This window comes from Streptomyces sp. WMMC1477 (assembly GCF_027460245.1).
GTDB lineage: Bacteria > Actinomycetota > Actinomycetes > Streptomycetales > Streptomycetaceae > Streptomyces.
In genome coordinates, this window is record NZ_JAPZBD010000003.1 from 171,380 (window position 1) to 225,485 (window position 54,106).

The 54,106-nt window shown below is 74.4% G+C and carries 55 protein-coding genes and 5 tRNA genes (2 of these 60 cut by a window edge); 17 read left to right on the plus strand and 43 right to left on the minus strand.

The window, feature by feature from the left end:
• Positions 1 to 102: the 3' end of an SsgA family sporulation/cell division regulator gene (locus tag O7609_RS01195; protein ID WP_219089995.1), read on the plus strand. Its footprint begins 312 nt before the window's first position; the window shows 102 of its 414 coding nt (coding positions 313-414); its start codon lies beyond the left edge, outside the window; its stop codon occupies positions 100 to 102.
• Between the two features lie 220 nt (positions 103 to 322).
• A complete protein-coding gene (locus tag O7609_RS01200; protein ID WP_269733046.1) occupies positions 323 to 883 on the plus strand; it encodes a CGNR zinc finger domain-containing protein in 561 nt (186 codons plus the stop codon).
• Between the two features lie 34 nt (positions 884 to 917).
• Here O7609_RS01200 and O7609_RS01205 read toward each other — a convergent pair whose 3' ends face one another.
• Positions 918 to 1,112, minus strand: coding sequence for a hypothetical protein (locus O7609_RS01205; protein WP_269733047.1), 195 nt, complete (start codon positions 1,110 to 1,112; stop codon positions 918 to 920).
• Between the two features lie 68 nt (positions 1,113 to 1,180).
• Positions 1,181 to 1,636 carry a hypothetical protein gene (locus O7609_RS01210; protein ID WP_269733048.1) on the minus strand — a complete coding sequence of 152 codons (456 nt, stop codon included), beginning with the start codon at positions 1,634 to 1,636 and terminating at the stop codon, positions 1,181 to 1,183.
• A 59-nt stretch (positions 1,637 to 1,695) separates the two neighbouring features.
• Between O7609_RS01210 and O7609_RS01215 the strand changes: the two genes are divergently transcribed.
• A complete protein-coding gene (locus O7609_RS01215) occupies positions 1,696 to 2,214 on the plus strand; it encodes a DsbA family protein (protein WP_269733049.1) in 519 nt (172 codons plus the stop codon).
• A gap of 81 nt (positions 2,215 to 2,295) precedes the next feature.
• Here the strand turns inward: O7609_RS01215 and O7609_RS01220 are convergent, their stop codons facing one another.
• Genes O7609_RS01220 through O7609_RS01230 form a run of 3 tightly spaced genes read right to left on the minus strand, consistent with a single transcriptional unit; the run spans position 2,296 to position 5,041 of the window.
• Entirely contained in the window at positions 2,296 to 3,123 is an 828-nt protein-coding gene (locus O7609_RS01220; RefSeq protein WP_269733050.1) for a GNAT family N-acetyltransferase, read from the minus strand.
• A gap of 38 nt (positions 3,124 to 3,161) precedes the next feature.
• Positions 3,162 to 3,980, minus strand: a complete 819-nt coding sequence (locus O7609_RS01225) for an aminotransferase class IV (protein ID WP_269736964.1) — start codon at positions 3,978 to 3,980, stop codon at positions 3,162 to 3,164.
• 2 nt (positions 3,981 to 3,982) lie between these two features.
• Positions 3,983 to 5,041, minus strand: coding sequence for a chorismate-binding protein (locus tag O7609_RS01230; RefSeq protein WP_269733051.1), 1,059 nt, complete (start codon positions 5,039 to 5,041; stop codon positions 3,983 to 3,985).
• 109 nt (positions 5,042 to 5,150) lie between these two features.
• On the opposite strand from O7609_RS01230, the gene O7609_RS01235 reads away from it, so the two are divergent.
• From O7609_RS01235 to O7609_RS01255, 5 genes are all read left to right on the plus strand, one after another.
• Positions 5,151 to 5,223, plus strand: a tRNA-Gly gene (locus O7609_RS01235).
• 37 nt (positions 5,224 to 5,260) lie between these two features.
• Positions 5,261 to 5,334: transfer RNA gene (locus tag O7609_RS01240), tRNA-Cys, on the plus strand.
• A 1-nt stretch (position 5,335) separates the two neighbouring features.
• Positions 5,336 to 5,407, plus strand: a tRNA-Val gene (locus tag O7609_RS01245).
• 23 nt (positions 5,408 to 5,430) lie between these two features.
• Positions 5,431 to 5,502 (plus strand) — tRNA-Val (locus tag O7609_RS01250).
• A gap of 23 nt (positions 5,503 to 5,525) precedes the next feature.
• A tRNA-Val gene (locus O7609_RS01255) sits at positions 5,526 to 5,597 on the plus strand.
• Between the two features lie 249 nt (positions 5,598 to 5,846).
• On the opposite strand, the gene O7609_RS01260 is transcribed toward O7609_RS01255, so the two are convergent.
• On the minus strand, positions 5,847 to 6,065 hold the full coding sequence (locus tag O7609_RS01260) for a hypothetical protein (RefSeq protein ID WP_269733052.1): 219 nt from the start codon (positions 6,063 to 6,065) through the stop codon (positions 5,847 to 5,849).
• A gap of 80 nt (positions 6,066 to 6,145) precedes the next feature.
• A complete protein-coding gene (locus O7609_RS01265) occupies positions 6,146 to 6,427 on the minus strand; it encodes a hypothetical protein (RefSeq protein WP_269742934.1) in 282 nt (93 codons plus the stop codon).
• 263 nt (positions 6,428 to 6,690) lie between these two features.
• Between O7609_RS01265 and O7609_RS01270 the strand changes: the two genes are divergently transcribed.
• Positions 6,691 to 8,154 carry a serine/threonine-protein kinase gene (locus O7609_RS01270; RefSeq protein ID WP_269742935.1) on the plus strand — a complete coding sequence of 488 codons (1,464 nt, stop codon included), beginning with the start codon at positions 6,691 to 6,693 and terminating at the stop codon, positions 8,152 to 8,154.
• Here O7609_RS01270 and O7609_RS01275 read toward each other — a convergent pair.
• The 8 genes from O7609_RS01275 to O7609_RS01310 all read right to left on the minus strand — a co-directional run bounded on the left by O7609_RS01275 (position 8,148) and on the right by O7609_RS01310 (position 18,678).
• Entirely contained in the window at positions 8,148 to 8,975 is an 828-nt protein-coding gene (locus O7609_RS01275) for a TrmH family RNA methyltransferase (RefSeq protein WP_269733055.1), read from the minus strand. The genes O7609_RS01270 and O7609_RS01275 overlap by 7 nt on opposite strands.
• Positions 8,968 to 10,206 (minus strand): uroporphyrinogen-III C-methyltransferase, encoded by a 1,239-nt coding sequence (gene cobA, locus O7609_RS01280; RefSeq protein ID WP_269733056.1) that lies wholly within the window; start codon positions 10,204 to 10,206, stop codon positions 8,968 to 8,970. Before cobA ends, O7609_RS01275 begins: the two co-directional genes overlap by 8 nt.
• Positions 10,207 to 10,384: 178 nt before the next feature.
• The gene (gene cobT / locus O7609_RS01285; protein WP_269742936.1) at positions 10,385 to 13,666 is read right to left on the minus strand and encodes a nicotinate-nucleotide--dimethylbenzimidazole phosphoribosyltransferase; all 3,282 of its coding nucleotides are present in this window, start codon (positions 13,664 to 13,666) and stop codon (positions 10,385 to 10,387) included.
• Between the two features lie 233 nt (positions 13,667 to 13,899).
• Positions 13,900 to 15,129, minus strand: a complete 1,230-nt coding sequence (gene cbiE, locus O7609_RS01290) for a precorrin-6y C5,15-methyltransferase (decarboxylating) subunit CbiE (protein ID WP_269733059.1) — start codon at positions 15,127 to 15,129, stop codon at positions 13,900 to 13,902.
• A 43-nt stretch (positions 15,130 to 15,172) separates the two neighbouring features.
• On the minus strand, positions 15,173 to 15,868 hold the full coding sequence (locus O7609_RS01295) for a GNAT family N-acetyltransferase (protein ID WP_269733060.1): 696 nt from the start codon (positions 15,866 to 15,868) through the stop codon (positions 15,173 to 15,175).
• A 115-nt stretch (positions 15,869 to 15,983) separates the two neighbouring features.
• Positions 15,984 to 16,835 (minus strand): MetQ/NlpA family ABC transporter substrate-binding protein, encoded by an 852-nt coding sequence (locus O7609_RS01300; protein ID WP_269736965.1) that lies wholly within the window; start codon positions 16,833 to 16,835, stop codon positions 15,984 to 15,986.
• An 89-nt stretch (positions 16,836 to 16,924) separates the two neighbouring features.
• Positions 16,925 to 17,596: a methionine ABC transporter permease gene (locus O7609_RS01305; RefSeq protein ID WP_269733061.1), complete on the minus strand. Its 672-nt coding sequence runs from the start codon at positions 17,594 to 17,596 to the stop codon at positions 16,925 to 16,927.
• On the minus strand, positions 17,593 to 18,678 hold the full coding sequence (locus tag O7609_RS01310; protein ID WP_269742937.1) for a methionine ABC transporter ATP-binding protein: 1,086 nt from the start codon (positions 18,676 to 18,678) through the stop codon (positions 17,593 to 17,595). The genes O7609_RS01305 and O7609_RS01310 overlap by 4 nt, the downstream gene beginning before the upstream one ends.
• 601 nt (positions 18,679 to 19,279) lie before the next feature.
• On the opposite strand from O7609_RS01310, the gene O7609_RS01315 reads away from it, so the two are divergent.
• On the plus strand, positions 19,280 to 19,648 hold the full coding sequence (locus O7609_RS01315; RefSeq protein WP_269733063.1) for a hypothetical protein: 369 nt from the start codon (positions 19,280 to 19,282) through the stop codon (positions 19,646 to 19,648).
• Positions 19,641 to 20,075: a hypothetical protein gene (locus O7609_RS01320; protein ID WP_269733064.1), complete on the plus strand. Its 435-nt coding sequence runs from the start codon at positions 19,641 to 19,643 to the stop codon at positions 20,073 to 20,075. Before O7609_RS01315 ends, O7609_RS01320 begins: the two co-directional genes overlap by 8 nt.
• 111 nt (positions 20,076 to 20,186) lie before the next feature.
• Here O7609_RS01320 and O7609_RS01325 read toward each other — a convergent pair whose 3' ends face one another.
• Positions 20,187 to 20,876 carry a GNAT family N-acetyltransferase gene (locus tag O7609_RS01325; protein WP_269742938.1) on the minus strand — a complete coding sequence of 230 codons (690 nt, stop codon included), beginning with the start codon at positions 20,874 to 20,876 and terminating at the stop codon, positions 20,187 to 20,189.
• A 172-nt stretch (positions 20,877 to 21,048) separates the two neighbouring features.
• Entirely contained in the window at positions 21,049 to 22,209 is a 1,161-nt protein-coding gene (locus O7609_RS01330; protein ID WP_269742939.1) for a glycerophosphodiester phosphodiesterase, read from the minus strand.
• A 286-nt stretch (positions 22,210 to 22,495) separates the two neighbouring features.
• Between O7609_RS01330 and O7609_RS01335 the strand changes: the two genes are divergently transcribed.
• Entirely contained in the window at positions 22,496 to 23,176 is a 681-nt protein-coding gene (locus O7609_RS01335; RefSeq protein WP_269733067.1) for a lysophospholipid acyltransferase family protein, read from the plus strand.
• A gap of 12 nt (positions 23,177 to 23,188) precedes the next feature.
• Here O7609_RS01335 and O7609_RS01340 read toward each other — a convergent pair whose 3' ends face one another.
• The 6 genes from O7609_RS01340 to O7609_RS01365 form a co-directional block, all read right to left on the minus strand.
• Complete coding sequence (locus O7609_RS01340) at positions 23,189 to 24,826, minus strand: MFS transporter (protein WP_269733068.1); 1,638 nt, start codon at positions 24,824 to 24,826, stop codon at positions 23,189 to 23,191.
• Positions 24,823 to 25,374, minus strand: coding sequence for a TetR/AcrR family transcriptional regulator (locus tag O7609_RS01345; RefSeq protein ID WP_269742940.1), 552 nt, complete (start codon positions 25,372 to 25,374; stop codon positions 24,823 to 24,825). Before O7609_RS01345 ends, O7609_RS01340 begins: the two co-directional genes overlap by 4 nt.
• An 89-nt stretch (positions 25,375 to 25,463) precedes the next feature.
• Positions 25,464 to 26,435: an aldo/keto reductase gene (locus O7609_RS01350; RefSeq protein WP_269733070.1), complete on the minus strand. Its 972-nt coding sequence runs from the start codon at positions 26,433 to 26,435 to the stop codon at positions 25,464 to 25,466.
• Between the two features lie 64 nt (positions 26,436 to 26,499).
• Complete coding sequence (gene argH / locus O7609_RS01355) at positions 26,500 to 27,945, minus strand: argininosuccinate lyase (RefSeq protein ID WP_269733071.1); 1,446 nt, start codon at positions 27,943 to 27,945, stop codon at positions 26,500 to 26,502.
• A gap of 105 nt (positions 27,946 to 28,050) precedes the next feature.
• Entirely contained in the window at positions 28,051 to 29,247 is a 1,197-nt protein-coding gene (locus O7609_RS01360) for an argininosuccinate synthase (RefSeq protein WP_269742941.1), read from the minus strand.
• Between the two features lie 85 nt (positions 29,248 to 29,332).
• Positions 29,333 to 29,698, minus strand: a complete 366-nt coding sequence (locus tag O7609_RS01365; protein ID WP_269742942.1) for a DUF488 domain-containing protein — start codon at positions 29,696 to 29,698, stop codon at positions 29,333 to 29,335.
• A 62-nt stretch (positions 29,699 to 29,760) separates the two neighbouring features.
• Between O7609_RS01365 and O7609_RS01370 the strand changes: the two genes are divergently transcribed.
• Complete coding sequence (locus O7609_RS01370) at positions 29,761 to 30,354, plus strand: pyridoxamine 5'-phosphate oxidase family protein (protein WP_269733074.1); 594 nt, start codon at positions 29,761 to 29,763, stop codon at positions 30,352 to 30,354.
• Between the two features lie 187 nt (positions 30,355 to 30,541).
• Here O7609_RS01370 and O7609_RS01375 read toward each other — a convergent pair whose 3' ends face one another.
• The 11 genes from O7609_RS01375 to O7609_RS01425 all read right to left on the minus strand — a co-directional run bounded on the left by O7609_RS01375 (position 30,542) and on the right by O7609_RS01425 (position 40,735).
• Positions 30,542 to 31,069: an arginine repressor gene (locus O7609_RS01375; RefSeq protein ID WP_269733075.1), complete on the minus strand. Its 528-nt coding sequence runs from the start codon at positions 31,067 to 31,069 to the stop codon at positions 30,542 to 30,544.
• A 17-nt stretch (positions 31,070 to 31,086) separates the two neighbouring features.
• Positions 31,087 to 32,307: an acetylornithine transaminase gene (locus O7609_RS01380; protein WP_269742943.1), complete on the minus strand. Its 1,221-nt coding sequence runs from the start codon at positions 32,305 to 32,307 to the stop codon at positions 31,087 to 31,089.
• Positions 32,304 to 33,203, minus strand: coding sequence for an acetylglutamate kinase (gene argB / locus O7609_RS01385; RefSeq protein WP_269742944.1), 900 nt, complete (start codon positions 33,201 to 33,203; stop codon positions 32,304 to 32,306). Before argB ends, O7609_RS01380 begins: the two co-directional genes overlap by 4 nt.
• 5 nt (positions 33,204 to 33,208) lie before the next feature.
• Entirely contained in the window at positions 33,209 to 34,360 is a 1,152-nt protein-coding gene (gene argJ / locus O7609_RS01390; protein WP_269733078.1) for a bifunctional glutamate N-acetyltransferase/amino-acid acetyltransferase ArgJ, read from the minus strand.
• Positions 34,357 to 35,385 (minus strand): N-acetyl-gamma-glutamyl-phosphate reductase, encoded by a 1,029-nt coding sequence (gene argC, locus O7609_RS01395; protein ID WP_269733079.1) that lies wholly within the window; start codon positions 35,383 to 35,385, stop codon positions 34,357 to 34,359. The genes argJ and argC overlap by 4 nt, the downstream gene beginning before the upstream one ends.
• 114 nt (positions 35,386 to 35,499) lie before the next feature.
• Complete coding sequence (locus O7609_RS01400; RefSeq protein WP_269742945.1) at positions 35,500 to 35,649, minus strand: hypothetical protein; 150 nt, start codon at positions 35,647 to 35,649, stop codon at positions 35,500 to 35,502.
• Positions 35,650 to 35,784: 135 nt separating this feature from the next.
• Positions 35,785 to 36,618: an alpha/beta fold hydrolase gene (locus O7609_RS01405; RefSeq protein WP_269733081.1), complete on the minus strand. Its 834-nt coding sequence runs from the start codon at positions 36,616 to 36,618 to the stop codon at positions 35,785 to 35,787.
• 150 nt (positions 36,619 to 36,768) lie between these two features.
• Entirely contained in the window at positions 36,769 to 39,159 is a 2,391-nt protein-coding gene (locus O7609_RS01410) for an excinuclease ABC subunit UvrA (RefSeq protein WP_269733082.1), read from the minus strand.
• A 280-nt stretch (positions 39,160 to 39,439) separates the two neighbouring features.
• On the minus strand, positions 39,440 to 39,856 hold the full coding sequence (locus tag O7609_RS01415; RefSeq protein WP_269733083.1) for a VOC family protein: 417 nt from the start codon (positions 39,854 to 39,856) through the stop codon (positions 39,440 to 39,442).
• Positions 39,857 to 39,866: 10 nt separating this feature from the next.
• On the minus strand, positions 39,867 to 40,286 hold the full coding sequence (locus tag O7609_RS01420; RefSeq protein ID WP_269733084.1) for a helix-turn-helix transcriptional regulator: 420 nt from the start codon (positions 40,284 to 40,286) through the stop codon (positions 39,867 to 39,869).
• 38 nt (positions 40,287 to 40,324) lie between these two features.
• Positions 40,325 to 40,735, minus strand: a complete 411-nt coding sequence (locus O7609_RS01425; RefSeq protein WP_269742946.1) for a DUF5997 family protein — start codon at positions 40,733 to 40,735, stop codon at positions 40,325 to 40,327.
• A 58-nt stretch (positions 40,736 to 40,793) separates the two neighbouring features.
• Here O7609_RS01425 and O7609_RS01430 point away from each other — a divergent pair, with 58 nt between their 5' ends.
• On the plus strand, positions 40,794 to 41,576 hold the full coding sequence (locus O7609_RS01430; RefSeq protein ID WP_269742947.1) for a LysR substrate-binding domain-containing protein: 783 nt from the start codon (positions 40,794 to 40,796) through the stop codon (positions 41,574 to 41,576).
• A 77-nt stretch (positions 41,577 to 41,653) separates the two neighbouring features.
• Here O7609_RS01430 and O7609_RS01435 read toward each other — a convergent pair whose 3' ends face one another.
• The 3 genes from O7609_RS01435 to O7609_RS01445 form a co-directional block, all read right to left on the minus strand.
• Positions 41,654 to 42,247, minus strand: coding sequence for a histidine phosphatase family protein (locus O7609_RS01435; RefSeq protein ID WP_269742948.1), 594 nt, complete (start codon positions 42,245 to 42,247; stop codon positions 41,654 to 41,656).
• Between the two features lie 61 nt (positions 42,248 to 42,308).
• The gene (locus O7609_RS01440) at positions 42,309 to 42,728 is read right to left on the minus strand and encodes a GNAT family N-acetyltransferase (protein WP_269742949.1); all 420 of its coding nucleotides are present in this window, start codon (positions 42,726 to 42,728) and stop codon (positions 42,309 to 42,311) included.
• A 42-nt stretch (positions 42,729 to 42,770) separates the two neighbouring features.
• A complete protein-coding gene (locus tag O7609_RS01445; protein ID WP_269733089.1) occupies positions 42,771 to 44,225 on the minus strand; it encodes an aminotransferase-like domain-containing protein in 1,455 nt (484 codons plus the stop codon).
• Here O7609_RS01445 and O7609_RS01450 point away from each other — a divergent pair.
• Both O7609_RS01450 and O7609_RS01455 read left to right on the plus strand, forming a co-directional pair.
• Positions 44,224 to 45,261 carry a DMT family transporter gene (locus O7609_RS01450; RefSeq protein WP_269742950.1) on the plus strand — a complete coding sequence of 346 codons (1,038 nt, stop codon included), beginning with the start codon at positions 44,224 to 44,226 and terminating at the stop codon, positions 45,259 to 45,261. The two genes, O7609_RS01445 and O7609_RS01450, sit on opposite strands and share 2 nt — an antisense overlap.
• A 44-nt stretch (positions 45,262 to 45,305) precedes the next feature.
• Entirely contained in the window at positions 45,306 to 45,503 is a 198-nt protein-coding gene (locus O7609_RS01455; protein WP_269733091.1) for a DUF1918 domain-containing protein, read from the plus strand.
• A 49-nt stretch (positions 45,504 to 45,552) separates the two neighbouring features.
• On the opposite strand, the gene O7609_RS01460 is transcribed toward O7609_RS01455, so the two are convergent.
• Complete coding sequence (locus tag O7609_RS01460) at positions 45,553 to 46,776, minus strand: glycoside hydrolase family 10 protein (protein ID WP_269742951.1); 1,224 nt, start codon at positions 46,774 to 46,776, stop codon at positions 45,553 to 45,555.
• A gap of 246 nt (positions 46,777 to 47,022) precedes the next feature.
• On the opposite strand from O7609_RS01460, the gene O7609_RS01465 reads away from it, so the two are divergent.
• Complete coding sequence (locus tag O7609_RS01465; protein ID WP_269733093.1) at positions 47,023 to 47,886, plus strand: 3-hydroxybutyryl-CoA dehydrogenase; 864 nt, start codon at positions 47,023 to 47,025, stop codon at positions 47,884 to 47,886.
• Positions 47,887 to 47,985: 99 nt separating this feature from the next.
• On the opposite strand, the gene pheT is transcribed toward O7609_RS01465, so the two are convergent.
• From pheT to rplT, 5 genes are all read right to left on the minus strand, one after another.
• Positions 47,986 to 50,523, minus strand: coding sequence for a phenylalanine--tRNA ligase subunit beta (gene pheT, locus O7609_RS01470; protein WP_269742952.1), 2,538 nt, complete (start codon positions 50,521 to 50,523; stop codon positions 47,986 to 47,988).
• Positions 50,523 to 51,656 (minus strand): phenylalanine--tRNA ligase subunit alpha, encoded by a 1,134-nt coding sequence (pheS, locus tag O7609_RS01475; RefSeq protein WP_269733095.1) that lies wholly within the window; start codon positions 51,654 to 51,656, stop codon positions 50,523 to 50,525. Before pheS ends, pheT begins: the two co-directional genes overlap by 1 nt.
• 184 nt (positions 51,657 to 51,840) lie before the next feature.
• Positions 51,841 to 52,911: a sensor histidine kinase gene (locus tag O7609_RS01480; protein WP_269742953.1), complete on the minus strand. Its 1,071-nt coding sequence runs from the start codon at positions 52,909 to 52,911 to the stop codon at positions 51,841 to 51,843.
• A 134-nt stretch (positions 52,912 to 53,045) separates the two neighbouring features.
• Complete coding sequence (locus tag O7609_RS01485; RefSeq protein WP_269733097.1) at positions 53,046 to 53,861, minus strand: TrmH family RNA methyltransferase; 816 nt, start codon at positions 53,859 to 53,861, stop codon at positions 53,046 to 53,048.
• A gap of 109 nt (positions 53,862 to 53,970) precedes the next feature.
• Positions 53,971 to 54,106 carry the 3' end of a 50S ribosomal protein L20 gene (rplT, locus tag O7609_RS01490; RefSeq protein WP_269733098.1) on the minus strand. It continues 248 nt past the right edge of the window, so only the last 136 of its 384 coding nucleotides appear in the window; the start codon falls outside the window, past its right edge; the stop codon is at positions 53,971 to 53,973.

Consider the following 54,106-nt stretch of genomic DNA (forward strand, 5'->3'; position numbering starts at 1 on the left):
GAGTCGTTCCTGAAGCGGACCGACTCCGCCGTGCCCCCCGGCACCGAACACCGTCACTTCGACCTCGACACCGAGCTCTCGCAGATCCTCGCGGAGAGCTGAGCCCCTCAACCTCCGTGCCGTCCGACTCGGGGCGACGGCCCGGACTCCTCACCCACGCGGTACGCCGATGCCGCCGCCACGGTCACGTGGTGGCGGCATCGGCGTGTCGGGAACCAGCTAGAGTCTCCGGGCGATGACGCAGCGGCATCGCCGTCGCGTCCGACGGGCGATGACGGACGATGGAAGCAGACCTGAACACCGGCCTGGGGAGCGACCGACCGTGCTGATCAACCACGACACCCGGCACGCTCTCGACGTGGTGGTCGACCTGCTCAACACCGCGCCCGACACCGGCCAGGCCGACACCCTGCGTGACGTCGACGAGCTGCGGGCCTACGTGCGGCGTAACCACTTCAGCGGGGTCGACGAGCTGGACGACAAGGACGTGGCGGCCGTCCGGCACGTGCGGGAGCAGCTGGGCCTGATCTTCGAGGCGCCCGACGTGCGCACCGCGTCCGAGCTGATCAACGCGCTGGTCGCGCAGGCGGGCACCACGCCGCAGCTCACCGATCACGACGGGCACGACTGGCACGTCCACTACTTCGCACCGGGCGCCTCCGTGGCCGACCACCTGGCGGCCGACGGCGGCATGGCGCTGGGCTTCCTGCTCGTCGCGGGCGAACGGGAGCGGCTGCGGCGCTGCGCCGCGCCCGACTGCCGCCGGGCGTTCATCGACCTCTCCCGCAACCGCTCCCGCCGCTACTGCGACAGCCGCACCTGCGGCAACCGGCTGCACGTCGCCGCCTACCGCGCGCGGCAGCGCGAGTCCGCGGGCGGCTAGCGGCCGGCACCGGCGCGTTCGGGGCATGGGCGGCTCAGAGCACGAACAGGTCGTGCACAGCGGTGATCAGCAGCAGCGCGCCGATGACCGCGAGGAACAGCATCAGCGGCGGCTGCGAGAGCGCGAAGAGACAGCCGCGCCGCTCGGGCACGGGTCTGCCGGACGCGGCGCGCTGCTCGGGGGACTCGGGTGGAGCGGTGTGGGCGGTGCCCGGCGGGAAGTACGGCATCTCGCGGCGATCATGGCGCAGCGGCAGGCCGTGCGCGGGTCAACACGCCCGGTGAGTGGGGCAGTTCGTCAGATCCCGTGCTTCTTGAGGATGGCCTCGATGTCCGAGAAGTCCTCACCGCCGTCCGGCTTGGACCGCGCGCCGTCCCGGCGGCCGGAGACCGCGGGCGGGGTACGCCCGGCGTCCTGCCCCGTGCCGGCGCCGCGCTCCGGGACCTCGACGGCGTGCCGGCGCGCGGTGCGCGCCCCGGCGAGCCGGGCCACGACGTACAGCACCACGGACAGCGCCAGCACGGCGAAGCCGACCCACACCTCCGGGTCCATGACGAGGTCCGCGGCCCAGGAGCCGATGGACCGGGCGATGTCGCCGAACATGCCCAGCAGGCCGGACAGCGCCAGACCGATCGGCAGCAGCGAGACGGCCGCGAGCCGGGTGGCGGCGACGAAGCGGCGGCGCCAGGCGGTCAGGAAGGACACGGCCAGGCCGGCGGCGGAGAGTGCGGCACACACGGTCAGCGTCAGCATGTATCCATCCTGCACCCCGAGGGAACGGCGAGGCCATGCCCGGCTGAGAGACTGGGCCCATGACTGACACCCCGGCGGCCCCCGCCGTCCTCGACGCCTGGTTCGATCTGCAGTGCCCCGACTGCCACACCGCGCTGGGGGACGTCGACCGGCTGCGGGAGCGGTACGGGGCGGAGCTCGAGATCCGGTTCCGGCACTTCCCCCTGGCGAAGAACAAGCACGCGTACGCGGCGGCGCAGGCCGCCGAGGAGGCCTTCGAGCAGGGGCACGGCGAGGAGTACCTCCGGGCGCTGCTGGCCCGCACCGCCGAGCTGCGCGAGCGGGGCGAGCCGGTGCTGCTGGAGGTGGCCGCGGCCGTGGGCGTCGACGGCGAGGAGATCGAGACGGCGCTCATCGACGGCCGCCACCTGCTCGCGGTCGACGCCGACCAGGCCGAGGGCAAGGCACTGGGTGTCACGGGGACGCCGACGTACGTGACCGGGGGCGAGCGGCTGGACGGCGGCCGGAGCCAGGAGGGCCTGCGCGAGCGCGTGGAGACCATCGCGGACCGGCTGCTGGGTGCGGCCCAGGGCGGCTGAGACGGCCGCGGAACCGGACGCGGGCCCGCCCGCCCGGGACGTTCGACCCGTGGCCTCTCGGGCGAAGCAGGGGCCGCGGGCCTATCGGAGCTCCTTGCCGAAGTGGAGCCGGGTGGGCCGGAAGCCGAAGGAGGCGTAGAGGCCGCGGGCGACCGCGTTGGCCGTGCGGACGTTGAGCGTGAGCAGCGGCGCCCCGGCGGCCAGGCACGCGTCCTCGGCGAGGTGGAGCAGGGTGCGGCCGTGGCCGCGGCCCCGGTGCTCGGGCGCCACCCTGACCGTGTACAGATAGCCGCCTCGCGTGCCGGGCCTGTTCAGCCCGAGCCACAGCCAGCCGACGTCCTCGCCCTCGTGGGCCAGGACGCGCAGCACGGCCCCCGCCGTGGCCGGCCCCTCGGGCAGCAGGGCGGCGTAGTCGCGCTCGGCCCGGGCCGCCGCCTCCGCCGCCGGGAGCCCCTCCTCCTGCCAGGTGCGGGCGTGGTCCGAGCGCTCGGCGGGCCGCCAGCGGGCGAAGTCGGCGTCCGACATGGGACGGGCGGCGCTGCCCGGAGGCAGCGGCGGGGGCTCGCCGGGCTCCTTGGCCAGACAGCGGTGGCCCTCGCGGTAGCCGAGCGCCACCGCGAGGCGGCGGGCGGCCTCGGCCGCGGCGGGCATCTCGCAGTGGACGCGGCGGCAGCCCCAGCCGCGCAGGATCTCCTCGGCGGCCAGAGCGGCCACGGTGGCCCGGCCGCGCCGCCGTTCGGCTGGCTCGACCGTGAGGTCCCGCAGGTGTCCGAGGGCCCGCGGCGCAGCCTCGGCGGCCAGCCGGAGACGGCCGACGGGCCGCCCGTTGACGCAGACGGCGTAGGTGCGCGAGCGGCCGCCGTCGGCCGCCCGCTCCTCGGCCCCGGTGGGGCGCAGCGTGGTCGTCATCGCCGTGTTCTACCCGCTCGCGGCGCCGGCCGCACCCCTCACGGGTCGAGATCGGCGCCGGAGCGCTCCTCGAAGGTGCGCATGGCCTCGGCCGTGACGGGCCCGGGGGCGCCGGGCAGCTCGCGGCCGTCGACGCGGCGGACGGCCTGCACGTCGCGCAGCGAGGAGGTCAGGAAGACCTCCTCGGCGCGGTCGAGGGCGTCGAACGGGAGGTCGGCCTCCTTGGCGCCGCTCCACTCCACGACGAGGGCGCGGGTGATCCCTGCCAGGCAGCCGGAGCTCACCGGCGGGGTGAACAACTCGCCGTCGAGGACGACGAAGACGTTGGAGCCGGTGCCCTCGCACAGGGCTCCGGCGCTGTTGGCGAACAGCGCCTCGGAGGCCGCGGCCCGGTGGGCGTGGGCCAGGGCGACGACGTTCTCGGCGTAGGAGGTGGTCTTGAGCCCGGTGAGGGCGCCGCGCTCGTTGCGGACCCAGGGCACCGTGACGGCGGCCGTGGTGTCCGGGCGGCGCCGGACCTCCCCGATGGCGACGACGAGGGTGGGGCCCGCCTGGCCGCGGTCGGAGCCGAGCGGGGAGAAGCCGCCGGTGTAGGTGATCCGGAGCCGGCCGAGCTCCACGGGGTTGGCCTCGAGCACGGCGGCGCAGGCGCGGCGCACCTCGTCGTGGTCGGGGTCGGGCAGGCCCAGCCCCCTCGCGGACCGGGTCAGCCTCTCCAGGTGCCGGGTGAGGGCGAAGGGGCGGCCCCGGAGGGCCTTGACCGTCTCGAAGACGCCGTCCCCGACGGTCAGCCCGTGGTCGAAGACCGACACCCGTGCGCTGTCCGCGTCCCGCAGCCTGCCGTCCAGCCAGATCAGCGTCACGGCCTACCTCCCACCTCGACGTGCTCGTGTGCCCCAGACGCTACCGCCAGCAGCCGGTGCGCCTTGAGTTCCGTCTCCGCCCACTCGCCCTCCGGGTCCGATCCCCAGGTGATCCCCGCCCCGGTCCCGAAGCGCAGGACGGGGCCGCCGGGTGCATCGCGGTCGATCCAGAAGGTGCGGATGCCCACGGCCAGCTCGCCGGTGCCCCGGTCCGCGTCAACCCAGCCGAGGCCGCCGCAGTAGGGGCCGCGGGGCGCCGGTTCCAGCGCGCGGATGACGCGCAGGGCGCTGGACTTGGGCGCGCCGGTGACGGATCCGGGCGGGAAGGTGCGGGCGAGCAGCTCGGCCCAGCCCGCTTCCCCGGCCAGTTCGCCGCGGACCGTGGAGACCAGGTGGACGAGCCCGGGGTGCTCCTCCACGGCGCAGAGCGCGGGGACGGTGACGCTGCCGGGGGCGCACACCCGTCCCAGGTCGTTGCGGACGAGGTCGACGATCATGACGTTCTCGGCGTAGTCCTTCTCCAGGAGGCCGTCCGGCGTGTGGGCGGTGCCCTTGATGGGGCCGGAGTGAACGATGCGGCCGGTGCGGCGCAGATAGAGCTCCGGGGAGGCGGTGGCCACCTCCACGCCGTGGGACGGCAGCCGGACGACGCCCGCGTGGGGCGCGGGGTTGCCGAGGGCGAGGCGGGCGCCGAGCGCGTCGATGTCGGCGGCGCCGGCTTCGGGAAGCGGGGCGCTCAGGACGCGGCACAGGTTGGCCTGGTAGACGTCGCCGGCGGCTATGTGCTCGCGGATGCGGCGCACGGCGGCGACGTAGGCGGCCCGGTCGAGGGAGGACGTCCAGCTCTGGCGGTGCGGGCCGCGCCAGGAGCCCGCCGGCGGCGCGCCGGGGTCGGGGCGCACGTCGCCGAAGCGGGCGCAGAGCAGCCGCCCTTCGAAGTCGGCTACGACGGCCCACCAGCCCCGGGAGTCCAGCGCTTCGGGGTCGTCGGTGACATCCCGCAGGTCGGAGGCGATGAGGCCGCCGAAGCGGGCGAGTGGAGCTGAATCGAGCACGTCTTCGAGTCTAGGACGGGCACGGTGAGTGAACGGAATTTGAGCTGGCCCGGGAATCCGCTAGAGTTCAACACGTCGCCGGGCCGCACCAACGGTTCCCGGAGGCGCTGCGGACGTAGCTCAGTTGGTAGAGCGCAACCTTGCCAAGGTTGAGGTCGCGAGTTCGAGCCTCGTCGTCCGCTCGACAGTGGGGGCTGCATTTCGGCCCTCACGGCTCCTGGTGGAGTGGCCGAGAGGCGAGGCAACGGCCTGCAAAGCCGTCTACACGGGTTCAAATCCCGTCTCCACCTCCATGGACGATTAGCTCAGCGGGAGAGCGCTTCCCTGACACGGAAGAGGTCACTGGTTCAATCCCAGTATCGTCCACTGGTCCCACCACGGACCGCCCCGCGCGATTAGCTCAGCGGGAGAGCGCTTCCCTGACACGGAAGAGGTCACTGGTTCAATCCCAGTATCGCGCACTGGTCCCACCAAGGACCCTCCCGGACGATTAGCTCAGCGGGAGAGCGCTTCCCTGACACGGAAGAGGTCACTGGTTCAATCCCAGTATCGTCCACACCTCGAAGTCCCCCGGGCCCTCTTCGGCCCGGGGGACTTCGTCCTGTGCTCCGGGCCCGTCCCGGACGACACCGCTCCTGGACGACACCGGTGCGCGCCCGGGACCACACCGCGGACCCGCGCACGCACGTAGCCCGGGCAGCCGAGGGCTGCCCGGGCTCACATGCCGTCCGCCACACCCCCGTCCCCACGGGGTTGATCAGGAAATCCCCAACCCGGGCCGCTCTCCCGGGCCCGGGGCGCCTGCTCAGCGCCCCAGCATTCCTGCCACGGACGACGCCTGGGTGATCACCGCCTCCACCCCTCCGAACAGCATGGCGAGCAGAAGGGCGAAGGGAAGGACCATGACCGTGGCGACCAGGGGATGACGCGACCCCGACGCCCGGGAACCGGCCGGAGCGCCCGCGAGGCCGGTCAGCCGCCGCCCCGGGGCCCGGAGGGCCGCGCGCCCCGCCGTGTGCGCCATGTTCGAACTCCCGTCATGTGAAGGGCGGCGGGTGGGTGACCTCGGGGGACGAGTGCTGCACCCGCCGCTTGCCGTCAAACCTAGGCGCCGACGGCCGCCCGGGCGTCATGCCCGCGTACCGACTGCGAGGCATCCCCCAGGAGGACCCCCGGGGCGGTCGCGTACTCCCCAAGGTGGAGATGGATACCGGCCACCCTCGGGAAGACCCGGAAGGGGCGCTCCCCGCACAGGTCACCGCACAGATCACCGCGCCAGTCACCGCGCGGGTCAGCGGCGTCCTGCCGGACCGGCGGCGAGGTGATGTCGATCACCCGTTTCCGCACCGCCAGCAGGGCCCTCCGCCCCTCGCCGAGGCCACCCACGGCCGCGGTGCACCGGCCGCCTCCGCAACCGGAAACTGGCGCACCATCAGTTGATCGACGGGCCGACGGAGTTGGGCGACTGGAGCGCAGGCGGACGTCAGTTCGCCCTGGGCGCAGCGGACTTGCCGCTACGCCACCGCGTGCGGAACGCGTCCACGCCGCGCGCGCGGCCTTGCGGCGCGGGGAGGCGCCAGTCCGTAAGCTGTCTCCGTCAGACGGACCGGGCACGTGGGGCCTCCCCCACCGGAGGTAGGGGAAGGGACATGGCGATGATGCGGCTCCGACGTGAGGACCCGCGAGTCGTCGGCTCGTTCAAGCTCCACCGGCGGCTGGGCGCGGGCGGCATGGGTGTCGTCTACCTCGGTTCGGACCGCCGGGGCCAGCGGGTCGCGCTGAAGGTCATCCGGCCGGATCTCGCCGAGGACCAGGAGTTCCGCTCACGGTTCGCCCGCGAGGTGTCCGCCGCCCGCCGGATCCGTGGCGGCTGCACGGCCCGGCTCGTCGCGGCGGACCTGGACGCCGAACGGCCCTGGTTCGCCACCCAGTACGTGCCGGGGCCCTCCCTGCACGACAAGGTGAACGAGGGCGGGCCGCTGGCCCCTGCCCAGGTGGCCGCCATCGGGGCGGCCCTCGCCGAGGGGCTCGTCGCCGTCCACGACGCGGGCGTCGTCCACCGCGACCTCAAGCCGTCGAACATCCTCCTGTCCCCCAAGGGCCCGCGCATCATCGACTTCGGCATCGCCTGGTCGACGGGCGCCAGCACGCTCACCCACGTGGGCACCGCGGTGGGCTCCCCCGGCTTCCTCGCCCCGGAACAGGTGCGCGGCGCCGCCGTGACCCCGGCGACCGACGTGTTCTCCCTGGGCGCGACCCTGGCCTACGCCGCGACCGGCGACTCCCCGTTCGGGCAGGGCAGTTCCGAGGTGATGCTCTACCGCGTCGTGCACGAGGAGGCGCAGCTCCAGGCGGTCCCGCCCGCGCTGACGCCCATCGTGCACGCGTGTCTGGCCAAGGCCGCCCAGGAACGGCCGACGACGGCCCAGCTCTCGCTGCGGCTCAAGGAGATCGCCGCGCGCGAGGCCCGGGGCCTGCCGCAGGGCGCCGCGCCGATCCCCCGCCCGGCCGCCCGGCGGGTGGCCGAGCCCGCGCAGCCGCGCACCGAACGCGGCACCGGGCCGACGCCCCGGCCCGCACCGCCCTCGTCCGAGCGCGTACGCCCCCGTCCCCGGCCCGGTGGGCCCGGCGGCACCCGCCGGCTCCCCGGAGGCGGCACCGGGGGGCACCCCGCCGTCGACGGCCGCACTCCCCCGCCCAGGGCACCGGCCCGTCCGCGCGGCCATGACGCCGCCCCGCGGCCGGAGCCCGCCGACGGCCGCGGGGCCCGCTCCACCGGGGCCCGGCGCGGCCCGCTGGCGGGCGGTGAAAGGCGGCGGCCGAGCGAGGCCGGGGCCGCCGAGCGCAGGACCGCGTCGCGCGGGACCGCGTCGCGCGGGACCGCGCCCCGCCGTCGCCCGGCCCGCAGGCGGCCGCACCGTCCCGGACCGGACCGTCGGCTCCTGCGGCAGCGGCTCGTGGTGTTCGTGACGGTGACCCTGCTGGTGGCTCTCGGGATCGCGGCGGCCCAGGGCTGCGAGGCGCCCGAGGGGCGTGCCCTGCCGCCGTCCGCGCCCGCGGCGCAGCCCGCCGGCGCGACGGCGCCGGGCGCCGGGGAGAGCCCCGCTCAGTGACCGGGCTTCGCGCCCGGTGCCGCGGCGAGGGCGTAGAAGGCGACGGCCGCGGCGGCGCCCACGTTGAGCGAGTCGACGCCGTGCGCCATGGGGATGCGCGTCCAGGTGTCGGCGGCGTCCAGGGCGAGGCGGCTGAGCCCGGAGCCCTCGGCGCCCAGCAGGAGCGCGGCCCGCTCGGGGCGGTCGGCCACGACCTCTGCCAGGTCGACCGCCTCCGGCGCGGGCGTGAGCGCGAGCAGCCGGAACCCGGCCTCCCGTACCGTCTCCAGGCCACCGGGCCAGGTGTCGAGCCGGGCGTAGGGGACGGCGAACACGGCGCCCATCGAGACCTTGACGGAGCGCCGGTAGAGCGGATCGGCGCAGTCGGGCGAGAGCAGCACGGCGTCCATGCCCAGCGCCGCGGCGCTGCGGAAGATGGCGCCGACGTTGGTGTGGTCGTTGACGGACTCGAGGACCGCCACGCGGCGGGCGTCCCGCAGCAGGACGTCCGGGCGCGGCAGCGGGGTGCGGGCCATGGCCGCGAGGGCGCCGCGGTGCACGTGGTAGCCGGTGACCCGCTCGGCGGTCTCGGGGTCGACGAGGTACACGGGGACGGTGGCCGTGTCGATGACGTCGCGCATCGGCTCGGCCCACTTGGCGGACAGCAGCAGCGAACGCATGGGGTAACCGGCCTGCAGCGCCCGGCGGATGACCTTCTCGCCCTCGGCGATGAACAGCCCCTCGGCCGGTTCCCGGCGGCGGCGCAGCGCGACGTCGGTGAGGTCGGTGTAGTCGTGCAGCCGCGGGTCGGCCGGGTCCGTGACGGTGACGGGCTCAGCCACGCGCCGGATCCTCGGACGAGCCGGCCGGGCCGACGCCGACGACGTCCCCGATGACGACGACGGCGGGGGGCCGGACGTCCTCCGCCCGCACCCGCTCGGCGACGGTGTCCAGGGTCGCGTCCACACGGCGCTGGGTGGCCATCGTGCCCTCCTGCACGACGGCGACGGGGGTGTCCGCGGCCCGGCCGTGCGCGACCAGGGTGGCGGCGATGGCGCCGATGTTCTCCACGGCCATGAGCAGTACCAGCGTGCCGCGCAGCGCGGCCAGCGCGGGCCAGTCCACGAGGGAGCGCGCGTCGTCGGGCGCGACGTGGCCGCTGACCACGGTGAACTCGTGGGCCACGCCCCGGTGCGTGACGGGGATACCCACGGCGCCGGGCACGCTGATGGAGCTGGAGATCCCCGGCACGACGGTGACGGGCACGCCCGCACGCGTCAGCTCCTGCATCTCCTCCATGCCCCGGCCGAAGACGAACGGGTCCCCGCCCTTGAGCCGGACCACCGACTTCCCGGCCTTCGCGTACTCGACGAGCGCGTTGTTGATGGCCTCCTGCGCCATGAACCGCCCGTAGGGGAGCTTGGCGGCGTCGACGATCTCGACGTGCGGGGGCAGTTCGGCCAGCAGGTCGCGCGGCCCGAGCCGGTCGGCGACGACGACGTCGGCCTCGGCCAGGAGCCGGCGGCCGCGCACGGTGATCAGGTCCGGGTCGCCGGGGCCGCCGCCGACCAGGGCGACGCCCGCGGTGCGCGCGCGGTACTGGGGCGCGGCCAGGGTGCCGTCGTGCAGCCCCTCGACCACGGCGTCCCGTACGGCGGCGGAGCGGCGCGGGTCGCTGCCGGTCAGCACGGCGACGGTGACGCCCTCACTGTGGCCGGTCGCCGGCGTCCACGCGGTGGCCGCCTCGGCGTCGTCGCTGCGCACCGCCCAGACGCGGTGCGCCTCGGCCTCGGCGGAGGCGGCTTCGTTGGCCCCCGGGTCGCTGGTGGCGATCAGCGCGTACCAGGCCTCGGCCAGGTCGCCCGCGCGGTAACCGCGGCGCTCCCAGCGCAGCTCGCCGGCTTCGGCCATGGCCTCCACCGACGGGGTGACCTCGGGCGCGATGAGCTCGACGTCCGCCCCGGCGGCGACCAGCGCGGGCAGCCGCCGCTGGGCGACCGTGCCGCCACCGAGAACGACCACCCTGCGGCCCTCCAACCGCAGGCCGACGGGGTAGGCGGGAGTGTCGGACATGGCGGTGCGGCTCCTCGGAGGGTGGTGCTGAGCCGCTGCGGCGATGGAGCGGCGGCGTCGACCGTCACGCTCTCGTGCCCGGCGTGACGGGGGTGTGTACGGGTGGACCGGTCGTTCACCCAGCATCGTAGACGGCGGGTGTTACAGGGGTGTGGCGTCGGCTCCGCGCGGGGCCGGCTCAGTTCTTCTCCGTGACACCCGCCGCGTCGAACGTCGCGACCTCGTGCATCGCCCGGGCGGCGGACTGCACCACCGGCAGCGCGAGCAGAGCGCCCGTGCCCTCCCCCAGCCGCAGGTCCAGGTCCACCAGCGGGCGCAGGCCGAGCTTGGTGAGCGCGGCCACGTGCCCCGGTTCCGCGCTGCGGTGCCCGGCGATGCAGGCCGCCAGCGCCTCCGGGGCGATGGCGCGGGCCACCAGGGCGGCGGCTCCGGCGCTGACGCCGTCCAGGATCACCGGCGTGCGCAGCGAGGCGCCGCCGAGGATGAGGCCGACCATCGCGGCGTGCTCCAGGCCGCCCAGCGCGGCCAGGACGCCGACCGGGTCGGCCGGGTCGGGCCGGTGCAGTTCCAGGGCGCGGCGGACGACCTCCACCTTGTGGGCGTGCATGTCGTCGTTGATGCCCGTGCCCCGGCCCGTCACCTCGGAGGGGTCGGTGCCGGTGAACGCGGAGATCAGCGCCGCGGACACCGTCGTGTTCGCGATGCCCATCTCGCCCGTCAGCAGGGCGCGGTTGCCCGCCGTGACCAGGTCACGTGCGGTCTCGATGCCGATCTCGACGGCGCGCACCGCCTCGGCCCGATCCATGGCGGGGCCGACGGTGAAGTCGGCCGTGCCCGGCCGCACCTTGCGCGGCAGCAGCCCGGGCGAGGCGGGCAGCTCTGCGGCCACGCCCACGTCCACGACGCACACCTCGGCGCCCACCTGGCCCGCGAAAGCGTTGCAGACGGCGCCGCCGCCGAGGAAGTTGGCGACCATCTGCCCGGTCACCTCCTGCGGCCAGGCGGTCACGCCCTGGGCGTGCACGCCGTGGTCCCCGGCGAAGACGGCCACGGCCGCCGGCTCCGGGACGGGCGGCGGGCACTTGCGGGCCAGGCCGCTGAGCTGGGCGGAGATGATCTCCAGCATGCCCAGTGCGCCGGAGGGCTTCGTCATCCGCTTCTGCCGCTCCCACGCCTCGCCGAGCGCCTTGGCGTCCAGCGGACGGATGCCGGCGAGGGTCTCGGCGAGCAGGTCGCTCGGCTCACCGCCCGGCAGCACCCGGCGGCCGTAGGACTCCTCGTGCACCACCCAGGACAGCGGGCGGCGCTTGGACCACCCGGCCTGCGCCAGCTCCGGCTCGTCCGGGAAGGCGTCCACGTAGCCGACGCACAGGTAGGCGACGACCTCCAGGTGCTCGGGCAGCCCGAGCGCGGTGACCATCTCCCGCTCGTCGAAGAAGCTGACCCAGCCTACGCCGAGCCCCTCGGCCCGGGCGGCGAGCCACAGGTTCTCCACGGCGAGCGCGGACGAGTAGGGCGCCATCTGCGGCTGGGTGTGCCGCCCGAGGGTGTGCCGGCCCCCGCGCGTCGGGTCGGCGGTGACGACGATGTTGACCGGCGTGTCGAGGATCGCCTCGATCTTCAGTTCCTTGAACTGCTTGGCCCGGGCGCGGGGCAGCGACTTGGCGTAGGCCTCGCGCTGCCGCACGGCCAGCTCGTGCATCGCCCGCCGGGTCTCCCCGGAGCGGATGATGACGAAGTCCCAGGGCTGGGAGTGCCCGACGCTGGGTGCCGTGTGGGCGGCCTCCAGCACCCGCAGCAGCACCTCGTGCGGGATCGGGTCGGAACGGAAGCCGTTGCGGATGTCCCGGCGCTCGCGCATCACCTTGTGCAGGGCTTCACGCTCGGCGTCCGGGTACCCGGGGGCGGGCGGGCCCTGCGGCACCGCGACGGCCTCCGGCGCGGGCTCGGGCACGGCCTCTCCCTGAGCGGCGTCGGGGCCTTCCGGCCCGGTGCCCTCCCCGGGCGCGGGAGCGGGCTCGGCCTCGGGGGCTTCGGGGGCCTCGGGGGCCTCGGGCGCGGCAGCCGGTGCCGCGTCCGTCACGGGGTCCGTGGCCGCCACGGGCTCGGGGGCCGGATCCGGGGCCGCTTCGACGGCGTCACCGGGCTGCCCCACCGGGGCCTCCGCGGGCTGCGGCGCGGCGGGCGCGCCCGCCTCCGGGGACGGCGCCGGGACGGGCTCCGGGGCGTCGGGCTGCGGCGCCGCGGTCACCGGGACGGGGGCGGGCTGCGGCGCCGGCTGCTCCACCGGCTCGGCGGGGCTCTCGGAGCGCGGCCCCGGCACGGACGGAGCGGCCTCGACCGGCTGGGCGCCCTCGGCCGGAGCGGCGACGGGCTCCGGAGCGGCGCCCTCGCCGAGGTGCCCGGCGGGCTCGTGCGCGGTCTCGGGAGCCGGTTCCGCCGCCGGCTGGACGGCCTCCGCGACCGGCTCGGGCGTGGGCTCGGGCGCCGGGGCCGGCTGCGGGGGCGCCGGCGCCTGCGGCTCCTCGGCCGCGGCACCGGACTCACCGGGCTGGGGCCCGGCCGTCGGCTCGGGCCCGGACGGCGGCATGGCGTGCGGCGCGGGCGGCTGGGCCTCGGCGACGGGAGCCGCCTCCGGGGCCGGGGCCCCCTCGGGGGCGGGCACCGCCTCGGAGGCCGGGAGCGCTCCACCGGCCGGATCCGGGCCGGGCTGGGGAGCGCCGACGGACGGACCGACCGTTTCTGCGTCCGCGGCCGGCGGGCCGTCGTACGGCGCGGCCACGGGAGTGGACCAGGCACCGGGCTGGACGGGGGTCACCGGGGTCATCGGCGGCGTGGCCGACCCCTGCTCGGCCTGGCCGGGGAAACCGCCCTCGGGGGTCGCGACGGGCACCTGGCCGGTCTCGAAGTACTCGGGGCCGCCCTGCTCCGCCGGATACGGGGCGGGCTCGGGCGCGGGGTGGGCCGGGCCGGCGTGGGCGGCGCCGGGCTGACCGGCCGGGGGCGGGACGGCGGAGGGCGTCGGCCCGCGGTCGGCCAGGGAACGGACGGCGCCGGACTGCTCGGGCACCGGCGGGCCGAGGTGGAGCGGGCGCCGGGGTGCGGCGGCGCCGGGCTGACCGGGGTGCGCGGTGTGGCCGGTGTCCTGGCCGGACTCGCGGACGGCTCCGTACTCGTGGAACCCGGAGTCGCGGCCGTCGGTCTCGTGCGGGCCCGGGAGGGGGCCGGCCGCATGCCCCGGCTGGCCCGCCTCGTGGTGGGCGGCCTCGTGGTGGGCGGCCTCGTTCCACGCTCCCTGTGCGCCGGGCATCAGCAGCATGTCGTCCTCGTAGCCGGGCGCACCGCCCTGGGCCGGGTCCGCGAAGGTGTACGTGCCGGAGGCCGGTGTGCCCGTCTGCTCCGGCAGTGCGCCCGCGTTCTCCGGCAGCCCCTCACCCGGGACCTGGCCGGTGTCGGTCATGCGTACCCCTCGCCATCGGTAGTGCTCCGTCGAGTCCCATGGGACTCCCCCGCTTGGAGAACGAGCATGCGCCCCGCGCGGCACGTCTCCTGCCCCGCCATCCCGCACAAAGCCGAACAAAGCGTCAACTCTGGGTGACGGAACAACAGTCGTTCAGCCTACCGGTCCCGGCCGGTCCGCCCGGCCCGGGGTGTACGACTGACCCCGGTTGGTCACGGTTGTTCCGCGACAGATCACATCCGGGTTCCGGAGAGCAGGAAAACGACGGTGCGGTCCCGTTCCGACCAGGTCTTCGTGTCCAGTTCCAGGGTCTGGAGCAGAGCGCACTCGACCGCGTACCCCGCCGCGGCCAGCACCCGGCCGAGGGCCTCCGCCTCGTCCCGGGTGGCTGCGTGGGTGACGAGGCGCTCGGGACGCCGCTCGGCGCAGGCCGTCACGGTGCGCAGCCCGCCGCCCCCGATCCGGACCAGATCGGGTTCCGGCAGGTCCTGGAGGATCTGCGGGGCGCCGCCGCGCACCGTCTGGAGCTGGACGCCGAGCCGGCGGGCCGCGGCGGTGGCGAGGGCGCAGGCCTCGGCGTTGCGGTCGACGGCGAGGACGGCGGCGCCGAAGCCTGCAGCCTCGACGGCGAACGAGCCGCCGCCGGTGCCGATGTCCCACACCAGGTCGCCGGGGCGGGGGCCCAGGCGCGCCAGCTGGGCGGCCCGCAGGGTGGCCGACTCGCCGGTGGTGAGCCGGGCTTCGGGCGTGCCGTGGGCGGGACCGGGCAGTGCCCAGCCGCGGGTCGTCCGGGGCTGGCCGAGATCCTGGCCGGCGAGCCAGCCGCCGCCCGGGGCTGCGCCGGCTCCGGCGGCGGCGCCGTGTCCGCCGACGACGATGACGACGTTGGGATCGCGCCACACGTGGTCGGCGGCCTTGTCGGAGGTCAGGACCGTCATCCGCTCCCGGGCGGTGCCCAGCTCCTCGCAGATGACGAAGGTGCGGTGCACGTCGCCGAGGAGCAGGGCCAGCTCGGCGGGTCCGGCTCCGGGCGAGGTGAGGACGCCGACCTTGGGGTGGGCGCGGCAGACGTTGACGGCCCGGCGCAGGGTGCGGCGGTTGGCGACGACGAGCTGGGCGTCGTCCCAGGGCATCCCGGCGCGGGCGAAGGCGGCGGCGACGGCGGAGACGGCGGGGACGACCTCCACTTCCAGCCCGTGTTCGGGGGCGCGCAGTGCGCGGACGACGCCGAAGAGGCCGGGGTCGCCGTCGGCCAGGACGACGGCCGTGCCGCGGTGCCGGGCGATGCGCCGGGCGGCGAGGGCGATGCTGCCGAGGCGGACGTGCTCGGCGCCGGCGGGGACGTCGGGCAGGGTCAGGTGGTGGGCCGCGCCGGCGACCAGCGTGGCGGCACGGAGCGCGGAGCGGGCCGCACCGTCCAGGGGCGAACCGTCCCAGCCGATCACGGTGACACGGTCGGCCATCGGCGGGGCCTCCTGGGGGTCGCTGTGACGGGCGCCAGTGAGGTTACCCGAGCGGCCCGTGAGCCTTCGCGGGGGTGCGCTCGACGACGGCCGGCGGCTCGTCGGGCGTCTCGTCGAGGTCCTCGGGCAGGAGGCTCCAGACGATGAGGTCGGTGCGGACGTCGGTCCACTCCTCCACCACGGTGGGGGATGCTGGCGCGGCCGGGGACGCGGGCGGTCCGTGCTCCTCGATGCGCACGCGGGTGGTGCCCGCGCTGCGCAGGACGCCCTCGCTGATGCAGCCGACCTTCTGCGCGACCTGCTGGGCGGCGGTGTTGCCCGCGGCGGTGCGCAGTTCGAGGCGCGCGAAGCCCTGGTCGCGGAAGAGCCAGGTGGAGACGGCGAGCAGGGTCTCGGCGGCGTAGCCCTCGCCCCGGGCCCAGGGGGCGACGACGTAGCACGCCTCGGTGGCCGCCGTCCGCCAGTCCGTGCGGCGCAGTTCGACGCTGCCGACGAGGCGGCCGGTGAGGAACTCCGTGACGGCCAGGGCGATGCCGCCGCCGTCGGTGCGCCACCGTGGAGCCCGCCGGGTGACCCAGTCCCGGGCGTCCGCCCGCGTGTAGGGGTGCGGGGCGTCCGTCCAGGCGGTGACGAGTTCGTCGTTCATCATGTCCGTGAGCGCCGGGATGTCCGCTTCCTCGAACGGCCGCAGCACGAGGCGATCCGTACTGATGGAGATGTCCGGGAATCTGGAAGTCATGCGCCGCTCCGTGCCGATGGTGTCGTCTGCACAGCATGCAGCATGTGGTCGGACGCTCACGGCGCCGGGCCCGGGCGGGCGGGCCCGGCGCCGGGCGGGCGGCGCGGGGCGGGGGTCAGTCGCGCGGGGCGCCGAAGGCGGGGACGACGGAACCCCGGTACTCGTCCTCGATGAACGCCCTGACCTCGGCGGAGTTGAGGAGTCCGGCGAGCTTCCCGATCCGCGGGTCGTCCTCGTTGCCCTCCTTGACCGCGAGGAAGTTGGCGTACGGGTTGCCGGTGGCCGCCTCGCGGGCGAAGGCGTCCGTCTCGGGGTCGAGCCCGGCCTCGATGGCGTAGTTGCCGTTGATGACGGCGGCGTCCACCTCGCCGAGGGCGCGCGGCAGTGTCGCGGCCTCCAGCTCCTTGAACGTCAGGCCCTTGCGGTCGGCGATGTCGGCCAGGGTGGCGTCCTGGCCGGCGCCGTCCTTCAGCTCGATCAGAGCGTGGGTGTCGAGCAGCTTCAGCGCCCGTCCGCCGTTGGTCGTGTCGTTGGGGATGGCGACGGTGTCGCCGGGGCCGATGTCGAACAGGGCCCGCGCCGACTCGGAGTAGAGGCCGAGCGGTTCGAGGTGGACGTCGACGACGGGGACGATGTGGGTGCCGTTCTTGGCGTTGAAGTCGTCCAGGTAGGGGCGGTGCTGGAAGTAGTTGGCGTCGACGTCACCGCTCTCGGTGGCGGTGTTGGGCAGAACGTAGTCGTTGAAGACCTTGACGTCCAGGTCGAGGCCCGCCTCCTGCGCCAGGTTGTCCCGGACGTACTCCAGGATCTCGGCGTGCGGGGTCGCGGAGGCGGCGACCGTGAGGGGGCCGTCGCCGCCGTCGGAGCCGGACGGCTTCGGGTCGGAGGCGGTGCCGCAGGCGGTGAGGCCGAGCGTGAGGGCCGCGGTGGCCGCGAGGGCGGCGGTGAGGGTGGTGGTGCGCACGATGAGTGCTCTCCTTCGGTGGTGTATGCCCGACGAAGAGTCGGGCTTCCTGGTTTCTGCGGGGTGTGGTCCGGGGCGCGTCGTGCGCCGGTTCAGCCGGCGGGGCGCTCGCGCCGTCCGAGGAGACGGACGGCGGCGTCGCCGAGAAGCTGGACGAGCGTCACGAGGACGACGAGCACGGCGACGGTGACGAGCATCAGGGTCGTCTCGAAGCGCTGGTAGCCGTAGGTGTGGGCGAGGTCGCCGAGCCCGCCGGCGCCGACGACGCCGGCCATCGCCGAGTAGCCGACGAGCACGATGACGGTGGTGGTGAGGCCGGCCACGAGCGAGGGCAGCGCCTGCGGCAGCAGCACCTTGAGGACGACGGTGCGGGTGCCGCCGCCCATGGCCTGTGCCGCTTCCACCAGGCCGTGGTCGACCTCGCGCAGCGCGGTCTCCACGAGCCGGGCGAAGAAGGGGACGGCGCCGACCGCGAGGGGCACGACGGCCGCCGTCGGCCCGATGAAGGTGCCGACGACCGCGCTGGTGAACGGGATCAGGGCGACGAGCAGGATGACGAACGGCAGCGACCGTCCGACGTTGACGACGGCGCCGACGACGCGGTTCACGGCGAGGTTGCGCAGCATCCCGCCCCGGTCGGTGAGGACGAGCAGCACGCCGAGCGGCACGCCCCCGAGCGCGGCCACCAGCGTGGACCAGCCGACCATGTACAGCGTGTCGACGCACGCCTGGGTGAGCAGCGGCTGCATCTCGGTCCAGGTCATCGGACGCCCTCCGCGGTCGGTGCGGCCCGGTCGGCCCGGGGCTCGGCGGCGTCGGCCGGGAGCGCGGCGCCGCCGGTCCCGGAGACGACGTCGACGGCGAGGCCCTGCTCGCGCAGGAAGCCGATGGGGACGACGTTGTCGGCGAACGGTCCGGGCAGCTCGATGCGCATGCGGCCCACCTGCGCGGTGCCGACGGTGTCCATGGCGGCGCCGAGGATCGAGACGTCGATGGTGTAGGTGCGGGCGAGCCGGGAGATCACCGGACGTCCGGTGGCCGCGCCGTGGAAGGTGACGTCGACGACGGTGCGGTCCGTGGCGTCCGGGACGGGCCCGCCGACGGGGAACAGCGTGGCGGCCAGCTCGGAGCCGGGGGTGGCGAGCAGCTCGGGGACGGTGCCGGACTCCACGACGCGGCCCGCGCGCATGAGCGCGGCGGAGTCGCACACCGTCTTCACGACGTCCATCTCGTGGGTGATGAGCAGAACGGTGAGGCCGAGCTGCCGGTTGAGGTCGCGCAGCAGCTCCAGCACGGAACGGGTGGTCTCCGGATCGAGGGCCGAGGTGGCCTCGTCGGAGAGCAGCACCTTCGGGTCGCCGGCGAGGGCGCGTGCGATGCCGACCCGCTGCTTCTGCCCGCCGGAGAGCTGTGCGGGGTAGGCGCGGGCGCGGTCGGCGAGCCCGACGACGTCGAGGAGGTCGAGAGCCTTGCGGCGGCGCTCGGCCCGGGTGACGCCGAGGATCTCCAGGGGCAGTTCGACGTTGCCCTGCACGGTGCGCGAGGAGAGGAGGTTGAAGTGCTGGAAGACCATGCCGATGCGGGTGCGGGCGGCGCGCAGGGCGGCCGGCGGCCGGGGACCGCGTCCGGCGAGGGCGGTCAGCTCCACGCCGTCGACGGTCACGGTGCCCGAGGTCGGCGTCTCCAGCAGGTTGACGCAGCGGATCAGGGAGGACTTGCCGGCGCCGCTCTGGCCGATGACGCCGTAGACCTCGCCCTCCTCGACCCGCAGGTTCACCCGGTCCAGGGCGGTGACCTCGCGGTCGGGCGTGCGGTAGACCTTCGTCAGGTCCGTGGTGGTGATCACTGGGTTTCCGTCACTGTCGGGCACGCGGCGCCCTCGTGGGGCGGCGTGCGGGGGTGTGTCGGTATGGCTGACGGGCGGCGCGGCGCGGCCGACGTCGGCACCGGCGGGGTGCCGGGCGCAGGTCGGGGTGCGGCGGGGTCAGCCGGCGTGGCGCGCGGGCTCGCTTCGGGGCGCGAGGCTGCTCAGGCGGGGGCCCTCAGCGGTCACACATTCGACGCATGCAGCAGCCACCGGGCAGGGAGTTCGCCTCGGTGACGTGAAGGGGGCTGCGCGTCGTGCTCATGGGGCAAGTAGAGCAGACCGACCCCGGACCGTCCCAGTCCCGGAGACACACGTCCGGATACTGGACGTTCGATCGGCGGGCGTCACCGTCGGGTCCTCCCGCCCGCTCCCTCGATGGAACCACGCTGACCTGCGACGATACGCGCCCCGGCGGGCAGTGGAGAGCAGCGCTCCGGGCCTGCGGGCTGTGGTCAAGGCCACCCGGACCGCGGCCGGCGCCACCGGGCTCGGGCGGGGTGCGGCGGTGCCCGGCGGCAGGCGTCGGGCACGGGCCCACCCGGAACCGGCCGGGGTCGTGCGGCGCAGTAGAGTCGCTGCCATGTTCACCCCCCTGACGGCCGCGGTCGCCGTGACCGCGCTCGCGCTGGCCGCCTGGTGCGGCCACGCGGCCTACCGGGACCAGCCCACCAAGGACTGGCACTTCATCGGCATGGCCCTCGTCACCGTGCTCGCCCTCGCGCAGCTCGTCGTCGGGATCGTCGCGCTGGCCGGAGGCGGGGAACCGGACGAGGGCTCGGTGGTCTTCGTCTCCTACCTGCTCGGCTGCGCCTGCGCGATTCCGGCCGTGGCGTTCCTCTCGCTCTCCGAGCGCACGCGCTGGGGTTCGGCGACGGTCGCGGCGGGAGCGGTGGTGCTGGCCGTGCTGGAGGTCCGGCTCTACGACATCTGGGGAGGCGGCGGTGGCTGACGCTCCGACGCGCCGGGCGCCCGGGGCGGCGCCGTCGAGCGGCGGCATCGGCTCCGGGCCGGGACGCCTGCTGGTGACCTTCTACGTCGTGTTCACGGTGGGGGCGACCTCGCGATCGGCCTACCAGATCGCGACGCGCTTCGAGGAGGCTCCGCTGCCCTACACGCTCTCGGCGCTGGCCGCCCTCGTCTACGCGGCCATCACCGTCGCCCTCCTGCGCGGAGGGGAGACGGCCCGCCGGACGGCGCTGGCGGGCTGTGTCACCGAGCTGGCGGGGGTGCTCGTCGTCGGCACCTGGTCCGTCTTCGATCCCGGGGCCTTCCCCGACACGACGGTGTGGTCGGCCTACGGCATGGGGTACCTGTTCATTCCGCTCGGCCTGCCCGTCGTCGGGCTGTGGTGGCTGCGGCGGTCCCGCGGCGCGTGAGGCGCGTCCCGTCAGCGGGCGTGCCCGGACCTGTGCCCGGCCCGCCGACGGCACCGTGCTCCCGCCCGGGGCCGTCGGCGGATTCCGGCGGACGGGCGCTGCGGTCGGCGGTCAGGCGCTGGTGGCGTACTCCTCCGCCACCGCGGCCTTCTCCAGCGTGATGAGGCTCAGCTTGGGCGACACGCGCTCGGTGGCCGAGGCGACGTAGCCGCAACGCCGGTACAGCCGCAGGTTGCCCTCGCTGCGGTGGCCGGTGAACAGCCGGAACCGGCGGGCGCCCTGCTCGGCCGCGAGGCTGGTCTCCAGCGCGGCCAGGAGCCGGCCGCCGAGCCCGTGGCGCTGGAGCCGCGGGTGGACGATGAGCTTGTTGATGTGGGCCGTGCCGTCGCCGTCCACCGTGCCGCGGACGGAGCCGACGACCTCCTCGCCGAGCCGGGCCACGAGGACGACGCCGCCGGACAGTTCCGCGCGCAGGGCCTCCAGCGTCTGGGTCAGCGGCTCGATGCCCCAGTCGCGGTAGAGCTCGGCCTCGCTCTGGTAGCACAGGTACTGGAGCTTGAGGATCTGCTCCGCGTCCTGGGCGGTCGCCGCAGAGATGGTCACGCTCATGGCCATGTGCGCACGCCTCTTTCTGGTGTCTCGCGCCCGCCGCGCCGGGGGTGAGGGTCGCGCGGAACGGGCTTGGCTGCCCTGGTGACGCCGGTCGTCTTTCGCACCCTTCCCCTGTGTGCGGGGTTTCCAACCTCCGTCGAGAGCATTCTGCGCAGAGATCGCAGGCAGCGGGAACGTGACAGCCCTCAACCAGTCTGTGAGATTCCCAACCCGCCTGCGATTCCCCGGTTCGGCGGGCGGTTCGCCTCAGCCTTCCCGGACCTTCCGTCAGCCGCGTCACCAGGGGTTCGAACACGGCCGCCCGGTGGGGACGGGCATCCCACCGGGCGGCCGCGGGGCCCGGTTCACGGGCGGACGCGCTTCACCCCCGGGAGCGACGGAAGTCGGCCGCCGCGAGCAGGGCGGTGTCGGGGTGGTCGGTGAAGATGCCGTCGACGCCGGTACCGAAGTAGGTGCGCAACGCGGCGAAGGCGTCGCCGTAGGCGTTCGGGTCCGAGCCGCGCCGGAAGTCGGTCGGCAGGAAGGCGTTCTCGTTGCGCATGGTGTACGGGTGCAGCACCAGGCCGCGGGCGTGGGCGTCCTCGACGAGCGTGGTCGGCTCGCCCAGGCTGCCGTCGGAGCGCTTGGGGAGGATCAGGTCCATCAGCGGGCCGATGCCCCGCGCGAAGGAGGCGATCCAGTCCAGGCCCTCCGGCGAGACGAGGTCGGCCGTGGTCCTGGGGTCGCCCGCCTCGGTGAAGTCCCAGGGCCGGTAGTCCTCCTTCCACAGCAGCACGACGCCGGGCGTGTCCACGAGCCGGGCCAGGTGCTGGACGCTGCTCGGTTCGAAGGACTGCAGGAAGACCGGCGCGTTGCCGCGGTGCAACCCGTGGGCGCGCAGCAGCCGGGCGAGCGGCTCCTCCAGACCGAGTCCGAGGCCGCGGAAGTAGCTCGGGTGCTTGGTCTCCACGTGGAGCCAGACGGTGCGCCCGCGCCGCCGGCCCTCGGTGCGGGCCCAGTCGAGGACCTCGGCGAAGGCCGGCACGGTCCAGCGGCCGTCGTAGAGGGTGTTGTCCGGCCGCTGGGCGGGGATGCGCTCGGTGGCGCGCAGGGTCTTCAGCTCCCGGAGGGTGAAGTCCTCGGTGAACCAGCCGGTGACGGAGCTGCCGTCGACCGTCTTGGTGGTCCTGCGGTCGGCGAACTCCGGGTGGTCGGCAACGTCGGTGGTGCCGCCGATCTCGTTCTCGTGGCGGCACACGAGATGGCCGTCCTTGGTCGGCACGAGGTCCTGCTCGATCACGTCCGCGCCCATGTCCAGCGCCAGCTCGTAGGCGCCGAAGGTGTGTTCGGGACGGTAGCCGCTGGCGCCGCGGTGGGCGATGACGGCGGGAACGGGCAGCCGGTGACCGCCGGGACGCCGGCCACCGCGCGCGGGCGCGGCGGCCTGGGCGCTGCCGGACGCGCCCAGGGCGACGGCTCCGGCCGCCCCCAGCACGGTCGCCCCGAGGACCGCTCTGCGCCCGGGCTGCTGCACGTGTTCCATGGACCCTCCCAGGGTGGTGCGGGAGCGGACACGGGTGAACCGCCTCCCGCGTGGCGGATGACGGGCGAAGCCTAGGCGCGGGCCCCGTCCGGCGGGAGACGGGGCCCGGAACAGGAGGCGAACACCGGCGGGGAACGAGCCGGGGGAACCGCTCGGGGGAACCGCCGTCACCCGGTGCGTGGTTACCGGTTGGTACCCGGTGGTTCGTGGGTACGTCTGGCCCGAGTAAAGTCGTGTCCGCGCCCGGCGGCGCCGACTGAAACCACCACCGGAGGCTGAATCCGCGATGCGCCGTTTCCTGCTGATCAAAGCGGTACTCGGCCCGGCCCTGCGCCTGCTCTTCCGTCCGCGTATCGAGGGAGCGGGGCAGGTCCCCGCGGACGGCCCGGTGATCCTCGCCGGCAACCACCTCACCTTCATCGACTCGATGATCCTGCCGCTGGTGACCGACCGGCAGGTGTTCTTCATCGGCAAGGACGAGTACGTCACCGGCACCAGCCTCAAGGGGCGCCTGATGGCGTGGTTCTTCACCGGCTGCGGCATGATCCCCGTCGACCGGGACGGCGGCCATGGCGGCGTCGCCGCGCTGATGACCGGACGCCGGGTGCTGGAGGAGGGGAAGGTCTTCGGCATCTACCCCGAGGGCACCCGCTCCCCCGACGGCCGGCTCTACCGCGGCCGCACCGGGATCGCCCGGCTCGCCCTGATGACGGGCGCCCCGGTGGTGCCGTTCGCGATGATCGGCACCGACCGGGTGCAGCCGGGCGGCCGGGGCCTGCCCCGGCCGCGCCCCGGCCTGCGCATCACCGTGCGCTTCGGCGAGCCGCTGGACTTCTCCCGGTACGAGGGCATGGACCGGGACCGCTACGTGCTGCGCGCGGTGACGGACGAGGTCATGAGCGAGGTCATGAGGCTGTCCGGTCAGGAGTACGTGGACATGTACGCGACCAAGGCGAAGGCGGCCTGACCTCCTCCGCGTTCACCCGGCCGCCTCGGCCTCCGGCACGGCCTCCGGCTTCTCCGCACGCTCCTCCTCCACGTCCTCCCGGTCCTCCCCCTCCCGCGGGTCGCCCGGGTCCTCCCCCAGACGCTGGCCGCGCAGCAGCCAGCCGGCGAGGGCCGCGGCCGTCAGCAGCGCCACGGAACCGGCCCCGGCGGCGGTCCGCAGACCCTCGGTGAAGCTCTCCCGCGCCGCCGCGAGCAGCTCACCGCCCAGGGGGGCGGGGAGGGCCCCGGCCGTCTCCACGGCCGCGCCCAGTGATTCCCGCGCGTCCGCCGCCTGGCCCGCCCCGACGCCGTCGGGAACGGCGAAGCCGCGGTAGAAGCCGGTGACGATGGACCCGAGCAGCGCGATGCCCAGGGCCGACCCGAGCTCGTAGGCGGTCTCGGAGACGGCCGAGGCGGCGCCCGCCTGCTCCTTGGGCACGCTGGAGAGGATCACGTCGGCGGTGACGGTGAAGGAGAGCCCCGCCCCGAGGCCCACGATGAGCAGGATGGGGCCGAGCAGCCGGTAGTCGGTGCCCGCGTCCAGCCACACACAGGCCCCGAGCGCCAGCCCGACGGCGGCGAGCCCCCAGCTCACGGCGGCGCGCACCGAGGTGCGGCGGGCGACGTGCCCGGCCACCAGCCCGGAGACCACTGCGCCGAGCGCGGCGGGCAGTTGGGCGAGCCCCGCCTCCAGCGGCGAGCGGCCCTGCACCATCTGCAGGAACTGCGACAGGAAGAAGACCATCCCCGCCAGGCCGAGGATCGTCAGCAGGTCGGCGAGGACCGCGCCGGACAGGCCGCGGCTCCGGAACAGCCGCATGTCCAGCAGCGGCGACGGCAGCCGCAGTTGCCGCCGGACGAAGGCGGCCAGCGCCAGGGCGCCCAGCGCCCCGGCGAGGCAGGCGTCCCGGTGGAGGCCGTGGGTGGCGGCCTCCTTGACGGCGTAGACGAGGCCGATGATGCCCACCATGGACAGACCCACACTGGGCAGGTCCCAGGGGCCGGGGTGCGGGTCGCGGGACTCGGGCAGCACCTTCGCCCCGACGAGGACGAGAACCGCCATCACGGGCAGGTTGATGAGGAACACCGAGCCCCACCAGAAGTGCTCCAGCAGGAATCCCCCGGCCACCGGTCCGACGGCCGCCCCGGCCGAGGCCATGGCGCCCCAGATGCCCACGGCCAGGCTGCGCTCGCGCGGGTCGTGGAACAGATTGCGGATGAGGGCGAGCGTGGCGGGCATCAGCGTGGCTCCGGCCACGCCGAGCAGGGCGCGCCAGAGGATCATGGCCTCGGGGCTGTGCGCGTAGGCGGTGAGCACCGACACCGCGCCGAACACGGTGGCGCCGGACAGCAGCAGCCGCTTGCGGCCGATCCGGTCGCCGAGGCTGCCCATGGACACCAGCAGTCCGGCGATGACGAAGGAATAGACGTCGCCTATCCACAGCAGCTGGGCGCCGGTCGGGCGGAGGTCCTCGCTCAGGAATGGCGTGGCCAGCCCCAGCACGGTGGCGTCGATGCCGACGAGCAGCACGGCCAGGGCGAGGACGGCGAGGGCGAGCCAGCGCCGGGCGCCCGCACGCGCGGCACCGGCGGCCGGTGCGCGGCGGCCGGGCACGGCCTGCGACGTCATCGCGGGTTCCTCTCCAGGGCTCCGCCGAGCAGCAGCTCGGCGACCATGTGCGGGGCCTCCTTCGGGGCGAGCCGGCCGTCCTGCACGCTCCAGCCGGAGGCGGCGATCAGCGCGTAGAGCGCATCGATGAGCCAGGCCGGGGACAGGTCCCGGCGGAAGACGCCCTCGGTCTGGCCGCGCCGCACGAGGGCGCCGACGCGCTCGTCGATGCGGGCCCAGCCGGCGTCCATGTGGTCGGTGACGTAGAGCTGGTTCTCGCCGTAGAGGAAGGCCAGGAACCCGGCGACGGGCATGGCCTCGGCGAGCAGGCGGCGCAGCGCCTCAGTGGGGTCGCCCTCGTCGATCCGGGCGGTGTCGAGGCCCTCCTCGATCTGCCGGATGCCGAGCTCGCCCAGGGCCAGGACGAGGGCGTCGCGCCCGGCGAAGTGCCGGTGCAGCGTGGCCCGGCTGACGCCGGCCGCCTTGGCGATCTCGTCCATGGACGCCGTGGTGCGCCGCGACAGCAGGTCGGCGGCGGCCCTGAGGAGGTGTTCACGATGCACAGCCATGAGACGACGATAGACCAGATGAGACACTCACGTCTCACCTGGGACGCATGCGTCTCCAGATTCGGGGGTGGGACGGGGGACGCCGCGGATCAGCTCCAGGGCAGTTCGGAACGCTGCCGCCAGTAGGCCCCGGGCTCCTCGATCAGCTCCTCCAGCTCCGCCTCCTGGTCCGCGTCCAGGTCGACGGTGACCGCGTGCAGGTTGGTGAACAGCTGCTCGGCGGTGGCGGCGCCGGAGAGGACGACGAACGCCCAGGGGCGGCCGAGGACGGCGGCGAGGGCCAGGGCGTCACAGGTGGTACCGGCCTCCTCCGCGACCCGGCGCAGGACCGGCGGCGCGTGCGGCCCGGCCAGCCGCCCGTTGGCCATGGCCTCCTTGACGATCACCGTGAGCCCGGCGTCACGCGCCTCGACGAGGGCCGGGCCCGCCGAGGTCTCCAGCAGGTTGTACGTGGCCTGCACCGAGCGGAACAGCGGCAGCCCGGCGACCGTGACGTCCAGCGCGGCCCGGATCGTCGCGGCCTGCGCGGGCCCGCTCGTCGAGAAGCCCACGGAGACGCCCTCCTCCGCGAGCCGGGCCAGGTGCTCGTGCAGCCGGTGGTCCGTCAGGGCCGGGCTCTCCGGGGTGAGGGAGTGGATCTGGTAGAGGTCCAGATGGTCGCCGAGCAGGGCACGGGTCTCCGCGCGCTGCGTCTCGTACATGGCGACGGTGTGTTCCTTGACCTCGTGCACGTCGGCCCGGGTGCGCCAGTTGGCGGTGTAGGCGTAGCCCCACTTGCTGCCGATGACCAGGTCCTCGGCCCGCGGGTGGGCGTCCAGCCACTCCCCGAGGAACTCCTCGGCGCGCCCGTAGGAGCGGGCGGTGTCGACGTAGCGCACGCCCTGGGCGTACGCGGCGTCCAGCAGCTGGTGGGTGCGCTCGCGCAGGGCGTCCACGCTGCGCTCGGCCGGCAGGTCCTCGTCCCGGCCCAGGTTCAGGTAGCCGGGGCGGCCGACCGCGGCCAGCCCGAGCCCGACGTGGGCGGTCGGTGTGGTCGCGGTGGCCAGACGGGCGAACGGCATCGCGGGCTCCCTGCGCGGTCCGGGCGGCGGTCGGGATCACCACCGTACCCACGCCGCGGCAAGCTCACCCCTTGGCGCTCGCCCACTCCCGCTGCTTCACCAGATCGGCCTTCACCTCGGCGAGCTGCGCCGCCACCGCGGAGGGCGCGGTGCCGCCCCGGCCGCCGCGGGACGCGAGCGCGCCCGGCACGTTGAGCACGCCGCGGACCTCGGGCGTCAGGTGCGGGGAGAGCGCGGCGAACTGCTCGTCCGTCAGCTCGTCCAGCTCGATGCCGGTGCGCTCGCACTCCTTGACGCAGGCGCCCGCGACGTCGTGCGCGACGCGGAACGGCACGCCCTGCCGGACCAGCCACTCGGCGATGTCGGTGGCCAGGGAGAACCCGGCCGGGGCCAGCTCCTCCATCCGCTCCCGGTTGACGGTGAGCGTGGCCATCATGCCGGTGAAGGCGGGCAGCAGCACCTCCAGTTGGTCGCAGGAGTCGAAGACGGGCTCCTTGTCCTCCTGCAGGTCCCGGTTGTAGGCCAGCGGCAGGGCCTTCAGGGTGGCCAGCAGCCCCGTCAGGTTGCCGATCAGCCGGCCGGACTTGCCCCGGGCCAGCTCCGCGATGTCGGGGTTCTTCTTCTGCGGCATGATCGAGGAGCCGGTCGAAAAGGCGTCGTGCAGGGTCACGAAGGAGAACTCCTTCGTGTTCCAGATGATGATCTCCTCGGCGATCCGGGACAGGTCGACACCGGTCATCGCCGTGATGAAGGCGAACTCGGCGACGAAGTCGCGGGAGGCCGTACCGTCGATCGAGTTGGCCGCCGAGCCGTGCTCGAAGCCGAGGTCGGCGGCGACGGCCTGCGGGTCGAGACCGAGCGAGGAGCCGGCCAGCGCGCCGGAGCCGTAGGGGGAGACGGCGGTGCGCTCGTCCCACTGCCGCAGCCGCTCCGCGTTCCGGCCCAGTGCCTGGACGTGCGCCAGCACGTGGTGGGCGAAGAGCACGGGCTGGGCGTGCTGGAGGTGGGTGCGCCCGGGCATGGCGACGTCCGGGTGCGCCTCGGCGAGCCCGGTCAGCGCCTCCTGGAGATCGGTGAGCAGTCCGCCGATGATCCGGGCGTGGTCACGCAGGTACATCCGGAAGAGCGTGGCCACCTGGTCGTTGCGGGAGCGCCCGGCGCGCAGCTTGCCGCCGAGGTCGGGGCCGAGCCGCTCCAGCAGGCCGCGTTCGAGCGCGGTGTGCACGTCCTCGTCCGCGACGGTGCCGGTGAAGGAGCCGTCGGCGACGTCGGACTCCAGCCGGTCGAGGCCCGCGAGCATGCGCGCCAGCTCCTCGGCGGTCAGCAGCCCGGCCCGGTTGAGGACGCGGGCGTGGGCGCGGGAGCCGGCGATGTCGTAGGGGGCGAGCCGCCAGTCGAAGTGGACGGACGCGCTGAGCCTGGCCAGCGCCTCGGAGGGGCCGTCGGCGAAGCGCCCGCCCCACAGCCGCACGTCGCCGCCGTCCGCGCCCTGCTCGACACCGTTGGTCATCCGTTCCGCTCCTCGTCGTCCGTACTCATGCGGGCCGCCGTCCCGCCCGGAGTGGGCGGGACGGCGGCCTCGGTGCTGCTGCCCCCGGGGGGGGGTGGGCGCAGGTTACTGCGCGAGGTCCCGCTTGGCCGCGATCTTGCTCGACATGCCGAAGAGCTCGATGAAGCCCTTGGACAGGGACTGGTCGAAGGTGTCGCCGGTGTCGTAGGTGGCGAGGTTGAAGTCGTACAGGGACGCCTCCGACCGCCGGCCGGTGACGACGGCCCGGCCGCCGTGCAGGGTCATCCGGATGTCACCGCTGACGTGCGCGCTGGCCTCGTCGACGAAGCCGTCCAGCGCCCGCTTGAGCGGGGAGAACCACAGGCCGTCGTAGACCAGCTCGCCCCAGCGCTGCTCGACCTGCCGCTTGTAGCGCGCCAGCTCCCGCTCGACGGTGACGTTCTCCAGCTCCTGGTGGGCGGTGATCAGCGCGATCGCGCCGGGGGCCTCGTAGACCTCCCGCGACTTGATGCCGACCAGCCGGTCCTCCACCATGTCGATCCGCCCGACGCCCTGGGCCCCGGCCCGCTCGTTGAGCTGCTGGATCGCCTGCAGGACGGTGACGGGCTTCCCGTCGATCGCGACCGGGACACCCTCCTTGAAGGTGATGACGACCTCGTCGGCCTCCCGGGCCGCGGCGGGGTTCTCCGTGTACTCGTAGACGTCCTCGATCGGGGCGTTCCAGATGTCCTCCAGGAAGCCGGTCTCCACGGCCCGGCCGAAGACGTTCTGGTCGATGGAGTACGGCGACTTCTTCGTCGTCGCGATCGGGAGGTTCTTCTCCTCGCAGAAGGCGATGGCCTTGTCCCGGGTCATCGCGTAGTCCCGCACGGGGGCGATGCACTTCAGGTCGGGGGCGAGGGAGGAGATGCCGGCCTCGAACCGCACCTGGTCGTTGCCCTTGCCGGTGCAGCCGTGGGCGACCGTCGTGGCCCCGTGCTTGCGGGCGGCGGCCACCAGGTGCTTGACGATGACGGGCCGGGACAGCGCCGAGACCAGCGGGTAGCGGTCCATGTAGAGGGCGTTCGCCTTGACCGCCGGGAGGCAGTACTCGTCGGCGAACTCGTCCTTGGCGTCGGCGACCTCCGCCTCGACGGCCCCGCAGGCGAGCGCGCGCTTGCGGATGACGTCCAGATCCTCGCCGCCCTGGCCGACGTCCACGGCGACGGCGACGACCTCGGCCCCGGTCTCCTCCGCGATCCATCCGATACAGACGGAGGTGTCCAGGCCGCCGGAATAGGCGAGTACGACGCGCTCGGTCACGGGGGTCTCCTAACGATCCATACGGCGACTGGCATAAGTATGCACTCCTCCGCATGGTTCGTCAACGCACCCACATCACCGCAGGTCAGCCAGGTTCGCGCAGGGCCTCCAACAGCACCGGGACGTGGCTCCGCGCCACCTCCCGGGTGGCCGTCAGCAGCGTCAGCCGGGAGCCTCCGGCCAGCTCCCGCAGCCGCTCGACGGCCTCCCGGCGCCCGGGCTCGCGCAGCTCGGCGCGGTAGTCCCGGACGAAGTCCGCACAGCGCTCGGGGTCGTGGCCGTACCGGCGGCGCAGCCCGTCCGAGGGCGCGACGTCCTTCGCCCAGGCGTCCAGGGCCGCCGCCTGACGGGACAGGCCGCGCGGCCACAGCCGGTCGACCAGCACGCGCTTGCCGTCGTCCGCCCCGGGCGTCTCGTACACCCGCCGCACGCGCACCTCGACCGACTCCATGACCGCCATCGTGCGCCACCGCGCCGCCCCGCGCACGCGCCCGGGGTGGCATGGTGATCACCATGGGAAAGAGCCATGACCGCATCGACGACCGGCTGCGCACCTTCATCGAGGAGCAGCCCGTCTTCTTCACCGCCACCGCCCCGTTGTCCGGCGACGGCACGATCAACCTGTCGCCGAAGGGCCTGCGCGGCTCGCTCGCCGTCCTGGACGAACACACCGTCGCCTACCTGGACGTCGCCGGGAGCAACGCCGAGACCATCGCCCACCTGCGGGAGAACGGCCGCGTCACCCTGATGTGGTGCGCGTTCTCCGGGCCGCCGAACATCCTGCGCGTGCACGGCCACGGGGAGCCCGTCTTCCGCGACGACCCGCGCTTCCCGGAGCTGCTGACGCACTTCCCGGACATCGACGGCACGCGGCACGGACTGCGCGCCGTCATCGTCGTCACGGCCGAGCAGATACGCGACACCTGCGGATACGCGGTGCCGTTCATGACCTACGACGAGGACCGCCCGCTGCACGCCTCCCGGTTCGAGCGGGAGACGCAGGAGAGCCTGGACGCCTACTTCCACAAGAAGCCCGACGTCGCCACCAGCATGGACGGGCTGCCCGGGCTCCCGCTGCCCCTGCCGCAGATGCCGCCCCCGGCGTAGAACTCAGGGCACCGTCGCCACCGCGGTGATCTCGACGAGCTGGCCGGGGGCGGTGTGACGACGCGGCATGGGACGCACTCCTCGGCGTGGGCGTCAACGGGACGACGGTCCGATCATCGGCCGTTGCCCGCCCGGCGTCACCCGGATTTCCGCCCGGCCGCCCGGCCGCGGGGCCGGGCCGCCGGGCTCAGCGGTGGCGTTCGGCCAGGTTCAGCAGGTGGTCGGCGAGCGCCTGCCCGCCCTCCGGAGCCCGGCTGATGAGCAGCAGCGTGTCGTCACCGGCGATCGTGCCGATGATCTCGTGGACCCCCGCCTGGTCGATCGCCGACGCCAGGAACTGGGCCGCGCCCGGCGGGGTGCGCAGGACGACCAGGTTCGCCGAGGCCTCCGCGGAGATCATCAGCTCCCCGGCCAGCCGGGCCATGCGGCCCTCGGTGGCGGATTCCCCCAGCGGCGCGCGCGGCGTGCGGTCGCCGCCCTCGCCGGGGACGGCGTAGATCAGCTCCCCTCCGGTGTTGCGGATCTTCACCGCCCCCAGCTCGTCCAGGTCGCGCGAGAGGGTGGCCTGGGTGACGGAGAGCCCGTCGTCGGCGAGCAGCTTGGCCAGCTGGCTCTGGGAGCGCACGGGCTGCCGGCCGAGGATGTCCACGATCCGGCGGTGGCGCGCCGTGCGCGTCTGCGGCACGGCCTGTCCGCCTGGGTGCTCCTCGGTCATCGTCGTCACTCTCCGGCTCATCGGGCGGTACGGGCTGGACGCGCGGGATCGACCGCGTCGAGGACGCCGGGAAGCGCCCGCACCAGAGCGTCCGCTTCGCCTTCCGAGATGACCAGCGGAGGCGCCAGCCGGATCACGTCCGGAGCGACCGCGTTCACGAGGAATCCCGCGTCCTGAGCCGACTGCTGCACCTGGGCGGCGACGGGCTCGGTGAGCACGATACCCAGCAGCAGTCCGGCGCCGCGGACCCGGTCGATCAACGGATGGCCCAACGCCCAGACGCCCTCCCGGAGTCGGGCCCCGACCCGCTGGACGTGACCGAGCAGCCCGTCGGCCGCGAGGGTGTCCAGCACCGCGAGACCGGCCGCGCACGCGACGGGGTTGCCGCCGAACGTCGACCCGTGCTGACCCGGCGTCAACAGCCCCGCCGCGTCCCCGAAGGCGAGCGTCGCCCCGATGGGCATCCCCGCGCCGAGCCCCTTCGCCAGCGTGATGACGTCCGGCTCGACGCCCTGGGCCCGGCACGCGAACCAGTGCCCGGTGCGGCCGATGCCGGTCTGGATCTCGTCGACGACGAGCAGCGCGCCGGTGGCACGGGTGATCTCCCGGGCGGCGGCGAGGTAGCCGTCCGGCGGCACGACGACGCCGTTCTCGCCCTGGACCGGCTCCACCACGAACAGCGCGGTGTCCTCGGTGACGGCGGCCCGCAGCGCCTCCGCGTCCCCGTAGGGCACGTGCGTGACGTCGCCGGGCAGCGGGCGGAAGGGGTCCTGCTTCGTCGGCTGTCCGGTCAGGGCGAGGGCGCCCATCGTCCGGCCGTGGAAGCCACCCTCCGTGGCGACCATGTGCGTACGCCCGGTGCGCCGCCCGAGCTTGACGGCCGCCTCGACGGCCTCGGCGCCGGAGTTGGAGAAGTACACCGCTCCCGGGCGCCCCGCCAGCTCCAGCAGGCGCTCGGCCAGGGCGACCGGCGGCTCGGAGATGAACAGGTTCGAGACGTGGCCGAGCGTGGCGATCTGGTCGGAGACGGCCCGCACCACGGCCGGGTGGCCGGTGCCGAGCGAGGTCACCGCGATGCCGCCGGTGAAGTCCAGGTACTCCTTGCCGTCGGCGTCCCACAGCCGGACGCCCTCGCCGTGGGTGAGCGGCACGCGCGGGGTGCCGTAGTTGTCCATGAGCGCGCTCTGCCAGCGCCGGGTGAGGGCGGCGTTGCCGTGGGCGGGCGCTTCGGTCGTCATGTCGGTTCCCCCTCGTCCGGCACCACCATGGTGCCGATTCCCTCGTCGGTGAAGATCTCCAGCAGGATGGCGTGCTGGACCCGGCCGTCGATCACGCGCGCGGTCCGCACCCCGCCGCGCACCGCGTGCAGGCAGCCCTCCATCTTGGGCACCATGCCGCTGGCCAGGCCCGGAAGCAGCTTCTCCAGCTCGGCGACGGTGAGCTTGCTGATGACGTCGTCGCTGTGGGGCCAGTCCGCGTACAGGCCCTCGACGTCGGTGAGCACCATGAGCGTCTCGGCACCCAGGGCCGCGGCGAGCGCGGCCGCGGCCGTGTCGGCGTTGACGTTGTACACGTGATCGTCGTCGGCGCTGCGGGCCACGGACGAGATGACCGGGATGCGGCCGTCGTCCAGCAGGGCGCGGACGGCACCGGGCTCGACGGCCGTCACGTCGCCGACCCGGCCGATGTCCACCCGCTCCCCGTCCACGTCGGCCCAGCGCTTGGTCGCCGTCATCAGGTGGGCGTCCTCACCGGTCATGCCGACGGCCAGCGGCCCGTGCCGGTTCAGCAGGCCGACCAGCTCGCGCTGCACCTGCCCGGCCAGCACCATGCGGACGACGTCCATCGTCTCGGGCGTCGTCACCCGCAGCCCGGCGGTGAACTCGGAGGCGAGGCCCAGCTTGTCGAGCTGGGCGCTGATCTGCGGGCCGCCGCCGTGGACGACGACGGGGCGCAGCCCGGCGTGCCGCAGGAAGACGACGTCCTGCGCGAAGGCGGCCTTCAGCTCCTCGTCGACCATGGCGTTGCCGCCGAACTTGATGACGACGGTCTTGCCGTGGTGCCGGGTGAGCCAGGGCAGCGCCTCGATGAGCGTGCGGGCTTTGGGCAGGGCGGTGTGCTTGCGCGTGCTCATGACCCTCATGACGAATAGGCGCTGTTCTCGTGGACGTAGTCGGCGGTGAGGTCGTTGGTCCAGATGACGGCGGCGTGCGGGCCCGCGGCCAGGTCGGCGGTGATGCGGACCTCCCGGTAGCGCATGTCCACCAGCTCGCGGTCCTCGCCGACCGAGCCGTTCTTGCACACCCACACGCCGTTGATCGCGACGTTCAGCTGGTCCGGCTCGAAGGTGGCGTCGGTGGTGCCGATCGCGGACAGCACCCGGCCCCAGTTGGGGTCCTCGCCGTGGACGGCGCACTTGAGCAGGTTGTTCCGGGCGATGGTGCGGCCGACGTCGACGGCCTCGTCCTCGCTGGCCGCGTTGACCACCTCGACACGGATGTCCTTCGAGGCGCCCTCGGCGTCGCGGATGAGCTGCTGCCCCAGGTCGTCGCAGACGGCCCGGACGGCCTCGGCGAACTCGGCGGCCTCCGGCGCCGTCCCGGAGGCACCGGAGGCGAGCAGCAGCACGGTGTCGTTCGTGGACATGCAGCCGTCGGAGTCCACCCGGTCGAAGGTCGTACGGGTGGCGGCGCGCAGCGCGGCGTCCAGCTCGGCGGCCGGGACGTCGGCGTCCGTGGTGAGGACGACGAGCATCGTGGCCAGCCCGGGGGCGAGCATGCCCGCGCCCTTGGCCATCCCGCCGACCGTCCAGCCCGGGCCCTCGGCGACGGCCGTCTTGTGCACGGTGTCCGTCGTCTTGATGGCGATGGCCGCCTTCTCCCCGCCGTGGGCCGACAGCGCCTCCGCCGCCGTCCCGAGGCCGGGCAGCAGCTTGTCCATCGGCAGCCGGATGCCGATGAGCCCGGTGGAGGCGACGGCGACCTCGGCCGCGTTCAGCCCCAGCACCTCGGCCGCCTTCTCGGCGGTGGCGTGGGTGTCCTGGAAGCCGAGCGGACCGGTGCAGGCGTTGGCGCCCCCGGAGTTGAGGACGACGGCCGAGACCTGGCCGCCGCCGAGCACCTGCTCCGACCACAGCACCGGAGCGGCCTTGACACGGTTGCTGGTGAACACGCCCGCCGCGGCCAGCCGCGGCCCCGTGTTGACGACGAGCGCCAGGTCGGGGTCACCGCTCTCCTTGAGCCCGGCGGCGATGCCCGACGCCGTGAACCCCTTGGCGGCTGTCACGCTCATGGTGCGACTCCGTTCGTCGTCAGTCCCAGGTCCTCGGGCAGGCCGAGGGCGATGTTCATGCTCTGTACCGCGCCGCCCGCGGTGCCCTTCGTGAGGTTGTCGATGGCGCTGACGACGACGACCCGCGCGGCGGCCTCGTCCAGCGCGACCTGGAGCAGGGCGGCGTTCGAGCCCTGCACGTGCGCGGTCGAGGGCCACTGCCCGGCGGGGAGCAGCCGGACGAAGGGCTCGTCGGCGAGGGCCTTGGCGTACGTCTCGCGCAGCGACTCGCCGGTGACACCGGGCCGGGCCTTGGCCGAGCAGGTGGCGAGGATGCCCCGCGCCATCGGCGCGAGCGTCGGCGTGAAGGACACCGTGACGGGCTCCCCCGCCGCGGCGGAGAGGTTCTGCACCATCTCGGGCGTGTGCCGGTGGACGCCGCCGACGCCGTAGGGGCTCATCGCGCCCATCACCTCACTGCCCAGCAGATGCGGCTTGAGGGCCTTCCCGGCCCCGGAGGTCCCCGTCGCGGCGACGACGACGGCCTCCGGCTCGACGATTCCGGCGGCGTAGGCCGGGAACAGGGCGAGGCTGACCGCCGTCGGGTAGCAGCCGGCGACGGCCACCCGCCGGGTGCCGCGCAGCCGCTCCCGGCCACCGGGCAGCTCAGGGAGGCCGTAGGGCCACGTCCCGGCGTGCGGGGTGCCGTAGAACCGGTCCCAGGCGGCGCTGTCGGCGAGTCGGAAGTCGGCACCGCAGTCGACGATCAGCGTGTCCTCGCCGAGCTGCTCCGCCACGGCGGCCGACTCCCCGTGCGGCAGGGCGAGGAACACCGCGTCATGCCCGGCCAGCACCTCCGCCGTGGTGGGCTCCAGCCGCCGCCCGGCCAGCGCCGCGAGCTGCGGCTGCAGCTCGCCGAGCGCCCGCCCGGCGTTGGAGTTCCCGGTCAGGGCGCCGATGCGCACCTCGGGGTGCTGGAGCAGCAGGCGCAGGATCTCACCGCCCGCGTACCCGCTCGCCCCCGCCACTGCCGCGCTTACCGCCATCGTTCCTCCTCTTCGATGGCATGACTATACGAAGCAGCACAGTTTTATGCAATCCTCATCCGGCCCGGCCCGGGACACCACTGAGCCGTGGGCACGAGTCGACGGGCGGGGGGCTCACGCCACCGGGGGCGCGGCCACCTCCGGCCGGTCGCGGCGCAGTGCCGCACGGGCTTCGCCCTGCATCGCGGTGAGCCGCAAGGCGACGTAGGCGGCGCCTCCCGCGGCGGCGACGTCCAGCGCGTCGACCGCCAGGATCCGGAGCACGGCGACGCGGTGCTCCTCCACCGTCTCGGCGTTCGCCTAACCCCGTCCCGCGAACCAGCCGGGGTGCCTCGGCCGGCCACGCGAGGTGCGGGGCCTGGCGGCGTACCGCCCGGCCCCGCACCTCGCACGGGCGGTTCAGACCTCGCGCAGCACGTCGCGCAGGCGGGTGGCGAAGGCTTCCGGGGTCTCGGTGAAGCCGGTGTGGCCCCCGGGGAACGTCGTCGGCTCGGTGCCGAGCGCCCGGGCGAGGGCCTGGGACGTCCGGTCGCAGAGCTGCCCGGCGGAGTCGGCGCCGACGCCGACGAGGACGCGGGTGGACGCGGTCCGCAGGGCGGCGGGGTCGGGCTGCCAGTAGGTGGAGAAGCGCATCTCGTGGGCGAACCAGCGGCGCTCGTCGGCCACGGCCCGCGGGTCGCGCTCCCCGCCGAACATCTGCTCGATCGCCGGTTCGGGGATGTCGATGTCCGCCTGGGCGAAGAACCTCTTCCAGGCGGGGATCACGTCGCCGGCGAGATAGGTGGCGATGAGGTCCTCCGTCCCGGTGCGCAGCCGCTCGCGGTCCGCCAGCAGCTCGATCAGCGGGGGCTCGTGGGCGACGAGGGTGCTCACCTGCTCGGGGTGGTCCTGGACGAGGGCGAGCGCGCTGACGGCGCCGCCGCTGGAGCCGAGGACGACGGCCGGGCCCGCGTCGAGGTGGGCGATGAGCCGGGACAGGTCGTCGGCGCGCAGCTCCGGCGTCGAGTCCTGCCCGGGGTCGTCCAGCGGGCTGCGGTTGATGCCACGGGGGTCGGTGGTGAGCACGGTGTGGTCGGTGGCGAGGAGTTCGGCCAGCGGGGCGAAGGCGGCGGCGTCCATCGGGGCGCCGACGAGGACGACGAGCGGGCCCTCGCCGCGCACCTCGTAGTGCAGTCGGGCCCCGGGGACGGCGAGGGAGCCGGTGGTGGCGGTGTCGGCGGCGTGCGTGCTCATGCGTGCTCCGGGTGAGGTCGTGGTGGATCCGTTCCTCATAGAGACGCCCGCGGAGGTGAGAACTCATCGCTCTGGTCGGAGGTCCGCGGCCGGGCGCCCCGCGGCCCGGCGGCGGGACGGACCCGGTCCGCCGCCGGGCCGCGGGGGCGCTCAGGCGCCGACGTAGGCCGCGAGGTGTTCGCCGGTGAGGGTGGAGCGGTCGGCGACGAGCTCGGCGGGCGTGCCCTCGAAGACGATCCGGCCGCCGTCGTGACCGGCGCCGGGGCCGAGGTCGATGATCCAGTCGGCGTGGGCCATGACCGCCTGGTGGTGCTCGACGACGATGACGGACTTGCCGGAGTCGACGAGCCGGTCGAGCAGCCCGAGAAGCTGTTCGACGTCGGCGAGGTGCAGCCCGGAGGTCGGCTCGTCGAGGACGTAGACACCGCCCTGGTCCGCCATGTGGGTGGCCAGCTTGAGCCGCTGCCGCTCGCCGCCGGACAGCGTGGTGAGCGGCTGGCCGAGGGTGAGGTAGCCGAGCCCGACGTCCGAGAGCCGGACGAGGATCCTGTGCGCCGCGGGGGTGCGGGCGTCCCCGGTGCCGAAGAACTCCTCGGCCTCGGCCACCGACATCGCGAGCACCTCGCTGATGTCCCGGCCGCCGAGGTGGTGGTCGAGCACGGAGGCCTCGAATCGCTTGCCCCCGCACTCCTCGCAGGGGACGGCGACCCCGGCCATCATCGCCAGGTCGGTGTAGACGACGCCGGCGCCCTTGCAGTTGGGGCAGGCGCCCTCCGAGTTGGCGCTGAACAGCGCGGGCTTCACGCCGTTGGCCTTGGCGAACGCCTTGCGGATCGGGTCGAGCAGTCCCGTGTACGTCGCGGGGTTACTGCGCCGCGAGCCGCGGATCGGGCTCTGGTCGACGGACACCACGCCCTCGTCCGCGGGGATCGAGCCGTGCACGAGCGAGCTCTTGCCGGAGCCCGCGACGCCGGTGACGACGGTGAGCACCCCGAGCGGGAGGTCGACGTCGACGTCCCGCAGGTTGTGCGTCGCCGCGCCGCGGATCGGAAGAATGCCGGTGGGCTTGCGCACCGTCTCCTTGACCGCGGCCCGGTCGTCGAGGTGGCGGCCGGTGAGGGTGCCGCCCTTGCGCAGCCCCTCGACGGTGCCCTCGAAGCAGACGGTGCCGCCGCCCGTGCCGGCGCCGGGGCCGAGGTCGACGACGTGGTCGGCGATCGCGATCATCTCCGGCTTGTGCTCCACGACGAGCACCGTGTTGCCCTTGTCCCGAAGGCGCAGCAGCAGGTTGTTCATGCGCTGGATGTCGTGGGGGTGCAGGCCCATGCTGGGCTCGTCGAACACGTAGGTGACGTCGGTGAGCGAGGAGCCGAGGTGGCGGATCATCTTGACCCGCTGCGCCTCGCCGCCCGAGAGTGTGCCCGCGGGCCGGTCCAGCGCGAGGTAGCCGAGGCCGATCTCCACGAACGACTCGAGGGTCTGGCCCAGGCTGTCGAGCAGCGGGGCCACGGAAGGTTCTTCGAGGGCGCGGACCCAGCCGGCCAGGTCCCTGATCTCCATCGCACAGGCGTCGGCGATGGAGATCCCCTCGATCGTCGACGACCGGGCGGCCTCGTTGAGCCGCGTGCCGTCGCACTCGGGGCAGGCCGTGAAGGTGACGGCCCGGTCCACGAACGCGCGGATGTGCGGCTGCATCGCCTCCCGGTCCTTGGAGAGGAAGGACTTCTGGATCTTGGGGATGAGCCCCTCGTAGGTGAGGTTGACGCCCTCCACCTTCACCTTGGTCGGCTCCCGGTGGAGGAAGTCCCGCATCTCCCGCTCGGTGAACTTCCGGATCGGCTTGTCCGGGTCGAGGAAGCCCGACTCGGCGTAGACCCGCACGGTCCAGAAGCTGTCCGACTTCCAGCCGGGAATGGTGAACGCGCCCTCGGCGAGGGACTTGGAGTCGTCGTAGAGCTGGCTGAGGTCGATGTCGGAGACCGTGCCCCGCCCCTCGCACGCCGGGCACATGCCGCCGGTGCGGGTGAAGGTCACCTTCTCGGCCTTCTTGGCGCCCTTGTCGACGGTGATCGCTCCGGCGGCGCTGACGGAGGCGACGTTGAAGGCGAACGCGCTGGGCGGGCCGACGTGCGGCCGGCCGAGCCGGCTGAAGAGGATACGGAGCATGGCGTTGGCGTCCGTCGCGGTGCCGACCGTCGAGCGGGGGTCGCCGCCCATGCGCTGCTGGTCGACGGTGATCGCGGTGGTCAGCCCGTCGAGGACGTCGACGTCGGGCCGCGCCAGCGTCGGCATGAAGCCCTGCACAAAGGCGCTGTAGGTCTCGTTGATCAGCCGCTGCGACTCCGCGGCGATCGTGTCGAACACCAGCGAGCTCTTGCCGGAGCCCGAGACACCGGTGAACACCGTCAGGCGGCGCTTCGGGATCTCGACGCTGACGTCCTTGAGGTTGTTCACCCGCGCGCCGTGCACGCGGATCATCTCGTGACGGTCGGCCATGGGCAGCGCAGGCGACGGCGCGTCCGTCCTCGTGGCCTTGCTCATCCTGTCTCCATCGTGTTCGGGCGGGCCTCGGTGCCGCCCGGCTCGGTCAGGCCCCTTCGGGTGCCCGCTCCGGCCGGGCGCGGCACGGCCGCGGAGCGGGCTCGGCGGGGCTCGGGGCGGGCGCGGGGCGGAAGGCTGCGGGGCGGAAAGCTCCTGTCTACCGGACGGCGGTGACATCCGACCAGGGATTTTCGCCCAAGTGCCGGTGAGACGAGGCCGCTTGGCGCGGCGCGTTCCGGCGTCCCCGGGCGGGGGCGCCGGAACGGGCCGTCCGGGGTCGCTACTGCTTGCGGGGCTGGTTGAAGCGGAGCATGTTGCCCGCCGGGTCGCGGAAGGCACAGTCGCGGACGCCGTAGGGCTGGTCCATGGGCTCCTGCAGGACCTCGCCGCCGGCGGCCCGGACCCGCTCGAAGGTGGCGTCGACGTCGTCGGTGGAGAAGATCACGCCGCGCAGCATGCCCTTGGCCAGGAGCTCCGCCATCGCCTGCCGGTCGGCGGCCGGGGCGCCCGGGTCGGCCAGCGGCGGTTCGAGGACGATCTCGACGTCCGGCTGCGCGGGTGAACCGACGGTCACCCAGCGCATGTCCTCGAACCCGACGTCGTTGCGGACCTCCAGACCGAGGACGTCGCGGTAGAAGGTGAGCGCCTTGTCGTGGTCGTCGACGGCGATGAAGCACTGTGAAAGCTGAACACTCATGGAACCGACGCTACGAGGTGGCGGCGGATCGCGCTTCTCCGTTCCTGACCGGTCTCGTGTGGACCTTGGCGACGCACGCCGGGACCGGCGCTCCCGCCGCGTGGTCGCGGGCCCGGTAGGTGCTCGGGCTCACGCCGACCAGCTCCGTGAAGCGCGAGCTGAAGGAACCGAGGGAGGTGCATCCCACCGCGAAGCAGACCTCGGTCACGCTGAGGTCCCCGCGCCGCAGGAGCGCCTTCGCCCGCTCGACGCGGCGGGTCATCAGATAGCCGTACGGCGTCTCTCCGTAGGCCGCGCGGAAGCTGCGGGAGAAGTGGCCGGGCGACATGAGGGCGAGCTTCGCCAGCGCCGGAACGTCGAGCGGCTGCGCGTAGTCCCGGTCCATCGCGTCCCGGGCGCGGCGCAGCCGTCTCAGGTCCTCCAGGTTCATGCCGCCAGCATCCCACGCGCCGACGGCCCCGGCAGGGGTCAGGAGCGGGAGCGGGGCTCCCCCTGACGCTCGGCCTTCTCCTCCCGCAGCCTCTTCAGCCGGGCCGCCTCCTGACGGACCTCCGCCTGAGTGGCGCGCTCGCGCCGAAGCCACTCGGGCTCCTCCCGCTTCAGCTCCTCGATCTGCTCGGTGGTGAGGGCCTCCGTGACCCCGTTCCGGGCCAGGCCGGAGATGGAGACACCCAGCTTCGCAGCGACCACGGGCCGGGGGTGCGGGCCGTCGCGCCGCAGCTCGCGGAGCCACTGCGGCGGGTCGGCCTGGAACGCGTTCAGCTCGGCCCGCGACACCACGCCTTCCTGGAACGCGGCGGGAGTGGCGGCGAGGTACACACCCAGCTTCTTGGCCGCGGTAGCGGGCTTCATCGTCTGGGAGGTCTGGTGCGAGGTCATGGGTCCAGGGTATCGAGCGGGCGCGGGGTGTTCGGACGCCCGCCGGTAGCCTGGCCACGTGACAGCCTCGCAAGCAGCTCCCTCGTTCCGGCTCGCCTACGTCCCCGGCGTGACGCCGGGGAAGTGGGTGCGGATCTGGCAGGAGCGGCTGCCCGACGTCCCGCTGCACCTGCTGTCGGTGCCCGCCGCCGAGGCGGCCGAAGCGGTGCGCGGCGGCGGGGCCGACGCGGTGCTGCTGCGGCTGCCGGCCGATCGCGCCGGGCTGCACGCGATCCCGCTGTACACGGAGACGACGGTGGTCGTCGTGCCCAAGGACCACCTGGTGGCGGCGGTGGACGAGGTGTCGCTGGCGGAGCTGGCCGACGAGACGGTGCTGCACCCGCTGGACGACACTCTCGGCTGGGAGCGTCCGCCGGGGGTGCCCGCGCTGGAGCGTCCGGCCACGACGGGCGACGCGATCGAGCTGGTGGCGGCGGGCGTCGGGGTGCTCGTCGTGCCCCAGTCGCTCGCCCGGCTGCACCACCGCCGCGACCTCACCTACCGGCCGGTCTCCGACGCGCCCGCCTCACGCGTGGCCCTGTCCTGGCCCGAGGAGGAGACGACCGACCTGATGGAGCAGTTCATCGGGATCGTGCGGGGCCGCACCGTCAACAGCACGCGCGGCCGGCCCCAGACGCAGCCGCGGCCCGGGGGCGGCGGCCGGCCTGGACCGGGCGAACGCACACGGAAGGCCGCCGGCACGGCCTCGGCGAAGGCACGCGGTACGGGCCGCGGCGGCTCCGGCACCGGCCGCGGCGGAGGGCGCGGGACCGGACGCGGCCGATCACGACGCCGCTCGTAGCCCCCGGGCGGCGGTCGCCCGCGCGGGCCGCGGCGAACGCCCGGGATCCGCGGCGGCCCCTCCCCCGGCGTCACGGTTCACGTCACGGCCACGGTCCACTGGCCGGCGTGGGCGGTGAGGGCGACGGTGGCCAGCGGACGCACGTCCAGGTGCCAGTAGGCGCCGGGAGACGCCGTCAAGGCGTGACACAGCAGCGCGCGGACGACGGCCGGTTCGGCGACGGCGACGATGGAGCCCTCCCCGCCCGAGGCGTCCCCACGGCCGGGGTCGGGCACGGGACGGGTGTCCAGCCAGGAGCCGACCCGGGCGATGAAGCCGGCCAGGGACTCGCCGCCGTGGGGGGCCGCGAACGGGTCCGCGAGCCAGGCCGCGACGGCGCGCGGCTCGAGCGCCATGACCTCGCGCAGGGTGCGGCCTGTCCAGCGGCCCATGTCGCAGTCGCGCAGGGCGGGCTGGGCGAGGGGAGCCAGGCCGAGGGCACGGCCCGTGTCCCGGCAGCCCGCGGACGGCGAGCAGTAGCGCAGCTCGGCGGCGGCCAGGGGACCGAAGGCGGGGGCCAGCCGCCGCAGCTCCAGCCAGCCGGCGTCGTCCAGGGGCCGGTCGTCGTCGAACCGGGTGTCCAGCAGGGGGGCGCTCCGGGCGGCGGCGAGCAGCGTGAGTCGGGCGCGCATTGCGCGATCGTAGAGCGATCGGCGCGTTTGTTCGATCCCTCCGGCAGGCTGGTTCAGGCCCTCACGGCATGCCACGGGTCATGTAGCGCTCGGGTTCCGCCATGCCTGTGAAGCCGAACCTGCCGTAGAGGCCGTGGGCGTCCGCGGTGGCCAGCAGGATGCGGCGCAGCCCGTCGGGCTCCAGCTCGGCGCAGACGGCCTCGACCAGCGCCCCGCCCACACCCGTGCCGCGCACCGCGCGGTCGACGTAGACGTCGCAGAGCCAGGCGAACGTGGCGCGGTCGGTGACGACCCGGGCGTAGCCGATCTGCCGGCCGTCGGCCGTCGCGTAGACGCCGAAGTTGAGGGAAGCGGCGATGGCGCGCTCCTGCTGCTCGCGGCTGCGGCCCAGGGCCCAGTAGGCGTCCGTGGACAACCAGTGGTGCAGCCGTTCGACGTCGAGCCGGGCCGGGTCGGTGGAGATCTCATAGCCGTCGTTCATGATCGGCAGGTTTTCAAGCCCGGCCCGCGCGCGACAACCGGGTTAACCCGCCGGGGCCGGGACGGCGGCCCGCAGCCGGTGAACACCCTCGGCCAGTTCGGCGGGTCCGGCGGCGGAGGCGAAGGACAGCCGCAGGTGCGGCGCGGGCGGCTCGGCCGCGAAGTAGGGACGGCCGGGAGCCACGGCCACCCCGGCACGCAGGGCGTTCGCGGTGACGGCGGACTCGTCCGCGCTCGGCGGCAGCCGCAGCCACAGCTGGAACCCGCCCCGGGGGACGTGGGAGGGGACGAGCTCGGGCAGTTCGGCCGCGAGGGCGGACAGCAGGGCACCACGGCGGGCCCGCAGCTCGGCGGCGACGGCCCGCAGGTGGCGCGGCCAGGCGGGGGCGCCGACGAGTTCGAGCGCGGCCTCCTGGAGCGGCCGGGGCACGAAGAAGCTGTCGACGATCTGGATGGCCCGCAGCCGCTCCAGCACCGGGCCGCGGGCGGCGATGGCACCCACCCGCAGGTTCGGCGAGGTCACTTTCGTCAGGGAGCACAGGTGGACGACGATGCCGTCCGAGTCCTCGGCGGCGAGGGTGGGCGGCGGCTCCCCCGCGTCCTCGTGCGCGAGCCGGCGGGCGTAGTCGTCCTCGACGATGAACGCCCCGGCCGCCCGGGCGGCGGACAGGACGGCGCTCCGGCGCTCCGGCGCCAGGACCGCCCCGGTCGGGTTCTGGAACAGGGGCTGGCACACGAACACCCGGGCCCCGGTGGCCCGGAAGGCGTCGGCGAGGAGGTCGGCCCGGACCCCGTCCGCGTCGGCCGGGACGGGCACGGGGCGCAGTCCGGAGGCGCGGGCGACGGCCAGCAGCCCGGGGTAGGTGGGCGACTCGACGAGGACCGGCGCGCCCGGCGGGGCGAGGGCGCGCAGTGCCGTGGTGATGGCGCTCTGGCCGCCCGCGGTCACGATCACCTCGTCCGCGGTGCGGGCGCCGCCCGGCCCGGCGATCTCGCGGGCGAACCAGGACCGCAGCTCGGCCACGCCGCCCAGGGGCGGGAGCCGCCAGGCGTCCGGCCGCCGCCCCGCGCGGGCGAGCGCGGCGGACAGGGCCCGCTCGGGCTGCAGCGCGGCGGGCAGATAGCCGCCGTGCAGGCCGATGACGCCGGTGCCGAGCGGGCTGAGGGTGGTGAGCAGCCCGGTGGCGTCGACGGTGCGGGGCACCTGGTCGGCCGCGGACTCGGCGCTGAGGGACACCTCCTGCCAGGAGGTGTCGCCGCGCTGCCCGGCGAGGGCCTCGGCCTCGGCCGGTGCCGCACGGAAGGCCCCGGCGCCCGGACGGGTGACGACCAGCCCCTCGGCGACGAGCTGGGCCAGGGCCCGGCTCACGGTGACGGGGCTGACCCGGAACCGGTCGACGAGCACCCGGCTCGAGGGCAGCCGCTCCCCTGTGGAGTAGCGGTTCAGCTCGGATCGCAGGCTTCTGGCCAGCTCGGCGACACTGCTACTCTGATTCATGAGAGACAAGGATAGCGCTATCGCCGAGCGGACGATAGCGGTCACCACCGCTTCGAGCCCCGACACCGCGACCGCCGGAGGCACTCGGGCACACGCCGCGCCCGCCGGCCGGCGCACCGGCACCGGCTGGGGCAGCCTGCTGGCCGCCCTCGGAGTGCTCGCCTTCTCCCTGACCTTCCCCGGCACCACCTGGGCCCTGGAGGGTCTGGGCCCCTGGTCGGTGACCGGCTGCCGGCTCGCCCTCGCCGGGCTGCTCGCCCTGGGCTGCCTCCTGGCCGTCCGCGTCCCCGTCCCCGCCCGCCGCCACTGGGCCGGGCTGGCCCTGGTGGCCGCCGGAGTCGTCGTCGGCTTCCCGCTGCTCACCACCCTGGCCCTGCAGACGTCGAGCACCTCCCACGCCGCCGTCGTGGTGGGCCTGCTGCCCCTGACGACGGCCGCGTACAGCGCCTGGCGGCACCACGCCCGGCCGCCGTGGCCGTTCTGGGCCGCCGCCCTCACCGGCGCCGCCGTGGTGGTGGCCTTCGCGCTGCGGCACGGGGGCGGAGGACTCACCACGGCCGACGGCTTCCTGTTCGCGGCCCTGCTCGTCTGCGCCGCGGGGTACGCCGAGGGCGGCCGGCTCGCCCGCGAGATGCCCGGGTGGCAGGTGATCTGCTGGGCGCTGGCGGGCTGTCTGCCACTGGCGGTGCCGGGCGCGCTGCTCGCCCTCGCCGTGGAGCCCGCGCACTTCGGATGGACCGCCGCGGCCGGGCTCGCCTGGCTGGTCGTCGGCTCGCAGACCCTCGGCATGGCCGTCTGGTACCGGGGCATGGCGACGATCGGCGTGGCCCGCGCCAGCCAGCTCCAGCTGGCCCAGCCGCTGCTCACCCTCGGATGGGCGGTCCTGCTCCTCGGCGAGGCCCCGGGCGCCCTCGCCCCGATGACGGCGGTCGCCGTACTGGGCTGCATCGTCGTCACCCAGCGCTCCGCCGCCCGCGGCTCCGCCCGGCCCAGCGGGGACGCGCGTCCGGTGGGCGGGGTGCGCGGTCCGTCCTAAACTGACACGGACGCGGATGAATCCGGCAGTACGGAGGCGCGAACATGCAGGCGGAAAAGGGCGACAAGCTGGTGGTCCACGGCCGGGTCGTGGGGCAGGAAGACCACACGGTGGAGATCGTCGAAGTGCTCGGCTCGAACGGCGAACCCCCGTACCGGGTGCGCTCCCAGGACGGCCACGAGACGGTGATGTCCCCCGGCCCCGACTCGGTCGTCCGGCACGAGAAGCACGCCGGGCGCTGAGCCGGCGGGCCGCCCGCACTCGTGGGCGGCCCACCGTCGCCCGGGCGGCCTACCGGTAGTGGTCGGCCACGACCCGGCTCATCGCGCCGAGCGGATCGTCCGCGACGTGCCGCGCGGAGAAGAACACGTGGCCCCTCACCCGGGGCTGGTGGCGGCAGAACGCCAGATGGCGGGAGAGTTCGGCCGGATCGTGCCACGGCTCGGGCTGACCCTCGAGCCCGGCCTTGTAGAGCGCCTCACCGATGTAGAGCTCGACCCCGGTGCCCCGGCACACCTCGTCCCACCAGCGCACCAGTGTGGCGTAGTCGGCGGGCGGGAAGCCGAGGTGCCAGTACACCTGCGGCACGACGTAGTCGACCAGCCGGTCGCGCACCCAGCCGCGCGTGTCGGCGTACAGGTCGTCGTACGTCTGCACGCCGGCGTGCGTGTCGGACCCCGCCGGGTCGGTGTCGGCGTTCCGCCAGACGGCGAAGGGGCTCACGCCGAAACGCGCCTCCGGCCGCACCTCGCGCAGCCGCTCGCCCGCCTCGCGTACGAGCCGGTCCACGTTGTCCCGCCGCCAGGCGGCCCGGTCCGTGAAGCCCCGGCCGTAGAGGCGGAAGGCCTCGTCGTCGTCGAAGGACTCCCCGGCGACCGGATACGGGTAGAAGTAGTCGTCCCAGTGCACGCCGTCGACGGCGTAGCGTTCGACGGCGTCGAACATCGCGTCCTGCACGAAGCGGCGCACGTGCGGCAGGCCCGGGTTGTAGTAGAGCTTGCCCCCGTAGGGCACCGCCCAGTCCGGATGCCGCCGGGCCGGGTGGTGCGCGGCCAGCCGGTCCCGGTCCCCGTGGTTGGCCACGCGGTAGGGGTTGAACCAGGCGTGCAGTTTCAGCCCCCGCTCGTGTGCCTCCCGGACGGCGAAGGCCAGCGGGTCCCAGCCGGGGTCGCGCCCCTGCTCCCCCGTCAGCCAGGCCGACCACGGCTCGTACGGCGAGGGCCACAGGGCGTCGGCGGAGGGCCGCACCTGCAGCATGACGGTGTTCAGCCGCCGCTCGACCGCCAGGTCCAGCAGCTCCACGAGCTCCCGCCGCTGGGCGGCCGCGTCCGGACCCGGAGCCCGCGGCCAGTCGATGTTCTCGACGGTGGCGATCCACAGGCCCCGCACCGGGAAGCCCCGGCGGCTCCGGCCACCCGCCACCGGGTCCGCGTGCGCGCTCCCTGCCGGGGCGAGCGTGCCGGACAGCAGCGCCGCCGCCACCGCCGTGAACGCCCGCCGCGTGACGTGCCCCATCACGCCCCCTTGTCACTGATCCGCTACTACGAGTGAGTCTGCCCCAGAATGCACCCGCTGATCCCCCCTTCGGCGCGGAACGCGCGGGCGGGCCGGGGACCGACGGGAAATCCCGCCCGTTCCGGACGAACCACGCACCCGGACCTCACCGCGCCCGCGCAGCGGGGTAACGTCGACGCCGATGCGACGCGGCCACCACCCTCGCGGCAGTGCGTCGCGACCGGGACCAACAGCGAAAGGCACGATGTGACCGACATCGAACGCGTCGGAGTGGTGGGCTGCGGCCAGATGGGCGCCGGCATCGCCGAGGTGTGCGCGCGGGCCGGACTGAGCGTCATGGTCGCAGAGACCACCGGCGAGGCGCTGGAGCTCGGCCGGACCAGGCTGGTGAACTCCCTGGACCGCGCCGCCGGGCGCGGAAAGATCACCGAGGCCGAGCGGGACGCGACCCTGGAACGGCTGACGTTCACGACCGACCTGGGCGAGTTCGCCGACCGCGATCTCGTCGTCGAGGCCGTCGTGGAGAACGAGCAGGTGAAGACGGAGATCTTCCAGGTGCTCGACCAGGTCGTCACCCGGCAGGACGCGATCCTCGCCTCCAACACCTCCTCGATCCCGCTGGTCAAGCTGGCCGTGGCGACATCCCGCCCCGACCAGGTGCTCGGCATCCACTTCTTCAACCCGGCCCCGGTGCAGCAGCTCGTCGAGCTGATCCCCGCGCTGACCACCAGCGAGGAGACCGTCGCCCGCGCCGAGGCCGCGGTGACGAAGGTGCTGGGCAAGCACGCCATCCGCGCGCAGGACCGCTCGGGCTTCGTCGTGAACGCCCTGCTGATCCCCTACCTGCTGTCGGCGATCCGGATGTTCGAGTCCGGCACCGCCAGCCGGGAGGACATCGACAACGGCATGGAGATGGGCTGCGCCCACCCGATGGGTCCGCTCAAGCTCGCCGACCTCATCGGGCTGGACACCGTCGCCTCCGTCGCCCACTCCATGTACGAGGAGTTCAAGGAGCCGCTGTACGCCGCTCCCCCGCTGCTCCAGCGCATGGTCGACGCGGGCCGGCTCGGCCGGAAGACCGGCGCGGGCTTCTACCCGTACTCCGGCTGACGGACCGGCGCGGCCGGCGGGCCACGGCCCGCGGACGCACGAGGGCCCGGTGGGCGGATCCTGGGGATCCGCCCACCGGGCCCTTTCCGTTCACGCCGCTCAGGCGCCGCGGAGCTCCGCTCCAGTGGCCGAGACCGCCGAGGCCACGGCGGCGTCCCGCGCGGCCGAGGCCTCCTCGGCGGTCAGCGTGCGGTCGTCCGCGCGGAACCGCAGGGCGTAGGCGAGGGACTTGCGGCCCCCGCCGACCTGCTCACCGGTGAACACGTCGAACAGCCGCAGCGACTCCAGCAGTTCACCGGCTCCCGCCCGCAGCGCGGCCTCCACCTCGGCGGCGGGCACCTCGTCCGCGACGACCAGGGCGACGTCCTGCGTGGCCACCGGGAACGTGGACACGCCCGGCGCCTGGACGGCCCCGGCCGCGGCCCGGCGCAGCACGTCGAGGTCCAGCTCCATCGCCGCCGTGCGGGCGGGCACCTGGAACGCCTTGGTCACCCGCGGGTGCAGCTCGCCGGCGTGGCCGAGCAGCGTGCGCTCGCCGTCCACGTCGACGTACAGCGCGGCGCACCGGCCCGGGTGCCAGGGCTCGTGCCGGTCGGCGACGATCTCGGGGTCCACACCGGCCTCACGGGCCACGACGCGGGCCGCCTCGACGGCGTCCGCCCAGGTGGCCGGGCGGCCCTTGCCCCACCAGCCGCTCTGCTCGCCGGCCCCGGCCAGGACGGCGGCGACCCGCAGCGGCTGCGCGGGCAGCGCGGCGTCCTGTGCGGCGACCTCCGCGTCGTTCGGACGGGCGTCGACGGGCAGCCGCACGGCGGGCCGCTCCTCCCCGGTGGGCCGGAAGACCAGGCCCGTCTCGAAGAGGGCGAGACCGCCCTGGTTGCCGCGGCCGTCGTTGCGGCGCAGCGCGGCGAGCAGACCCGGCAGCAGCGTGGTGCGCAGCAGGGGCTCCTCGTCCGACAGCGGGTTGAGGAGGGCGACCGTGCGGCGCCGAGCGTCCTCCGCGGGCAGCCCCAGCCGGTCGAACGCGGCGTCCCCGAGGAACGGGTAGTTCGGCGACTCCACGTACCCGGCACCGGCCAGCGCCCGGCCGACCCTGCGGTGCAGCCGCTGCCCCTCGGTCAGCCCGCGGCCGGCCGGAGGGCGGGGCAGCGTGGAGGGCAGGTTCGCGTAGCCCTCCAGCCGGATGACCTCCTCGGCCAGGTCGTTGGGGTCGGTGAGGTCGGGGCGCCAGCTCGGCGGGGTGACGGTCAGCTCGTCCGTGCCCGTCACGTCGCAGCCGACCTGCTGCAGGCGGCGGACGACGGCCTCGCGGCCGTAGGAGATCCCGGCGACGCGGTCCGGGTGGTCGGCGGCGAGGGTGATCGCCCGCGGCTCGGCGGCCGCGCGCACCTCGGTGACCCCGGCCTCGGCCGTGCCGCCCGCGAGAAGGACCAGCAGGTCCGCGGCGCGCTGGGCGGCGGCCGCCGCCGCCTCCGGGTCGACGCCGCGCTCGAAGCGCCGGGAGGCCTCCGAACCGAGCTTGTGCCGGCGAGCCGTCCGCGCCACCGTGACCGGGTCGAAGTGGGCGGCCTCGATGACGACGTCCCGGGTGCCCTCGGCCTGGCCGGTGGCCGGGTCGATCAGCGCGTCGTGGGCGTCGGTGATCTCGGTGTGGGCCCCGCCCATGACACCGGCGATGCCGATGGGGCCGGAGTCGTCGGCGATGACGAGATCCTCCGGGTCGAGGGCGCGGGTCACTCCGTCGAGCGTGACGATCTTCTCGCCCTGCTGCGCGCGGCGCACCCCGATGGCGCCCTCGATCCGGCCGCGGTCGTAGGCGTGCAACGGCTGGCCGAGCTCCAGCATCACGTAGTTGGTGATGTCCACGGCCAGCGAGATGGGACGCATCCCGGCCTTCTGCAGCCGCCGCTGGAGCCAGATCGGTGAGCGGGCCTCGGGCCGCACGCCGGTGACGGCTCGGGCGATGAACCGGTCGCAGCCGCGCGGGTCGGCGACGTCGACCTCGGGGCCGTAGTCCCCGGGGGCCGTGACGTCCAGCAGGGCCGGGTCGCGCAGCGGCAGCCCGTAGGCCGTGGCCGTCTCCCGGGCGAGGCCGCGCATCGACAGACAGTAGCCGCGGTCGGGGGTGACCGCGATGTCGAGCACCTCGTCGCGCAGCTGGAGCAGCTCGACGGCGTCCGTGCCCGGCTCGTACTCGGGCGGCAGCACGACGATGCCGTCGTGGTCCTCCCCGATGCCCAGCTCGCGGGCCGAGCAGATCATGCCCTCGGAGACCTTGCCGTAGGTGCGGCGCGCGGAGATCTCGAAGTTGCCCGGCAGCACCGCGCCGGGGAGCACCACGACGACCTTGTCGCCCACCGCGAAGTTCGTCGCCCCGCAGATGATGTTCTGCGGCTCGCCGGTGCCGTTGGCGTCGGCCACGTCCACCTGGCAGTAGCGGATGGGCTTCTTGAACTCGGTCAGCTCCTCGATGGCCAGCACCCTGCCGACCACGAGCGGGCCGGTGAGGTCGGCGCCGAGCTGCTCGACGGTCTCGACCTCCAGGCCGGCCGCGATGAGCTTCGTCGCGACGTCCCGTCCGGTCACACCGGCCGGCAGGTCGACGTATTCCCGCAGCCAGGAAAGCGGGGCCCGCATCAGATCTCCATCCCGAACGGCCGGGTGAAGCGCACGTCACCCTCGACCATGTCTCGCATGTCCTCGACGTTGTGGCGGAACATCAGCATCCGCTCGATCCCGAACCCGAAGGCGAAGCCGCTGTACTTCTCCGGGTCCACGCCGCAGGCCGTCAGCACCCGCGGGTTGACCATGCCGCAGCCGCCCAGCTCGATCCAGCCCTCCGAGGAGCAGGTGCGGCACGGGCGCTCGGGGTCGCCCACCGAGGCGCCCTTGCAGACGTAGCACACCATGTCCATCTCGGCGGACGGCTCGGTGAAGGGGAAGTAGCTCGGGCGCAGCCTCGTGCTCATGCCGGGGCCGAAGAGCGCCTGCACCATGTGGTCCAGCGTGCCCTTCAGGTCGGCCATGGTCAGGCCCTCGTCCACCGCGATCAGCTCCACCTGGTGGAAGACCGGGGTGTGGGTGGCGTCCAGCTCGTCGGTACGGAAGACGCGGCCGGGGCAGATCACGTAGACGGGCAGCTCCCGCCCCAGCAGGGCGCGGATCTGCACCGGCGAGGTGTGGGTGCGCAGGACGACGCCGGACTCGTCCCCGTCGCCGGCGTCCATGTGCCCGCTGGACACGAAGAAGGTGTCCTGCATGGTGCGCGCCGGGTGGTCGGGCCCGATGTTGAGGGCGTCGAAGGTGAACCACTCGGTCTCGACCTCGGGGCCCTCGGCGACCTCGTAGCCCATGGCCACGAAGACGTCCTCGATCCGCTCCATCAGCGTGGTCAGCGGATGGCGGGCTCCGGCGGGCCGCCGGTCGTAGGGCAGCGTGACGTCCACCGCCTCCTCGACCAGGACGCGCTCGTCCCGCTCGGCCTCCAGGACCTCCTGGCGGGCCACCAGCGCCTTGCTCACGGCCTTGCGGGCCATGCCGACGCGCTTGCCCGCGTCCGCCTTGGCGTGCGGCGGCAGCGCGCCGATCTCGCGGTTGGCCAGGGCCAGCGGGGAACGGTCACCGGTGTGGGCGGCCTTCACCTCGCGCAGCGCGTCCAGGTCCGCCACCTCGGCGATGGCGGTGAGCGCCTCCTGCTGCGCTCGTTCGATGGCTTCCGGTTTCAGTGCCTCGACCTCGACCGGGTCGTACGACTTGTTGGGTGCCGACATCTCTTCCCGTACTTCCGAATTGGCTGACGCCTTGCGCTGTGAGCCGCGCCGACACCGGTTGAGGGCGCGGGCGGTGCCGGGGCACGAGTCTACGGGGCGGGGCGCCTGGACTTGGACGCGGAGCAGCCCGCGGGTGACGCTCGGCTGATCCCGGCGGATCACGGGGCTCGGTGGCCCCGGTGGATCACGCCAGGACGGCCGGGACTCCCACGGGCAGGGTAAATCGGAACTCGGCGCCTCCGGCAACCGAGCGGCCGACGGTGATCGTCCCGCCGTGCGCCTCCACGATGCCCTTGACGATGTACAGGCCCAGCCCGGTGCCGCCGCGCTTGCTGCCCCGCCAGAAGCGGGTGAACACGCGGCTCATGGACTCCTCCGGGATGCCGGGGCCCTCGTCGCTCACGGTGACGGTGATTCCTTCTGCGACCGCCCGGCACGGCTGTGCAGGCGCTATCTCGATGGTGACCGTGCCCGCGCCGTGCCGCACCGCGTTCTCCAGCAGGTTGCTCAGCACCTGGTCGACCTTGTCGGGGTCGGCCCACAGCCGGGGCAGCGGCCCGGTGACCGCGTGCCGGAAGCGCTCGCGCGGCTTCCCCGCCGCCAGGTGCCCCTCGACGTGCCGGCAGACGGCCGCGACGAGGTCCACGGGCTGGCGGCGCAGCTCCAGCCGCCCGGAGTCGATGCGGGAGATGTCCAGCAGCTCGGCGATGAGCCGGCTGATGCGGGCGGCGTCGGCGTCCACCGTCTCCAGCATGAGCCGCTTCTGGTCCTCGGTGAAGCGCTCCCACTTGGCCAGCAGCGTCGCCGTGAAGCCCTTCACCGAGGTGAGCGGGGAACGCAGCTCGTGCGCGACGGTGGCGATCAGCTCGGCGTGGCTGCGCTCGGTACGACGGCGGGCCTCGGTGCCGCGCAGAGAAACGATCAGCCGGTGCAGCGGCCCGGTGGGCACGGCACGCACGTAGCGCGCGGAGACGAGCACCTCGCGCCCCCCGGGCAGCAGCAGATTGCGCTCCGGCTGCCCCCGGCGGACCGACAGCCCGCCGTAGGGGTCGGTCAGCTGCCACCAGCGGCGCCCGTCGAGGTCCTCCAGCGGCAGCACCCGCTCGACCCGGTCGCCCAGCGCCTCGTCGGGGCGCCGCGCCGTGATGCGGGCGGCGGCACGGTTGAAGCAGATCACCCGCCGGTGCTCGTCCGCGACGACCAGCCCGTCGGGCAGATCGTCCGGGTCCACCCCGCACCAGACCGCGTCCGGCATGTCGTCCCCCTTCCCCCTCGGCCTTTCCCCGTGGCGGAACCCTACTCACCGGCGCCCCACGGCGTCACCGCACCGCCCGGAGCTCCTTCGTACGTGCTTCGGAGCCGGTACGGCGCCGGATGGGTACGCGAGGTTCAGCCGTGGCGCTGGGCCCGCGCCGAGGCGTAGAGGCACACGGCGGCGGCGGTGGCCAGGTTGAGGGACTCGGCCCGGCCGTGGATGGGAACGCGGACCACCTCGTCGGTCAGCGCCCGGGTCTCGGGCGGCAGCCCCCAGGCCTCGTTGCCGAAGATCCATGCCGTGGGCGCGGCCATCGTGCCCCGGTCCAGCTCGTCGTCGAGGTCCACGTCACCGGCGCCGTCGGCGGCCAGCACGCGCACTCCGCCCTCGCGCAGGCCCGCCACGGCCCGCTCCACCGGTACGCCGACGCACACCGGCAGATGGAAGAGGGAGCCGACCGAGGCGCGCACCGACTTCGGGTTGTACAGGTCGACGGAGGCGTCGGTGAGGACGACGGCGTCGGCCCCGGCGGCGTCCGCGCAGCGCAGCACCGTCCCGGCGTTCCCGGGGTCGCGCACGTGGGCGAGGACGGCCACGAGGCGGGGGCGGGCGGCCAGGACCTCGTCGAAGGGGACGTCGAGGAACCGGCAGACCCCGATGAGCCCCTGCGGGGTGACGGTCTGGGAGATGTCCGCCATCGTCGTGTCGGAGGCGAGGGAGATCCGGATGCCCGCGCCCCGGGCGGCGTCGAGGATGTCCGGGTGCCGTTCGGCCGCCTCGGCGCTGGTGAAGAGCTCGGTGAGGGTGTCGCCGTGGGCGACGGCCTCGCGCACGGCCTGCGGACCCTCGGCCAGGAAACGGCGCTCCTTGACCCGGGCGGCGCGCCGGGCCAGCCGTCGGGCGAAGACGACCCGGGGGTTGCGCGGGGAGATCAGCTCGGCGGTGCCCATGGCGCGGCGGTTCTCGTCTTTCGTCGGTGCGGGTTCGGGCCGGACATGCGGCGGACCCGCAGGCGCTGGGCCTGCGGGTCCGCTGACGCTGAGGGGCTCAGCCGGTGTTTCAGGCGGCCTTCGGCGCGTTGACGTCGCTCGGAAGCGCCTTCTTGGCGACCTCGATGAGGGAGGAGAACGCGTTCGGGTCGTTGACGGCGAGCTCCGCGAGGATCTTGCGGTCCACCTCGACCTCGGCGGCCTTG

Coding starts and splice junctions, on each gene's coding strand:
- O7609_RS01260 (WP_269733052.1), bottom strand. CDS start 6,065: ATGGCGCACACGGCGGGGCGCGCGGCCCTCCGGGCCCCGGGGCGGCGG.
- O7609_RS01315 (WP_269733063.1), top strand. CDS start 19,280: ATGTTCACCCCCCTGACGGCCGCGGTCGCCGTGACCGCGCTCGCGCTG.
- O7609_RS01435 (WP_269742948.1), bottom strand. CDS start 42,247: ATGCGCGCCCGACTCACGCTGCTCGCCGCCGCCCGGAGCGCCCCCCTG.
- O7609_RS01455 (WP_269733091.1), top strand. CDS start 45,306: ATGCAGGCGGAAAAGGGCGACAAGCTGGTGGTCCACGGCCGGGTCGTG.
- O7609_RS01270 (WP_269742935.1), top strand. CDS start 6,691: ATGGCGATGATGCGGCTCCGACGTGAGGACCCGCGAGTCGTCGGCTCG.
- O7609_RS01350 (WP_269733070.1), bottom strand. CDS start 26,435: ATGCCGTTCGCCCGTCTGGCCACCGCGACCACACCGACCGCCCACGTC.
- O7609_RS01380 (WP_269742943.1), bottom strand. CDS start 32,307: ATGACGACCGAAGCGCCCGCCCACGGCAACGCCGCCCTCACCCGGCGC.
- O7609_RS01295 (WP_269733060.1), bottom strand. CDS start 15,868: ATGACTTCCAGATTCCCGGACATCTCCATCAGTACGGATCGCCTCGTG.
- O7609_RS01440 (WP_269742949.1), bottom strand. CDS start 42,728: ATGAACGACGGCTATGAGATCTCCACCGACCCGGCCCGGCTCGACGTC.
- O7609_RS01335 (WP_269733067.1), top strand. CDS start 22,496: ATGCGCCGTTTCCTGCTGATCAAAGCGGTACTCGGCCCGGCCCTGCGC.
- O7609_RS01330 (WP_269742939.1), bottom strand. CDS start 22,209: ATGGAACACGTGCAGCAGCCCGGGCGCAGAGCGGTCCTCGGGGCGACC.
- O7609_RS01205 (WP_269733047.1), bottom strand. CDS start 1,112: ATGCCGTACTTCCCGCCGGGCACCGCCCACACCGCTCCACCCGAGTCC.
- O7609_RS01450 (WP_269742950.1), top strand. CDS start 44,224: ATGAGAGACAAGGATAGCGCTATCGCCGAGCGGACGATAGCGGTCACC.
- cbiE (WP_269733059.1), bottom strand. CDS start 15,129: ATGGCCGACCGTGTCACCGTGATCGGCTGGGACGGTTCGCCCCTGGAC.
- O7609_RS01480 (WP_269742953.1), bottom strand. CDS start 52,911: ATGCCGGACGCGGTCTGGTGCGGGGTGGACCCGGACGATCTGCCCGAC.
- O7609_RS01410 (WP_269733082.1), bottom strand. CDS start 39,159: ATGAGCAAGGCCACGAGGACGGACGCGCCGTCGCCTGCGCTGCCCATG.
- O7609_RS01370 (WP_269733074.1), top strand. CDS start 29,761: ATGGGAAAGAGCCATGACCGCATCGACGACCGGCTGCGCACCTTCATC.
- O7609_RS01340 (WP_269733068.1), bottom strand. CDS start 24,826: ATGACGTCGCAGGCCGTGCCCGGCCGCCGCGCACCGGCCGCCGGTGCC.
- O7609_RS01460 (WP_269742951.1), bottom strand. CDS start 46,776: ATGGGGCACGTCACGCGGCGGGCGTTCACGGCGGTGGCGGCGGCGCTG.
- O7609_RS01425 (WP_269742946.1), bottom strand. CDS start 40,735: ATGACCTCGCACCAGACCTCCCAGACGATGAAGCCCGCTACCGCGGCC.
- O7609_RS01210 (WP_269733048.1), bottom strand. CDS start 1,636: ATGCTGACGCTGACCGTGTGTGCCGCACTCTCCGCCGCCGGCCTGGCC.
- O7609_RS01365 (WP_269742942.1), bottom strand. CDS start 29,698: ATGGAGTCGGTCGAGGTGCGCGTGCGGCGGGTGTACGAGACGCCCGGG.
- O7609_RS01415 (WP_269733083.1), bottom strand. CDS start 39,856: ATGAGTGTTCAGCTTTCACAGTGCTTCATCGCCGTCGACGACCACGAC.
- O7609_RS01445 (WP_269733089.1), bottom strand. CDS start 44,225: ATGAATCAGAGTAGCAGTGTCGCCGAGCTGGCCAGAAGCCTGCGATCC.
- cobT (WP_269742936.1), bottom strand. CDS start 13,666: ATGACCGACACCGGCCAGGTCCCGGGTGAGGGGCTGCCGGAGAACGCG.
- O7609_RS01420 (WP_269733084.1), bottom strand. CDS start 40,286: ATGAACCTGGAGGACCTGAGACGGCTGCGCCGCGCCCGGGACGCGATG.
- O7609_RS01305 (WP_269733061.1), bottom strand. CDS start 17,596: ATGACCTGGACCGAGATGCAGCCGCTGCTCACCCAGGCGTGCGTCGAC.
- pheS (WP_269733095.1), bottom strand. CDS start 51,656: ATGTCGGCACCCAACAAGTCGTACGACCCGGTCGAGGTCGAGGCACTG.
- pheT (WP_269742952.1), bottom strand. CDS start 50,523: ATGCGGGCCCCGCTTTCCTGGCTGCGGGAATACGTCGACCTGCCGGCC.
- cobA (WP_269733056.1), bottom strand. CDS start 10,206: ATGTCCGACACTCCCGCCTACCCCGTCGGCCTGCGGTTGGAGGGCCGC.
- O7609_RS01220 (WP_269733050.1), bottom strand. CDS start 3,123: ATGACGACCACGCTGCGCCCCACCGGGGCCGAGGAGCGGGCGGCCGAC.
- O7609_RS01405 (WP_269733081.1), bottom strand. CDS start 36,618: ATGAGCACGCACGCCGCCGACACCGCCACCACCGGCTCCCTCGCCGTC.
- argC (WP_269733079.1), bottom strand. CDS start 35,385: ATGGCGGTAAGCGCGGCAGTGGCGGGGGCGAGCGGGTACGCGGGCGGT.
- O7609_RS01375 (WP_269733075.1), bottom strand. CDS start 31,069: ATGACCGAGGAGCACCCAGGCGGACAGGCCGTGCCGCAGACGCGCACG.
- argH (WP_269733071.1), bottom strand. CDS start 27,945: ATGACCAACGGTGTCGAGCAGGGCGCGGACGGCGGCGACGTGCGGCTG.
- argB (WP_269742944.1), bottom strand. CDS start 33,203: ATGAGCACGCGCAAGCACACCGCCCTGCCCAAAGCCCGCACGCTCATC.
- O7609_RS01345 (WP_269742940.1), bottom strand. CDS start 25,374: ATGGCTGTGCATCGTGAACACCTCCTCAGGGCCGCCGCCGACCTGCTG.
- O7609_RS01215 (WP_269733049.1), top strand. CDS start 1,696: ATGACTGACACCCCGGCGGCCCCCGCCGTCCTCGACGCCTGGTTCGAT.
- argJ (WP_269733078.1), bottom strand. CDS start 34,360: ATGAGCGTGACAGCCGCCAAGGGGTTCACGGCGTCGGGCATCGCCGCC.
- O7609_RS01485 (WP_269733097.1), bottom strand. CDS start 53,861: ATGGGCACCGCCGAGCTGATCTCCCCGCGCAACCCCCGGGTCGTCTTC.